A 57,010-nucleotide genomic window follows, 5' to 3' on the forward strand; every position below is an offset into this window, starting at 1 on the left:
GCGACAGGAGCATCCAACTACGGCCGCCCGCACGGAAGATGTGCGCGGTGTTGTAGCCGTCAGGGCTGGAGGAGTGGTAGCCGGGCGTCTTCCTGGCCCGCGCCGGGCTGAAGGTGTCCAGGTAGGGGGTGGCGCCGCGCTGGTCGTCGGCGCGGACGTCGTGGTTGCCGGCCAGCACGCCGTACGAGGCACCCGCCCGGTCCAGCATGCCGAACACCTTGGTGACCGCCGCGTACTCCTCGGCGAGGCCGTTCTGCGTCACGTCACCGAGGTGCGCCAGGAACACGATGTTCTCGTCGTTGCCGCCCGCACGGCCCGCCGGATCGAGGACGTAGCGGAACGACGCCTCCATCGGCACCGGGTGGATGCGGTCCTGGTCGAACATGTACTGCGTGTCGGGCATCACGACGACGGTGAACCGGGGGTTGTCGGGATCCGGGTCCCACTTCCCGCGCGGCGCGGGTGACATCGTTGTCCGCCCGTACGGATCGTCGTTCTTGTCGCCTCCCGTCGCGTACGCGGGAGCCGCGCCCAGCAGCCCTGCGGCGGCCGTTCCCGCACCGAGCGCACCGGCGCGGTGCAGGAACGCACGGCGGCTCGACGCGGCGACGCCGTCACCGTCGAGGTCCGCGGTGCGCGGGCAGTCGCAGCCCGCCGCGTGCAAGTCGTGCCGCTCGTGGTCGTCGAGGCCTCTGTCACCCGTGGGAGAGCTGTCCATGTCCGCTCCAATGCCGAGTAGGAGAACGGCGTCACGCTACGGACGGCTGCGGTACGGCGGACTTGCGCGCCGGGTACCGGCTGCCGAACGCTCCCCCAACACCACCCGCCCCACTAGGACTTGCGGCGGCCCACGGTCAACAGATGTCCGCTGGTGCCGAGCAGGGTGGGCTCGGACTCGGTCCGCCTGACGGCCGCGAGCACGGCCTCGCGGCGGTCCGGGTCGTCCAGCCAGCCCTCGATGCCGCCCATCAGCCAAGCGACGCCTTCGAGGCCGTACTGGCCCTCGACGGTGAGGCCCGTCTCCGCGAACTCCTCGGGAGTTTCGTGGGGTTGGGCGAAGTAGGCGGTCGTGAAAGGCCCGCCGCCGTTCCTCCCGTGGTTGCTGATCGCATCGGTGTTGGCCCGCTGGGCCGGATCGAAATAGCACTCCCACAGCAGCATGTCGTGCAGTCCCGCGAACCGGTTGATGGTCGCCGCGACCACCAGCCCGCCCGGCCGCACCACCCGCCGCGCCTCGGCCAACGCCCTTAGCCGGTCGGCCCGTTCGGGCAGGTGGTACAGCGGCCCGAACAGCAACACCACGTCGTACGAGGCCTCCTCGTCCGGCAGCGCCCTGGCGTCCCCGGCCCGCGCGATGACCCCCGGCAGCCGGCCCGCCTGCTCCACGTGCAGCGGTACGGGATCGACGAGTTGGACCTCGTACCCGTCCCGCGCGAGCCACTCGGCGTGGATGCCGCTGCCCCCGCCGACGTCCAGCACCTTCGCGGGAGCCGTCGGCAGCAGTCGGCGCAGGACGTCCTGGGTACGCCAGAACTCCAGCCGGTTGGACCCCTGTCTGAGGCGGCCGTCCTCCTCGCCGCGGGCGTAGTAGGCGAGGATCTCCTCGCGGACGGCGGGGTCTTGCGCGTGTGTCGTCTCGGTCATCGCCCCAGGTTGCGATCCCGCGCGTCCGGCTCGCAACGGGATTCCGGTGCGCGTGCCGTCACCAGCCCCGACTCGTAGGCGAACACGACGAGTTGGGCCCGGTCCCGTGCTGCCAGCTTCGTCATCGCCCGGCTGATGTGGGTCTTCGCCGTGAACGGGCTGATGACCATGTGGGCGGCGATCTCCTCGTTGGTGAGGCCGTGGGCGGCGAGCGCGGTGACCTCGCGTTCGCGGCGGGTGAGGTGTTCCAGGCCGGAGGGGGTGGAGCGGTCCGGCGGGCGGGAGACGAACTCGCCGATGAGGGTGCGGGTGATGGCCGGAGAGAGGAGGGCCTCGCCGCCGGCGACGATCTCGATCGCCTGGAGCAGGTCCGCCGGGTCGGTGTCCTTGAGGAGGAAGCCACTGGCGCCCGCGCGCAGTGCCTCGAAGACGTATTCGTCCAGGCCGTAGTTGGTGAGGATGACGACTCTGACCGCTGCCAGGGCCGGGTCGGCGGCGATACGGCGGGTCGCCTCGATGCCCGTCATCACGGGCATCTGTACGTCGATCAGCGCGATGTCGGGGAGCTGCGCGCGGACGAGGGCCACGCCCTGTTCGCCGTTCGCCGCCTCGCCGACCACCTCGATGCCGTCCTCGGCGTCGAGCAGGGCACGGAAGCCCGCGCGCATCAGCGCCTGGTCGTCGACGACCGCGACCCGGATCATCCCGTCTCCCCCAGCGGCAGCTCGGCCCGCACCGCGAAGCCGCAGCAACGCACGGAAGCCCGCGCGCATCAGCGCCTGGTCGTCGACGACCGCGACCCGGATCATCCCGTCTCCCCCAGCGGCAGCTCGGCCCGCACCGCGAAGCCGCGAGTTGGACGTTGACCTTCGCCGGGCCCGCGTGCCTGGCGGCGTTGGTGAGGGCCTCCTGGACGATGCGGTACACCGCGCGGTCGACCGTCGCCGTCAGGGGGCGCTCCTCGCCGGTCACCGCGAGTTCGACGGCAAGGCCGGCCGCGCAGGCCCGCTCGACGAGCAGCGCGGGGGTGCCCGTGGGCTCCTCGGTGGTACGCAGGATCTCCAGGGTGGCCCGCAGTTCGCGCATCGCCTCGCCGCCCGCCTCCTGGATGGCGAGCAGCGCGGGCGGCACCTCCTCGCCGCGCTTGCGGGCGAGGTGGACGGCAACGCCCGCCTGGAGCTTGACGATCGAGATGCTGTGGGTGAGGGAGTCGTGCAACTCCCTTGCTATGCGCAGGCGTTCCTCGCCCGCCCTGCGCAACGCGGCTTCCTCGCGGGTGCGTTCGGCCTCCAGGGCGCGCTGTTCGGTCTGGCGCAGATACGCCTGCCAGTTGCGGTCGGCGAGGCCGGTGACCACCGCGCAGAGGAACCAGCCGGCGATGAGCGCGGTCCGCTCGACCACCTGCTGGGTCGTCGGCCCCGTCGCGAAGTACGCCACCAGGAACAACGCGCCCGCCCCTGCCGCCCAACCGCGATGTCCCGCGCGGGCCGCCGTGTGCATGGCGGCGAGGACGGGCAGACCGGCGATCGGCCCGGGATGGGCGTGCAGGACGTAGGCCGCCTCCCCCGCCGTGGCCACGGCGAGGACCGCCCTCGGGGCCGTCTGGTAGAACGCCAGGACTGCCGAGGCGAGGGCGACGAGCGCGTAGTCGACGGCGGTCGTATCCGCGTCGAAGGCCGCGACGGTCACGACGAGGGCGCCGATCACGCCCGCGAGGGACGCGTCGGCGAGGCGCCTGCGTGGGGTCACATCGACCGGGTACCCGCTCATGTCCGCACACTAGACCGCCGCGCCGACCCGGGCGTCAGCCCTGTGGACAACTCCTGGACTACTCCCCACGCAGTAGTCCGCGACGCCCCGGAACTCCCCGGCGTAGCCCCAACTGCCTTCGCCCGTACGACGACCCGGCCCGCCCCGGCCGCGCACGCTGCTGCCATGCCCACACCCTTCCGTCACACCCGGCCCCCGTCGCCGAAGTCCGCCACCGGCCGCACCGCCGAGGTCTTCGAGCAGATCGCTGTCGACTTTGGGATCGACCGGCCCCCTACCTTCGTGGTCCTGTCCTCCGCCCCCGAACTCCTCGCCCCCGCCTGGGCGTTGATGCGGGAGTCGCTGATCGCGGGCGCCGGCAGCCGCACCGGCAAGGAGCTGGCCGCCCTCGGTGTCTCGCTCGCCAACAAGTGCCCGTTCTGCGCGGACGCGCACACCGTCCTGCTGCACGCCACCGGCGACCACGCCCTCGCCGAGCACCTGGCGCGCGGCGGCACACCGGAGAACGAGGAGCACGCGCGAGTGCTGGCCTGGGGACGCCGGACGCGTGTCCCCGGCGCGGCCCTCGCCCCGTACCCGTTCCCGCGCGAGCAGGCACCCTCCTATCTGGGCACCGCCCTCGCCTTCCACTTCATCAACCGCGTCGTGTCGGCCCTGCTCACCGAGCAGCTCCTGCCGGGCAACGCCCAACGGTTCCGGGCCGTACGGAGCCTCGCGGGCCGCGCCGTCGCCCGCACCGTGCGCCGAAGCGCCGTACCGGGAGCGGCACTTCCCCTGCTCGACACACCCGGCCCCGGCCCGGACTGGGCCGCCGGAACCCCGGTGGGTCCGGCCTACGACGCCCTGCGCACGGCCGCGCTCGCGGGCGCGGACCTCCTCGACGCCGACGACCTGACCCTCGTACGGGAGACGCTGTGGGCCTGGGACGGGTCGCATCCGCCGGTCGTCCTGCGCGGCTTCCCGAACCGGCGGGAGCGGCCCGCGGCGCGGCTCGCGGTGCTGGCCGCGCTCGCGCCGTACCGGATCACCGAGGAGGATGTCGCCGCCTGGCGCGGGCCCGGGCACACCGACGCGCGTCTGGTGCGGCTGATCGCGTACGCGGCGTTCGCGGCCGTCGAACGGATCGAGACGACGATGCGGGTGCCCGCCGCTCGGGCGTGACGCGCGGACATAAGGGGACACACAGCCCGCGAACAGTGAGGCACTGTCACCGCACAGGCACGGAGCGAGTTCATACTTCCGCCTCACAGGCAGTCATGTGACACTGGCGTCCCCGTCCGCAGTGCGGACCCGCTCCGCACCTGATCCCCCACGAGAAGTGCGACTTGCGTTCTCTTCCTCTGCCGCTCGCTCTCACCGCGCGTCTGTCGCCGGTCGTCGTGCTCGCCGCGATGGGCTGGGCCCTGACGTCCGGTCCGTTCGCCGCGACCACGACCGCCGATCACAAGTCGACACCCGACGCAGGTGGCTCGTCCGGGTCCTCGGCGCCGTCGACGGCGCCCGTTGCCAAGACGTACTCCACCTCCCCCGCCCCGTGCGGAAGTGTGTCGGTGGCGACAATCAAGTCGCTGGTGCCGGGCGCGAAGACGGCCGGCAAGGAGATCCCGTCGACGGACACGAAGGTGCGCCGTACCTGCTCGTGGAACGCGCTCAAGGGGTACGACTACCGCTGGCTCGACGTGTCGTACGAGATCACGGAATCGGACGAAGCGGCGAAAAAGTCGTATACCGAGACCGTTACGGAGAAGAGCGGCGGCGGAGCGGTTCCCGGGCTCGGCGACTCGGCCTACTCCATCGTGAACCTCACCACAGAGGACAAGCAGCAGACGCGTGAGGGCACGGTCGTCGTCCGCGCGGGGAACGCGCTGGTGACCATCACGTACAACGGCAGCGACTTCGAGAACAAGAAGGCGCCGAGCACGGACGTGATCAACAAGGGTGCGATCAAGGCCGCCAAGGAAGCGGTAACCGCGCTGGAGGGCGGCAAGGCCAGCTAGCCCGACCGCCCTCCGAGATCTACGCGTCGACGGGCTCCGTCGCCGGCTCCGGTGCCGGCTCCTTTCCGGTGAGCACCGTCAGCAGCACGTAAAGCACCATCGACGTGCCCAGGCCCACGGCCCAGCCGTAGTCGGCGAGCGAGGACAGGGCCGGGATGGGCCGGCCGTCGATCAGCGGGTGGAAGTCGGCGCCGCCCACGGCGAGTACGCCACCCACCAGGAAGGCCACGACGGCCCGCCAGTTCCAGCCGCCGTCGTACCAGTAGCGGCCGCCCGCGCGGTACAGGTCGGCGAGGTCGAGCTTGCCGCGGCGCAGGATCCAGTAGTCGGCGATGAGGATGCCGGCGACCGTGCCGAGCAGACCGCCGACCAGGCCGAGCCAGGTGAAGATGTAGCCCTGCGGGTCGGAGTACAGCTTCCAGGGGAAGATCAGCACGCCGAGGACGCTGGTCACGAGGGCGCCGGTGCGGAAACTGATCTTCCGGGGCGCGATGTTGGAGAAGTCGAAGGCGGGCGAGACCAGGTTGGCCGCGATGTTCACGGACAGGGTCGCCACCAGGACGGTCACCAACGCGTAGAGCAGCCCGACCACGTTGTCCGTCTTGGCCGCCAGCTGCACCGGGTCCCAGATCGCCGTGCCGTAGACCGCCTGCGAACCGGAGGTGACCATCACCGACAGGAACGCGAACAGGGTCATGGTGGTCGGCAGACCGAGCGCCTGGCCCCATGTCTGGGCCTTCTGGCTCTTGCCGTAGCGGGTGAAGTCCGGGATGTTCAGCGACAGCGTGGACCAGAAGCCGATCATGCCCATGAGCGAGGGCCAGAACAGCTTCCAGAAGCTGCCGCCCCAGCCCAGCTTGGACGGCTGGTCGAGCAGCGGGCCGAAGCCGCCGGCCTTGTTGCTCATCCAGATCAGCATCACGAACGCGCCGACGAGCACGAAGGGCGCCGCCCAGTTCTCGAAGCGGCGGATCGTCTCCATGCCCCGGTAGATGATGGCCACTTGGAGCACCCAGAACAGCGCGAACGACAGCCACATCGTCCAGGCGTACCCGCCGATGTGCGAGGCGTTGGCCCAGCTGTCCCCGATCAGCTTCCCGGCGAGGAAGAAGATCGCCTCACCGCCGATCCAGGTCTGGATGCCGAACCAGCCGCAGGCCACCAACGCCCGCACTACGGCAGGGAGGTTGGCGCCGCGCACGCCGAACGAGGCACGCGCGAAGACCGGGAAGGGGATGCCGTACTTCGGTCCCGCGTGCCCGGTGAGCAGCATGGGCACGAGCACGATCAGGTTGGCCAGGGCGATGGTGAACACCGCCTGCTTCCAGTCCATGCCGACGGCGATGAGCCCGGAAGCGAGGGTCCAGGAGGCCGTGTTGTGGGCCATGCCGACCCACAGCGCGGAGAAGTTGTACGTGGTCCAGGTGCGCTTCTCGACGGGAACCGGGAGCAGGTCGTCGTTGGCGTACGGCCCGGCGGGCAGCGGCGACCCCGGGGCGATCTCCACCCGCCCGTCGGCGAGGGTGACTTGAGCGGTCGGCTCTATGGCCGTGGGAGCGGTGTCGGTCATGGGCAGGCCAATCAATGAGGTGGGTCCGGAAAGGCCGTGCGGGGGCTCCGGCCCCCCTCCCCAGGACGGTGGGGAGGGGGAGAACTGGAGTGGGGGGACGGGGAGTTGAGCGGTGGTACGGGTGTGCGTCAGCCGTTGACGGCCGGGATCACCTTCGACCCGTAGGCGTCGATCGTGGCTTCCTGCGCGTCGTGCATGTCGTAGACGGCGAACTGGTCGACGCCCAACTCGCGCAGGGCGTTGAGCTTTTCGATCTGCTTCTCGGCCGATCCGATGATGCAGAACCGGTCGACGATCTCGTCGGGCACGAAGGCGGTGTCGGGGTTGTCGGCACGGCCGTGATGCGAATAGTCGTACCCCTCACGGGCCTTGATGTAGTCCGTGAGTTCCTCGGGTACGGCGGCGGAGTGCTCGCCGTACTTGGAGACGAGGTCGGCGACGTGGTTGCCGACCATGCCGCCGAACCAGCGGCACTGGTCGCGCGCGTGGGCGAGCGCCTCGGGCGAGTCGTCCTCGGTGACGTAGGCCGGGGCGGCGACGCAGATCTTGACCTCGGACGGGTCGCGTCCGGCGGCGACGGCCGCGTCCTTGACCGCCTTCACCATGTACTCGGTGAGGTAGAGGTCCGAGAGCTGGAGGATGAAGCCGTCGGCCTCCTCGCCGGTCATCTTCAGGGCCTTGGGGCCGTACGCGGCCATCCAGACGGGGAGTTGGGCATCTTCCTTCGCCCAGGGGAACTTGATGACCGTGCCGCCGAGGTCCGCCTCCTGGCCGGAGCCGAGCGCCCTGATGACCTTCATGGCCTCGCTGATCCGGGCGAGCGTGTTCGGGGTGCGGCCCGCGACGCGCATCGCGGAGTCGCCGCGGCCGATGCCGCAGACCGTGCGGTTGCCGAACATGTCGTTCAGGGTCGCGAAGGTGGAGGCGGTGACCTCCCAGGTGCGGGTGCCCGGGTTGGTGACCATCGGGCCGACCGTCAACTTCGTGGTGTTGGCCAGGATCTGACTGTAGATCACGAACGGCTCCTGCCACAGCACGGCGGAGTCGAAGGTCCAGCCGTAGGTGAAGCCGTTGCGCTCGGCACGCTTCATCAGGCTGATGACCCGCGAGGCCGGCGGGTCGGTCTGCAGGACGAGTCCGAAGTCCATGTGCGCCACTCCTAGTTGAGGTACTGACTGGTGGAGCGCGGGGTGTAGACGCCGTGGCCCGCGTGCCCGGTGTACTCCCGCTCGGTGATGACGAGTTCGCCGCGCGAGAGGACGGTCTCGACGCGGCCGGTGAGGCGCTTGCCCTCGTACGCCGAGTAGTCGACGTTCATGTGGTGGGTCTCCGCGGAGACGGTCTGCTCGGCGTGCGGGTCGTAGATGACGACGTCGGCGTCGGCGCCCGGGGCGATGGTGCCCTTCTTCGGGTAGAGGCCGAACATCCGCGCCGGGGAGGCGCAGGCGATCTCGATCCAGCGGCGGCGGCTGATGTGCCCGTCGACGACGCCCTGGTGGAGCAGGTCCATGCGGTTCTCGACGCCCGGCATGCCGTTGGGGATCTTCGAGAAGTCGCCCCGACCCATTTCCTTCTGGCCCACGAAGCAGAAGGGGCAGTGGTCGGTGGAGACGACCTGGAGGTCGTTGGTGCGCAGGCCCTGCCAGAGCTTGGCCTGGTGCTCCTTCGGCCGAAGCGGCGTGCTGCACACGTACTTCGCACCCTCGAAGTCGGGCTCGGCGAGGTTGTCCGTCGACAGGAACAGGTACTGCGGACAGGTCTCGCCGAAGACGGGGAGCCCTTCGTCGCGCGCCTTGGCCAGCTCGGCGACCGCCTCCATCGCGGAGACGTGCACGACGTAGAGCGGGGCGCCGGCGACCTGCGCGAGCTTGATGGCGCGGTGGGTGGCCTCGGCTTCGAGGAGGGCCTTGCGGACCTCGCCGTGGTAGCGGGGGTCCCTCTCGCCGCGCGCGAGCGCCTGCTCGACCAGCACGTCGATCGCGATGCCGTTCTCGGCGTGCATCATGATCAACCCGCCGTTGTCGGCGGCGCGTTGCATGGCGCGCAGGATCTGGCCGTCGTCGCTGTAGAAGACGCCCGGGTAGGCCATGAACTGCTTGAAGGAGGTGACGCCCTCCTGCACCAGCAGGTCCATCTCCTTGAGGGTGTCCTCGTTGACGTCGGAGACGATCATGTGGAAGCCGTAGTCGATGGCGCAGTTGCCCTCGGCCTTGGCGTGCCAGGCGTCGAGGCCCTCGCGGAGGGCTCCGCCGACGCTCTGGATGGCGAAGTCGACGATGGTCGTCGTACCGCCCCAGGCGGCGGCCCTTGTGCCGGTCTCGAAGGTGTCGGCGGCCTTGGTGCCGCCGAACGGCATCTCCATGTGGGTGTGGGCGTCGACCCCGCCCGGGATGACGTACTTCCCGGTGGCGTCGATGACCCGGTCGGCGGTCCAGCCCTCGGCGATGGTGGTGCCGGAGGTGGCGAGGGCGGCGATTCGGCCGTCCTCGATCAGGACGTCGGCGTGGAGTTCGTCGGACGCGGTGATTACTAGGCCGCCGCGGATTACGGTACGGGTGCTCATTTTGACTCCGCTGGATGGTTGTCGGGTGCGGGTCGTTGGGGGCTGGTCGCGCAGTTCCCCGCGCCCCTAAAGACGGGGCGCGGGAACCCAGGGCGTTTTACGGTGCGGTCAGCGGGCCGTACGCGTCCGGGCGGCGGTCGCGGTAGAACTGCCAGCGGTCGCGGACCTCGCGCAGTTTCGCCAAGTCCAGGTCGCGGACGACCAGTTCGGGCTCCTTGTCGCTGGCCACCTCGCCGACGAACTGGGCCTCCGGGTCGACGAAGTAGGTCGTGCCGTAGAAGTCGTTGTCGCCCAGCTCCTCGACACCGACCCGGTTGATGGCGCCGACGAAGTACTCGTTGGCGGCGGCGGCAGCGGGCTGCTCCAGCTGCCACAGGTAGGCGGACAGTCCACGCGAAGTCGCCGACGGGTTGAAGACGATCTCGGCGCCCGCGAGGCCCAGCGCACGCCAGCCCTCCGGGAAGTGCCGGTCGTAGCAGATGTAGACGCCGATCTTGCCGACCTTGGTGTCGAAGATCGGCCAGCCGCTGTTGCCCGGGCGGAAGTAGAACTTCTCCCAGAATCCGGGGACTTGGGGGATGTGGTGCTTGCGGTACTTGCCGAGGTACGAGCCGTCCGCGTCGATCACGGCGGCCGTGTTGTAGAGGACGCCGGGCTGCTCCTCCTCGTACATCGGGAGGACCAGGACGATGCCGTGTTCCTTGGCGAGCGCCTGGAAGCGCTTGACGATCGGGCCGTCCGGGATCGCCTCGGCGTACTCGTAGAACGCCTTGTCCTGGACCTGGCAGAAGTACGGTCCGTAGAACAGCTCCTGGAAGCACAGGACTTGAGCACCCTGCGCGGCCGCGTCGCGGACCGCCTGTTCGTGTACCTGGATCATGGACTCCTTGTCGCCCGTCCAGGCTGTCTGGAACAGGGCGGCACGAATCACGGTGCTCATCGGGACCTCCGGTCGCTAGGTGTGCGAGGAGCCTAGGAAGTCCGGAAGTCGTCTTTGAGTTGCACGGTGTCACGTCTGCGGAGGCGCGGCGTTCCACGGTGTCACCCTGTCGTGGCCGCATGTTTCACCGCCGTTTTCGCAGGTAGTCCCATGTTTCACCCCTGTTGCGCGTCGTGCGCGAGGAGCGCGATGTGCACCGAGGCGGCCTGCTCGAAGTCGTCGAGATCCACCCCGAGCCGGCCTTCTATGGCCTCCAGCCGGCGGTACAGCGCGGGCCGGGAGACGTGGTGGAGCTGCGCGGTGCGCGACTTGTTGCGGCCGGTGGCCAGATAGGTGCGCAGTACGGCGAGCAGGTCCTCGTCGGCCGCGCACAGCAGCCCGTCCAACTCCCGCTCGGCGAACGACTGCACCTGCGGGTCGTCCCGCAACAGCCGGATCAGGCCGCGCAGATGGACATCCTTGAGGCGTACGACAGCGGGGAGTTCGAGGGCGTCGCTGGAGTCGGCCACGGCGTCGGCGACATGCTGTGCCTCACGCAGCCCGGCGGGCACGTCGTCCCAGACGGTGCGCTGCCCGGCGGCGGCCACTACGGCCTTCAACGCCCCGGACTCGGTGCGCAGGCGGCTCGCGAAGTGTGCGGCGAGAGCGTCCGCGTCCTGGTCCCGGGGCAGGCTGAGCAGGACGGCGGTGACACCGTCGGCCAGTTCGGCGACTAGTCCGGGGAGCCCCAACAGCCGTAGCACTCGGTCGAGTTGGGCCGTGTCGCCGTCGCGTACGACCATCGGTACGAAGGTGCGCCGGTTGACCGGGAGTCCGGCGGCGCGGGCGCGGGGCAGGAGTTGGCGGGCCGGTACGACGCCGCTCGCCAGGTCGGTCAGCAGGCTCTGGGCGGACTGCTCCTCCCAGGTGTGGGCGGAGCCGCCGAGCATGCGGTGCAGGACGAGGGCCTCGGCGGCGCGGTCGGCGAGGAGGCGCCCGGTGGCGGTGTCTCCTCGGTAACCGCAGAGCATGATCTGGCCCCAGCGCTCGCCGCGTCCGCCCAGTTCGGCGCGGATCCAGCCGTCGCCCTCGTTGCCGCCGGCCTGCCGGGCGATCCGCTCCCAGTCGCGCAGCACGTCGTCCACGGCCGACCGCTCCCCCGCCGTGGCGAGGACACGATGGGCGAGGTTGGTGACGACCACTGGGCAGGCGCTGTGCGCGGCAACCTCGTCGAGCAGGCTCTGCAGCGGGGCGCCGCCGGTGATGAGTCCGGTGAGCGCGGTCCGTACGGCCTCGGAGAGGCTGACGGCGGCGAACTTCCGCCGTACCAGCCGGGATTGGACCTCTTCCGTCAACTCGGCGAAGGGGAAGGGGCGGTGGAGCACCACCATGGGCAGTCCGCATCGCTCGGCCGCGCGGCGCATCACGTCCGGCGGGGCGGGGAAGGCACGGCCGAGACCGAGGACGACGGCCGAGGCCTCCGCGCGGTGCAGAGATTGGATGTACTCGGCCTGGGCCGCCTCGTCACCGGCGAGGAGCACCCCGGTGGTGAGGACCATCTCGCCGCCGGTGAGCATCACGCCGACGTCGGCGGCCTCGGCGACGTGCACCCAGCGCACGGGCCGGTCGAGTTGGCTCGCGCCGGCCACCACCTCGGGTTCCCCGGCGAGGACCCGTTCCAGGCCGAGGACCTGGCGCACCGACAGGGCGGGCTCCAGGGTGTCCAGGTTTCCCAGGGTTCCCAAGGTGGTGGTCATGATGGTGTTTCCCTTGTTCAGCTTGCGCTACTGCGTGCTCCTCAGAGCCTGTTCGAGGATCGCGGCGCCCTCCTCGGCCTCCGCGACGGTCAGGGACAGCGGTGGGGCGAGGCGCAGGGCGCTGGTGTTGTGTCCGCCGCCCTTGCCGATCAACAGGCCGCCCTCGCGGGCCGCTTCGAGCACGGCGGAGGCGGCTTGCGGATCGGCCTCGTCGGTGCCCGGTTTCACCAGCTCGATGCCGATCATCAGCCCGCGCCCGCGCACCTCGCGTACGCCGGGATGCTTCGCCGCGGCGGCCCGCAGCCGCTCGATGAGGAGGCCGCCGACGCGCCGGGCGTTGCCCTGGAGGTCGTGCTCCAGCAGATAGGTGAGGTTGGCGAGGCCGGCCGCCATGGTGATCTGGGTGCCGCCGAAGGTCGAAATGCTGTTGGAGTCGAGGCAGTTCATGATGTCGGCGCGGGCGACGACACCGCCGATGGACATGCCGTTGCCGATGCCCTTGGCGAAGGTGAGGATGTCCGGCGGACCGTTCTGCGCGTGCGCCTGCCAGCCCCAGAAGTGGTCGCCGGTGCGGCCCCAGCCGGTCTGCACCTCGTCGGCGATCCACAACACCCCGCGCTCGGCGAGGACTTCGCGGAAGGCGGCGTACAGGCCGTCGGGCGGTGAGGTGAACCCGCCGACGCCCTGGACGGGTTCGGCGATGAGGGCGGCGGGCGGCCGTACGTGACCGAGCAGATCCTTCAGGTCCTCCACGCAGGCCGCGATGAACTCGGCGTCGGACAGGTGGGCGTAGGGTCCGCGCGTCCGAACACCGCCGTGGACGTACAGCGTCTGGAGCGGGGACAGCGAGGTCGGGGACCAGCCGCGGTTGCCGGTGATGCCGACCGAGCTGAAGGAGCGGCCGTGGTAGCTGTTGCGCATGGCCAGGATCTGGTTGCTCTGCCGGTAACTCGTCGCCAGCATGAGGGCGGTGTCGTTGGCCTCGGTGCCCGAGGTGGTGAAGAAGACGCGGGCGTCGGGGATGCCGGACAACTGCGCGACGCGCTCGGCGAGTTCGACCATCGGCCGGTTGAGGTAGAGCGTGGACGAGTGGAGGATCCGCCCGGCCTGCTCGCTCACCGCCTTGGTGACCTCGGGGAGCGCGTGCGCGGTCATGGTGGTGAGGATGCCGCCGAAGAAGTCGAGGTACTTGTTGCCCTCGGCGTCCCAGACGTGCCGGCCCTCACCGTGCGTGATCTCCAGCGGGTCGTCGTAGTAGAGGGCGAGCCAGTCCGGGAGCACGGCCTTGTGCCGTCCCAGCAGATCCTTGGTCACGGCTGCACCAACCCTTCGTAGGCGTCGGGACGACGGTCGCGGTAGAACGCCCACTGCTGGCGTACTTCCTCGATCAACCCGAAGTCCAGGTCGCGGACGACGAGTTCCTCGTCCTTGTCACTGGCGACGTCGCCGACGAACTGGCCTCGCGGGTTGACGAAGTACGACGTCCCGTAGAAGTCGTTGTCCCCGTACTCCTCCTGTCCAACCCGGTTGATCGCGGCGATGAAGTACTCGTTGGCGACGGCTGCCGCCGGCTGCTCCAGCTGCCAGAGGTAGGCGGAGAGGCCGCGCGAGGTGGCGGACGGGTTGTAGACCAACTGGGCGCCGTTGAGGCCGAGTTGGCGCCAGCCCTCCGGGAAGTGGCGGTCGTAGCAGATGTAGACGCCGACCTTGCCGACCGCGGTGTCGAAGACGGGCCAGCCGGCGTTGCCCGGCCTGAAGTAGTACTTCTCCCAGAAGCCCTTGACCTGCGGGATGTGGTGCTTGCGGTACTTGCCGAGGAAGGTGCCGTCGGCGTCGATCACGGCCGCGGTGTTGTAGTAGAAGCCGTCCTGCTCGACCTCGAAGACCGGGACGACGATCACCATGCCGGTCTCGCGCGCGAGCTGTTGCATACGACGCACGGTCGGCCCGTCGGGCACCGGCTCGGCCCAGCTGTAGTGCTCCGGTTCCTGGACCTGACAGAAATAGGGGGCGTTGAACACTTCCTGGAACCCGATGATCTTGGCACCCTGACGGGCCGCCTCGCGGGCGTGTTCCTCGTGTTTCGCCACCATGGACTCGGTGTCGCCGGTCCAGGTGGCCTGGACCAGAGCGGCGCGTACGACGTTGGCCATGAGCTGCTCCTTCGACGGGACCTCAGAGCCTCTACGCCCGTAGACAAAGGCCGTAGAGGGATGAACGTAAGCCTCCGGAGGAGCCTTGCCAAGACCATCGTCGTTAACCCGCGGAGTCGATCGCGTTTCACACTCCGGTGGGTGAGCCGCTGCGCCGGGTAGCCGGGTCGAGCGCCCCGTAAGGGGCGCGGGCTGTATCGATATGCGGCTCCGCCGCGTGGGCGCGACAAGCCCCCACCGGCGCGCAGCCGACAAACGACGTACCCAGCGGAGCGCTCACGCGCTGAAGCCGGCTACCCGCAGCGCATGGACCAAGTCCCAGTGGCATTCGTCCGAGACACCCTGGGCGGCCTCCACCAGGAGCGGGACGAGCTGCTGCGGGTCGGCCGCGACGCTGCGGGCCGCCTCCTCGGGGGTGCGGACCCGGACGTAGGCGTCGAGAAGGGCACGGATCTCCCGGCGGCGCCCCTCCGCGGCCAGCGCGAGCACGGCCTCGCCTATCTCACCGGCGGGGCGGGCCACGCCCTGCCGGAGGATCTGCTCCCCGTCCGCCGTACGGCCCGCCGCGACCAGCGCGTCCGCCGCGCCGACCAGCCGGTCGGCGGGCAGCGAGGCGGCCTCCCACAGCAGCGTCGCCCAGTCGGCGCCGAGCCCGGCGCGCTGGAGCTCCGCCGCGAGCAGCGGGAAGCGCGCGGCGGGCCAGTACGCGGCCTCGACGAGCAGCGCGTGCGCCTCGCCGCTACGGCCCTCCCGTCGCAGCCCCACGAGCCGCTGAACGGCCTCCACGGTGCTCTGCCGGGCCTCGGCGTCCAACGGCTCCCGCTTCGGCTGCGACCGCTCGACCGGCCTGGCGGCCCCGGCGAAACGGGCTCCGCGCGGGCTGCGGCGGGCGGCGGGCGCCTGCGCGGGAATCTCCGGTACGGCGGCTGTGGGGTCCGGGGCCGGGGTGGCGGCGGTGTCGTCCTCGACCATGCCGGCGAAGCGGGCGCTGCCCCGGCGGCGCTTGCGTTGCTTGGGGGCGGGGGCCTGGTCGGCGGCGGTCTGGTCGGGGGACGCGGACGCGCCGGTGGCGTCAAGGGTGGTGTCGGGGCTCGTGAAGCCGCCCGTCGCAGGGGCGGCCGGGTCCGGGTTGCCGTAGCCGGAATCCGGGTTGCCGTAGTCGGGATTCGCGCGCTCGAATTCCTCGTAGCCGCGACGCGCGTCCGGGGTCCCGCCGCCCCGGTGTGTCCCCTCGTAGCCGACGTGATCGCGGGTCGCGTTGTCCGGGTGCCGGTAGTCGGGGGTCGTGCCGCGCCCGGCAGCGTCGTATCCGCCCGGCCCGTTGTCCTGGCCGGGGCCCGGTGCGTACTCCGGGTCGCGCTGGCGGGGCAGTCGGCGCGGGGCCTGATTCCGGTCGTACGTGACATTGCTCTGGTCGTACGCGGGGCTGTTCTGGTCCTGGTAGGTGTCGTCGACGCGGAACACGTTGCCGTGCCGGTCGCGGTGGACGCCCCGGTCACCCCGGTCGCGGACGCGGTTGTCCAACTCCTCGATGCGGGCGCGGAGTTCGGCGCAGCGGGCGATGGCGCGTTCGTGGTCGTCGTGGGCCCAGGCGAGGTCGAGGCGGAGGGCGTCGGCTTCTTCCCGGGTACCGGCGGAGTTGAGCAACCGCCCCAGTTCCGACTGCCGTTCGGCCGCGTACTTCTGCTCACGGAGCATCACGTCGAGCCGGTCGCTCAGGGCGTCCCGGCTGCCGGGCCGGGCGTCGAACGCGGTGAGCGCCGCCGCGTGGAGGGTGCGGGCCCGGTTCTTCTCCTGGCTCGCGACGCCGTGGCCGTACTCCGCCGCGAGGTCCTGGAGGAGGGCTTCCACCACGTCCCAGGGCGGTACTTCACGCCCGCTCAGACAGGCCTGCATGCCATCGGGATCGCGCTGCCAGAACACCCCGCACCAGCCGCCGCCCTGGTCCAGGCGCGCCAGAAGTCCGTCGAGATAGTTCGCGAACTCCCGCACCTGCCCGGGGAGTTGATCCACAGCCATGCTCCAACTCCCGCCAGACCGGAGTACTCCGGTCCGTAGAAAACACCATTTGTGTTACGACGCGGCTACGGAAGCTTTTCGAGCCGGGCGCAGAGAGCTCGGAGCCTACGCCTCCCCACTGTGCGCCCGCCGGGTTCACGCCGGATCCGCCGCCTCCCGGACGGTCGCGGGACGGGCGAGCCGCCCCCGGGACAGGGCCAGGACCAGGGCACCCGCACTCACCCCGCAGGCACCGAGCGCCGCCGCGACCGGCAGTGCGGAATCGGCGAGGAGCAGTCCCGTGACGGCAGATCCGGCGGCGATCCCGGCGCCGATCAGGGTCACCAGCCAGGCGAAGGCCTCGGTCACCGTGCCGTCCGGGGCGAGTTGACCGACCAGCCCGAAGGACACGGTCAGCAGGGGCGCGAAGAAGACACCGGTACCGACCGCCACGAGACAGGCACCGGCGGGCCCCGGCACGAGCGCGACGAGCCAGTACGCGGCGGCCATTCCGGCACACAGCAGTACGGCCTTCAGCGGTGCGTCGGCGGTCCAGCGCAGGGCGCCGTAGGCAACGGCCCCGAGCAGCGCGCCGAAGGCCGACAGGGACATGAGCAGGCCCGCACCGCCGGGCACGGGGTGCTGCTCGGCGTAGGCGACGCTGAAGACGTTGAAGCCGCCAAGGGCCCAGCCCGCCCCGAACAGGGCGAGCAGCAGCAGAAGCAGGTCGGGGCTGCGCAACGGGCCGAGCCAGTGCGCGTCGCGGGTCTCGGTCCGCCACTCGCGGGAGGGCCGGGCGGTGGCCATCACCAGGGAGCCGAGCAGGCCGAGACCGGCGGCCAGCCACAGGGCGAGCGGCGCGGGCCCGAGCGCGGCGACACCGGCGACGGCCAGCGGCCCGGCGATGAAGACGACCTCCTGCGCCCCGGCGTCGACGGCGTACGCCGCCTGCACCTGCTCCTCGGCCACCAACTCGGGCCACAGGGCGCGCAGACAGGGCTCCAGGGGCGGCGCGGCGGCACCCGCGACGACGGCCCCGGCGAGGGTGCCGTAGACCGAGCCCGGGGCGAGCGCGAGGAGGGCGTACCCCGCACCGGACACCACGGCGGACACGACGAGCACACGCGGCTGCCCGGTGCGGTCGACCACCCGCCCGAGCAGCGGGCAGCCGATCGCCCCGGCCACGGCGAACACACCGGTGGCGACCCCGACGAGCCGATAGCCCGCACCGGCCTCGCGCACGGAGAGGGCGATGGCGAGGGCGGCCATGGCGCTGGGCAGGCGGCCGACGAGGGAGCCGGCGAGCAGTCGTAGGACATGAGGCCGCCGAAGCAGGGTCAGATACGGCACACGTCTCCCGTCGGGCGCGGTCGCTCTCTCCGCCTCAGGCCGCCAACGGCGCGCACCTGACCACGAGTTCGTCCATGGACAGCCCGAGCGCGTCGGCGAGGGCGGCGACGGTGAAGAAGGCGGGCGTGGGAGCCCGGCCCGTCTCAATCTTGCGGAGGGTTTCCGCCGAGATGCCCGCGTTCGCCGCCACCTCCGTCATGCTGCGGCCACCACGGGCCTCGCGGAGCAACCGGCCGAGCCGTTCGCCGCGTTCGTGTTCTTCGGGAGTGAGCGGGGTGCGTACCATGCCGTCATTCTAATACCGGTATAGTAATTGGCATGGTGGAACTCAAGACGGACACGTCTATCGATGCGATGTACGAGGCGGGCCAGGTCGTGGCCCGCGCCCTCACGGCCGTGCGGGAGGCCGCCCACGTGGGCGTATCCCTGCTGGAACTGGACGAGTTGGCGCACGACGTGCTGCGCGCTGCGGGCGCCGGTTCCCCCTTTCTCGGCTACCGCCCGTCCTTCGCGCCCACCCCGTTCCCGGCGGTCGTCTGCGCCTCGGTGAACGACGCGATCGTGCACGGCATCCCGGACGGCTACCGCCTGCGCGACGGTGACCTCGTCTCGATCGACTTCGGCGCCAAGCTGGCCGGCTGGGCCGGCGACTCGGCCATCAGCTTCATCGTCGGCAAGCCGCGCCCCGCCGACGTGCGCCTGATCGACACCGCCGAGCGCGCCCTCGCGGCGGGCATCGCGGCGGCCGTCGTCGGCAACCGCGTCGGCGACATCGCCCACGCGATCGGCACGGTGTGCCGCACGGCCGGCTACGGCATCCCCCAGGGTTTCGGCGGCCACGGCATCGGCCGCCAGATGCACGAGGACCCGGCGATCCCGAACGAGGGCCGCCCCGGCCGGGGCCTCCCCCTCCGCCACGGCATGGCCATCGCGATCGAGCCGATGCTGATCGCCAGCGGCAAGGACGGCTACCACGAGGCACCCGACGGCTGGACCCTCCGCACGAACGACGGATCGAGGGCGGCCCACGTGGAACACACGGTGGCGATCACGGAGGCGGGACCAAGGGTGCTGACCGAGCGCCATTGAGGAAGCCCACCTTCTTTTAGGGGCGCGGGGAACTGCGCGACCAGCCACAACGGGCCCGCAGACGAAAGGAAACCCAAACCACCCCAAATCTGCACATGCCCCACGCAGCGCCCCGTGCCATGGTGGATTGATGACCAGCGGCTACACCAACCCCGAAAACGACCCCTTCGGCGAGTTCCTGGCCCGGTTCTTCGGCGGAGCCAACGGTGCCCGCCCGGGCCCACGTGACATAGACATCGGCCGCCTACTCAGCCAACCGGCCAGGGACCTCGTCCGAGGCGCAGCCCAGTACGCCGCAGAACACGGCAGCCACGACCTGGACACCCAGCACCTCCTCCGCGCAGCGCTCTCCGCCGAACCAACCCGCGACCTCCTCGCTCGCGCAGGCGCAGACCCCGACTCCCTCGCCGCGGAGATCGACGAGCGCTCCGGACCCGCCCAACCCCCGGAGGGCACGTCACTCTCGCTCACGCCGGCGGTCAAACGCGCCCTCCTGGACGCCCACGACCTGGCCAGGGCGGGCGGCACCGGCTACATCGGCCCCGAGCACGTCCTCGGCGCGCTCGCCGCGAACCCGGACTCCGCCGCCGGCCACATCCTGAACGCGGCCCGCTACGCCCCCACGGGTTTGCCGCCCGAGGCCCCGGACGGCGCGCTGCCGCGCACGGACCAGCCCCGCCCCACCGGCACCCCCACCCTCGACAAGTACAGCCGCGATCTCACCGACCTGGCCCGCCAGGGCCGTATCGACCCGGTGATCGGACGCGACGAGGAGATCGAGCAGACCATCGAGGTACTGTCCCGGCGCGGCAAGAACAACCCGGTGCTGATCGGCGACGCGGGTGTCGGCAAGACCGCGATCGTGGAGGGCCTCGCGCAGCGCATCACGGACGGCGATGTGCCGGACGTGTTGGTAGGGCGGCGAGTCGTCGCACTCGACCTCACCGGCGTGGTCGCGGGCACCCGTTTCCGGGGCGACTTCGAGGAGCGGCTGACGAACATCGTCGGTGAGATCCGCGCCCACTCGGACGAACTGATCGTGTTCATCGACGAGTTGCACACCGTGGTCGGCGCGGGAGGCGGCGGCGAGGGCGGTTCGATGGACGCCGGGAACATCCTCAAACCGGCCCTCGCCCGGGGCCAGTTGCACATCGTGGGTGCTACGACGCTGGAGGAGTACCGCCGGATCGAGAAGGACGCGGCGCTGGCCCGCAGGTTCCAGCCGATCCTGGTACCCGAGCCGACCGTCACGGACGCGATCGAGATCCTGCGCGGACTGCGCGACCGCTACGAGGCCCACCATCAAATCCGTTACACCGACGAGGCGTTGGTGGCGGCCGTGGAGCTGTCCGACCGCTATCTCACCGACCGCAGACTGCCCGACAAGGCGATCGACCTGATCGACCAGGCGGGCGCGCGGGTACGGCTGCGGGCACGCACGAAGGGCACGGACGTACGGGCCCTGGAGCGCGAGGTGGAACAGCTCTCCCGCGACAAGGACCAGGCGGCGGCCGACGAGGACTACGAGAAGGCCACCCAACTACGGGACCGGATCGCCGAGTTGAAGGTACGGCTGGCCGAGGCCGGCGGTGCGGACACGGGCGACGAGGGCCAGCACCTGGAGGTCACCGGCGAGGCGATCGCCGAAGTGGTGTCCCGGCAGACCGGTATCCCGGTGAGCAGTCTCACGGCGGAGGAGAAGGACCGGCTGCTCGGCCTGGAGGAACACCTGCACGGACGGGTCGTCGGCCAGGAGGAGGCGGTCCGGGTCGTGTCGGACGCCGTGCTGCGCTCGCGTGCCGGCCTGGCGAGCCCGGACCGGCCGATCGGCAGCTTCCTGTTCCTCGGCCCAACCGGCGTAGGCAAGACGGAACTTGCCCGCGCGCTCGCCGAGTCCCTGTTCGGCAGCGAGGACCGCATGGTTCGCCTCGACATGAGCGAGTACCAGGAACGCCACACGGTCAGCCGACTGGTGGGCGCCCCGCCCGGCTACGTCGGCCACGAGGAGGCCGGTCAACTGACCGAGGTGGTACGCCGCCACCCGTACTCGCTCCTCCTCCTCGACGAGGTCGAGAAGGCGCACCCGGACGTGTTCAACATCCTGCTCCAGGTGCTGGACGACGGCCGGTTGACCGATGCGCAGGGCCGCACGGTCGACTTCACCAACACGGTGATCGTAATGACCAGCAACCTCGGCTCCGAGGCGATCACCCGGCGCGGTGCGGGCATCGGTTTCGGCCCGGGCGGCGCCGACGCGGACGAGGAGGCACGGCGCGAGCAGATCCTGCGCCCGCTGCGCGAGCACTTCCGCCCCGAGTTCCTCAACCGCATCGACGAGATCGTCGTCTTCCGCCAGCTCACGGCGGAGCAACTCCGTCTGATCACGTCGCTGTTGCTGGAGCACACCCGCCGCCTGCTGCACGCGCAGGGCGTAACGGTCGAGTTCACGGACACGGCGGTCAATTGGCTCGCGGAACACGGCTATCAGCCGGAGTACGGCGCCCGACCACTGCGGCGGACCATCCAGCGGGAGGTCGACAACCAACTGTCGCGACTGCTTCTGGACGGCACGGTCGCAGAGGGCGATCAAGTGACGGTAGACGTAGAGGTCGATCGCTTGGCGTTCAACAGGCAGAACCAGTCGAGCGCCCCTGCCTGAGGCGCCCCGTCAGGGGCGCCTCAGGCAGGGGCGCGGGGCTGTATCGATTTGCGGCTCCGCCGCGTGCGCGCGACCAGCCCCCACACCCCCGCAGACCGCGAACTACGGAGCCGGATCCACCACCTGCGCGGACCCCCCACCCCGCCGCACCGTCTCCGCCGCCGCCAGCCACTTCCCACCCGGCAGCCGTTGCACACCCGTCGCCGCCCCGATCTCCGGATTCAGGGTGAACGAGTGCCCGATAGCTTGCAGCTGCGTCTTCAAGTCACTGTTGTAGAGCGCCGGTTCGAGCTCCGTGTTGGCCGCGTTGCGCTGACTCGCGCGCGGCGCCGCGATCGCGTCCACCAGCGGAAGCCCCCGGTCCAAGAACTCCGTGAGGGTCTGCAGCACGGTGGTGATGATGGTCGCGCCACCGGGTGAACCGAGCGCCACGACAGGCTTGTTGTGCTTGTCGAGCACGATCGTCGGCGAGATCGAGGAGCGCGGGCGCTTGCCCGGCCCCGGCAGGTTCGGGTCGTGGACGGCCGGGTTGGCCGGGGTGAAGGAGAAGTCGGTCAGCTCGTTGTTGAGCAGGAAGCCGCGGCCGGGCACGGTCATCGCGCTGCCGCCGGTCTGCTCGATGGTGAGCGTGTAGGAGACGACGTTGCCCCACTTGTCGGCGACCGTGAGGTGCGTGGTGTTCTCACCCTCGTAGGTCGTCGGGGCGGCCGTCCCGGTGGCGGTGCAGGCCGTCGGGTGGCGCGGGTCGGCGGGCGCCAGCGGGCTGGTGAGCACCGCGTCGTCCTTGATGAGGCAGGCGCGCGAGTCGGCGAACTTCTGCGACAGGAGTTCCTTCGTCGGTACGTCCTCGAAGGCGGGGTCGCCGACCCAGCGCCCCCGGTCCGCGAACGCGATCCGGCTCGCCTCGATGTAGTGGTGCAGGTACTGGACCTCGCTGGCCTTCGAAAGGTCCGTCTTCTCAAGGATGTTGAGGGCCTCGCCGACGGTCGTGCCACCGGAGGAGGAGGGCGCGATGGAGTAGACACCGAGTCCGCGGTACGACGTCTTCGTGGGCGCCTGGAGTTTGGCGCGGTAGGCCGCGAGGTCCTTGGCGGACAGCTTGCCGGGGCGGGCGTTCCAGCCGGAACCGGCGCTCACCTTCGGGCTGTTCACCGTGGCCAGAATGTCCTTGCCGAGGTCGCCGTGGTAGATCGCGCCGATCCCCTTCTTGCCCAACTCCTTGTAGGTCTTGGCGAGTTCGGGGTTCTTGAAGGTGGAGCCGACGACGGGGAGCGCGCCGCCCGGCAGGAACAGCTTGGCGGTGTCGGGGAAGTAGCGGAAGCGGGTCTCGTTGGCCGCCGTCTGGGTGCGGAAGGTGTCGTCGACCGTGAAGCCGTCGCTGGCGATCCGCTCGGCGGGCTTGAGGACCGTACCGAGCTTCTTGCGGCCCCACTTGTCGAGCGCCGTCTGCCAGGTGGCCGGTGTGCCCGGGGTGCCGACGCCGAGGCCGCTGCTGACGGCGTCGGCGAAGGCGAGGGCCTTGCCGTTCTCCACGAAGAGGTTCGAATCGGCGGTCAGCGGCGCGGTCTCGCGGCCGTCGATGGTGTGCACCGTACGGGACTTGGCGTCGTAGTAGACGAAGTAGCCGCCTCCACCGATGCCGGAGGAGTAGGGCTCGGTGACGCCGAGCGCGGCGGCGGTGGCGACGGCCGCGTCGACCGCGTTGCCGCCCTTCCTCAGGACCTCGATACCGGCGGCGGTGGCGTCCGCGTCGACGCTCGCCACGGCGCCGCCGTAGCCGACGGCGACCGGAACCTTCGTCGGTGTGCTGCTCACCTCGGCCGGTGGGGCACCTGCCCCGACCGACACGACGGCGGCCGAGACCGCCAGGACCGACAGTTTCCGTGCCACAGGGCGACGCATCCGTACCTCCAGTCCAGAACCGTCCGCGCAGCGTATCCACCTGGCACGGGCCCCGACAGACCGCTTCCGGCCGCCGCCACACGAACGTCACACGTCGAACACCGGTACGTACCAGCCACGTCGGGCCGCTAGCATGCGCGCCCATGAATGACGACGTGCGCAACATCGTTCTGGGCGTGGCCGCCGCGGGCATCAGTGCCGCGCTCGGCTGGCTGGCCCGCACCTATCTGTGGAAGCGCAAACTCCGGCGCAAGCAGGCGTTCTTCGGGCTGCCCGACAACTCCGAGTCGCTGCTCGTGGTGAACCGCGAGGCGGGCGGCCCCGAACTCACGGTGATGCGGCACGACGTGTTCGCGCTCCTCGAACTCGCCGCCCTGATCAAGGACTGCAACGCGCACGCCCAGGTCGTCGCGCACGACGCGGCCCAGCAGGGCTTCGGCGAGCGCACCGAGTTCTGCGTGGGCGGCCCGGCCTCCAACCGCCGCATGGCCGCACATCTGGCGTCCCTGCTGCCCGGCATCCGCGTCAACGTCGACCCGGATCCGGGACCGGACCGGGGCGCGTTCCAAATAGGCAGCGAGCGCTACCGACTTGAGCCCGGCAAGGGTGAGTACGTGCTCCTCGCCCGCCTCACCGCCGGCCAACTCGGCGGCGCGCGGCCGGTGTTCCTCTTCTGCGGCCAGCGCGCGATCACCAACCAGGCGGCGACCCGTTATCTCGCCCGCAACCACGAGAAGCTGGCCCGCAAACACGGCGGGAACACGTTCGTCCTGTTGCTGAAGGTGGTCAACTCGCAGGCGTACGGCCCCGATGTGGTGGAGCTGGTCGCGGACGTGACACGGGCCGCGGAGACCCCGCTACCTGCACCGGCTCCACGCAGTACACACCGCGCCACCTGAGTTCGCACACACGTCAACAATCTTTACTGGCACGTAACTTACCGACGGGTTACCTAAGGTATGGAGTCGCGGTTACCGTCGGGTCACTTTGCATTGACACGTGTGAGGAGTGACCCGTGCGAAACCGTCGCCAGGCCCTGCGTACGACCGCCGCGGGCGCCGTCTCCGCGACCCTGATCGCCGGAGGCGTCCTCGGGCTCGCTCCCGCGGCTCAGGCCGCCACGAACGGCGTCCGGTTCGTCGACATCACCGGCGACGGCGGTACGACGCTCGCGGCGAACGTCGTCACGCCCGCGGGCGCGGACGGCTCGCACAGCTACCCCCTCCTCGTCATGCCCACGAGCTGGGGATTCCCGCAGGTCCAGTACCTGGCCCAGGCCCAGAAACTCGCGAACTCCGGCTACATCGTGGTGGCTTACAACGTCCGCGGCTTCTGGCAGTCCGGCGGCGGGATAGAGGTGGCGGGCCCGAAGGACGTGGCCGACGCGTCCAAGGTGATCGACTGGGCGCTCGCCAACACCCCGTCCGACGCCGGGCACATCGGCATGGCGGGGGTGTCGTACGGCGCCGGCATCAGCCTCCTCGCAGCCGCACACGACAAGCGGATCAAGGCAGTTGCGTCGCTGAGCGGCTGGGCGGACCTCATCGACTCGATCTACTCGGGCCGCACCGAACACTCCCAGGCGACCGCCCTGCTGGACGGCGTCGGCCTCGTCACCGGCCGCCCGAGCGCGGAGACGAGCCAGGTCTTCAAGGACTTCTTCGCCTCCGACCTGTCCAAGGAACAGGAGTTGATCGACTGGGGGAAGGAGCGTTCCGCCGCGACCTACGTCGATCAGATCAACAAGAACGGCGCGGCGATCATGCTCGCCAACGCCTGGGGCGACACGATCTTCCCGCCCAACCAGATCGCCGACTTCTACGGGAAGTTGAGCGGCCCCAAGCGGCTCGAACTCCGCCCCGGCGACCACGCCACCGCCGAGCTGACCGGTCTGTTCGGGCTGCCCAACGACGTGTGGACGGACACCGAGCGCTGGTTCGACCACTACCTCAAGGGCGAGGACAACGGGATCAACCGCGAGGACCCCGTGGAGCTCAAGTCCCGTTCCACGGGCGGCTACGAGGGCTATCCGGACTGGAAGTCGGTCGGCGCGACGCGGAAGAAGATCGACCTCGCCGGCACGACCACCATCCACACCAACGTCGACTCGGGCGCGGACGGCGGGATCGTCTTCCTGTCCAGCATCCTCGACCAGGTGGCGCAGGTGCCCCCGGTCGCGTGGGTCCCGCTGCTGCCGCGCCGCTGGGCCGCCGTCTGGCAGTCGGGGAAGTACGCGAGCGCCCAACAGGTGCGCGGCACCGTCACGTTGCATACAACGGTCACGGACACCAAGGAGAGCGGCACCCTCGTCGCCTACCTCTACGACGTGGGCCCGCTCGGCCTCGGCAAGCTGGTCAGCAACGCGCCGTACACCTGGCACGGGCAGACGCCCGGCCAGCCGTTCGGTGTGGACCTGGAGTTGTTCTCCACGGCCTACGACGTCCCGGCAGGGCATCGTCTCGCCCTGGTCGTCGACACGGTCGACCCGCTCTACATCGAGCACAACCCGTCCGGCGCGCAGCTGACCTTCTCCTCGCCGGCGAACGACCCGTCGTACGTGTCGATCCCGCTGCGCGAGCAGTGATCTCCGGCTGCTGCCGGGCGGGCAAGTGCCCTTCTACTACTGCACCCGCGGCAGCAGCGTCCCTGGTTCGGCCGGGGCCACGTCCACGGCCTCGGTCTTGGGACTGCGCTGCTCCCGGCGGGACACCCATCCGGCGAACCAGGAGAGCAGCATGCACATCCCGATGTAGATCGGCGAGATCACCATCACCACGGGGATGAACGGCAAATCGTAGTCGAGGTTCGACGCGATCAGCTTCCCGGCATGGAGAAACTCCTCATAGGTGATCAGATAGCCCAGCGAGGTGTCCTTCAGCGCGACCACCAACTGGCTGATGATGGCGGGCAGCATGGCCCGTACGGCCTGCGGCACCAGGACGTACGACATGACGTGGACCTTGCGCATGCCGAGCGCGAACGCGGCCTCCCGCTGGCCCCGTTCGACGCTGTTGACGCCCGAGCGGAACACCTCGGCGAGCACCGAGCCGTTGTAGAGGGTGAGGCCGGCGACCAGTGCGGGCAGCGGCTGCACCTTGAGCGCCACGAAGATGAAGAAGATCATCACCAGGACGGGCATGGCGCGGAAGAACTCCACGACGAGCGTCGACAGCCAGCGCACGGGACGGTGGTCCGACAGCCGTCCTACGGCCAGCAGGGTGCCAAGTGCCAGCGAGAGCACGGCTGCCAGCCCGAAGGCCTTGAGCGTGTTGCCGAGGCCGCGCAGCAGCAGTTCCTGAATTCCCTTGTACTCGAAGGGCATCCACTTCGTGTAGGTGAACTGGTCGGTGTCGAACAGGAGATAGAGGATCCAGCCGAGCAGTCCGAGGATGACGGCCGTGGAGGCGATGCCGTAAAGGCGGTGCCGTTTGCGGGTCTTGGGGCCGGGGACGTCGTAGAGGGCGTTGGCGGTGGTCATCGGGCGACTCCCCACTTCCTCTCCAGCACGTTGAACAGCGCGCTGATGGCGAGGGTGATGATCAGGTAGCCGACGGCGATCCAGACGAAGGTCCAGACGATGTTGTAGCCGAGTTCGCTCAACGTCCGATAGGTGCCGAGGAGTTCGGTGACGCTGAACGCGCCCGCGATCGCCGAGTTCTTGGCGAGGGCGATGAGTGTGGAGCCGACCGGCGGGATCACCGAGCGGAACGCCTGCGGCAGCACGACCAGGCCGAGGCTCTGCCCGAAGGACATCCCGAGGCTGCGGGCCGCCTCGCCCTGTCCCCTGGGCACGGTGTTGATGCCGGAGCGCAGCGCCTCGCAGATGAACGCCGAGGTGTAGCAGCCGAGCGCGAGGATCGCGAACACCTTGAAGGGCAGCACGAGTCCGAAGCGCGGCAGGCCGAGCAGCACCGCGAAGAACAGCAGGGTGAGCGGGGTGTTGCGCAGGACGGTGACCCACGCGGTGCCGAAGACCCGCAGGGAACCGACCGGGGCGACCCGGAAGGAGGCCATGAGGAAGCCGAGGACGAGCGCCAACACCGAGGCGTAGAGGGTGAGTTCGACGGTGCCGAGGAAACCGTCGCCGAAGGTGGAGAAGTTGTCTGTCAGTACGTTCACATCGGCCTCGCTCAGCTCGCCGGGTAGCGGTCGATCGCGGGCGGGGTGGGCGCGGGCACTCCGGACAGGCCGAGTGTCGCCTCGTACGCCTTCTTCCAGTCGCCGTTCTTCTCACGGGCCTCCAACGCGTCGTCGAGGGCGAACCGCAGGGCGTTGTCGCCGTGCGGGACTCCGATGCCGTACGGCTCCTTCGAGAAGGGCTTGCCGACGACCTTGAGCTGATCGGGGACCTTCGCCGCGTAGCCGATGAGGATCGCGTCGTCGGTGGTGACGGCGGCGACCTGGTAGGTGAGCAGGTTGTCGACACAGACCGAGTACGTGTCGTAGGCGACGAGTTGGGCCTTCGGATAGTCGTCCTTGATGCGCTGGTACGGCGTGGAGCCGGCCGCCGAGCAGACGCGTTTGCCGGCGAGGTCCTGCGGGCCGTGGATGTCGTGCTCGTCGGCGCGCACGAGGAGCGACTGGCCGGCCATGTAGTAGGGGCCGGCGAAGCCGACGAGTTTCTTGCGCATGTCGTTGATGGTGTAGGTGCCGACGTAGTAGTCGATCTGGCCGTTCTGCAGGGCGGTTTCGCGGTTGGCGGAGGCGATCGTCCTGAAGTGGACGGTCTTCGGGGCGAAGCCGAGGGAGGCCGACATCATCTTGGCGATCTCGATGTCGAATCCGGAGTAGGTGCCCGTCGCGGGGTCCTTCTCACCGAGGTAGGGCTGGTCCTCCTTGGCGCCGACGACGAAGTAGCCGCGCTTCTTCGCCCGCTTCCACGTCTTGGAGTCGGGGAGCTGAAAGCCTTGTGCCACTTGGTAGTTGGGGAGTTTCCCGGCGGCCGGGCCCTTGACGGGCGGGCTGCCCTCCTTGCCGCAGGCACTCGCGAGCAGCGCGGTGAGCGTGACGACGGCGAACGGCACACGGGTCGTACGGAACATGGATCGCACTCCCCCGCTCAGTGCTTGAGGATCTTGGACAGGAAGTCCTTGGCCCGGTCGGTGCGCGGGTTGGTGAAGAACTCCTCGGGGGTGCGGTCCTCGACGATGCGGCCGTCGGCCATGAACACGACGCGGTTGGCGGCGGAGCGGGCGAAGCCCATCTCGTGGGTGACGACGACCATGGTCATGCCGTCGTGGGCCAACTGCCGCATGACCTCCAGGACTTCGTTGATCATCTCCGGGTCGAGAGCCGAGGTCGGCTCGTCGAAGAGGAGTGCCTTGGGTTCCATGGCGAGGGCGCGGGCGATGGCCACGCGCTGCTGCTGGCCGCCGGAGAGCTGCGCGGGGTACTTGGGCGCCTGCGAGGCGAGGCCCACGCGGTCGAGGAGTTCCAACGACCGCTTGTCGGCGTCCTCCCGCTTGCGCTTGCGGACTTTGACCTGGGCCAGCGAGACGTTCTGCAGGACCGTCTTGTGGGCGAACAGGTTGAAGGACTGGAAGACCATGCCGACCTCGGCGCGGAGCTTCGCGAGGGCCTTGCCCTCCTCGGGCAGTGGCTGCCCGTCGAGCTGGATCGTCCCGGACTCGATGGTCTCCAGCCGGTTGATCGCCCGGCACAGCGTCGACTTCCCCGACCCCGAAGGGCCGATGACCACGACCACCTCCCCCTTGCCGACGGTGAGGTTGATGTCCTGCAGGACATGCAGCTCCCCGTAGTACTTGTTGACGTCACGCAGTTCGATCAACGGATCGACGGCCATGCCCAGCCCTACTCACTCTCAGCTGTGTCGTGGTTGCCGAAAACTATCCACCCAAGAGGGTAGTTAAGGCACGACACGCACTTTTCGGGCATTAGCCGTATTTAAGCCCCTGTTACTCCTCCGCGACTTCGGCGTAGAGCTGCGAGAGCTCGGGCACACCGCTGGCGGCCCACTCGTGACCGGAGGCCACGACGTCGAACTCGCGCCCGGAGACGAGCCGTACAACGGGCTGGCCGCTCTCCCAGATCTCCCAGGCGGCGCCCGGCACCGTGCGCACGATCACGGTCCCGAGATACAGACCGGCGTCGTTGCCGAGCCAGGACAGGGTCTCCTCGTCGTCCCGCCAGCGCGGCACCAGTTGGTCGAGGGCCTCCAACGAGCTTGCGGAGTCGTCGAGTTGGATGCCCTCCCGGGCCGCGTGCGCGCGGAGCAGTTCACACTCTGACAGCAGCTCGGCGATGCCCTCGGGGTCGTGAGTACGGTGCTTCTCGCCCCGGTCGCCCAGGAATGGGATGTTCATCCGTCCAGGGTGTCATTCGTACCGTCGTACGCACCACAGGGCGTCGCCGGTGGCGTGTCAGCACCCGGTCGCGAAAGGGGGAAAACCCTTCTCCCGAGGGCGGGTTGGCCGGATGGTGGGCGTGATGTCCGCTTCGTACGGTCGGGGTATGAATCGGACAGGCAAGATGATGGTGATGTCGTCGGTGGCCGTCGCCCTGATGGTGAGCGGGTCGGTGGCCGCGGAGGCCGCCCCGGTCGCGTCGGTGCGGACGGCGCCCGATACGGCCCGGGGGCGGCTGGTGTCGGCCGTGCATCTGCGGACGCTGTCCGCACGCCAGGTGGCCGCCGAGTTGAAGAGCGACGAGGGCGGGGCCTGGGACACCGGGACCGTCCGCTACGGCGTGGACACGTACCGGGTGGTGTACCGCACGGTGGACGCGAAGGGTCGGCCGACCACCGCCAGCGGGCTGCTGGCGTTCCCGCGCGGGGGTGAACGGCTGCTGCGGACGGTGTCGTTCACACACGGCACCGAACTCTTCAAGGGCGATGTGGCCTCGGTGTCGACCGAGGTGTGGAGCCAGGCACCCGCCCTCACCTACGCGTCGGCGGGCTTCGCCGTCGTCCTCCCGGACTACCTGGGTCTCGGCCTCGGACCCGGGCCGCAGGCGTGGATGGACGTGCCCTCCGAGACCACGGCCGCGCTGGATCTGCTATGGGCCGCGGACTCCTTCGCGCCCACGGTGGGGCGGCAGTTGGGGCACGACGTGCTGATCACCGGCTTCTCGCAGGGGGCGTCGGCGGCGCTCGGGCTGGCGCGGGCGCTGCAGGAAGGGGCCGATCCCCGCTTCCGGGTCGCGGCGCTGGCACCGATCAGCGGCGCGTACGCCTTCCGGGACGTCGCGCTCCCGTCCCTGCTGGACGGGCGGGCGGACCCGAAGGACGGCGTGATCTACGCGGCGCTGGCACTGGTCGCCTTCAACCGGCTCCATCACGTCTACGACAGCCCCGGCGAGGTCTTCCGGGCGCCGTACTCCCGCACGATCGAGGGCCTGTTGGACGGCACGCACACCGGGCAGGAGGTCGTGGCCCGCACCCCGGACACGATCGACGGGCTGCTCACCCGGCACGGGCGGGCGCTGCTCGCACACCCGACGGGCGGACTGGCCGCCGCGGTGCGGGTGACCGACGGGGTGTGCACGGGCTGGACGCCACGCGCGCCGATGCGGCTGTACTACGCCGAGGGCGACGAGCAGGCCGTCAATGGGAACAGCGAGCACTGCCAGGCGTCGTTCCGGGCCCGGAGTGTCGAGGTGCCGCTGGTCGATCTCGGCACTCCGGACTACGGCGGCTCCCGCCATCTGGGCTCCCAGCAGGCGGGAACGACGGCCGTGGTGCGGTGGTTCGTGTCGCTGCGCTGACCGGGCGGGTCTCCTCGGGTCAGACGTCCAGGTCCACGACCACGGGTGCGTGGTCCGAGGCGCCCTTGCCCTTGCGCTCCTCGCGGTCGACGTAGGAGTCGGTGACGGCCTTCGCGAACGGTTCGTTGCCGTAGACGAGGTCGATGCGCATGCCGCGGTTCTTCGGGAAGGCGAGCTGGCGGTAGTCCCAATACGTGTACGGGTGGTCGTACTTGAGGGGGCGCGGGACCACGTCGGACAGGCCCGCGTCGCGCAGGGCGGTCAGGGCGGCGCGCTCGGCGGGGGTGACGTGGGTGAGGCCCTCGAAGGCGGCCACGTCGAAGACGTCGTCGTCCGTCGGCGCCACGTTGTAGTCGCCGAGCACGGCGAACGGGCGGCTGCCCTGCGCGTCGCCGGCGACGGCCGCCTTGAGGGCCTCGAACCACTGGAGCTTGTACGCGTAGTGGGGGTGGTCCACCTCGCGGCCGTTCGGCACGTAGACCGACCAGACGCGGACCGGGCCGCAGGTCGCGGAGACGGCGCGGGGCTCCTGGACGCCGTCGTAACCGGGGTCCCCGGGGAGGCCCTTGACCACGTCGTCGAGTCCTACGCGGGAGAGCACCGCCACGCCGTTCCACCGGCCGGTCGCGTTGACCGCCGCCTCGTAGCCCGCCTCGCGGAGCTGGTCGAACGGGAACTGCGCCTCGGCCAGCTTGGCCTCCTGGAGGCACAGCACGTCGGTGCCGCTGCTCTCCAGCCAGGCCAGGAGCCTCGGCAGACGGGCGGTGATCGAGTTCACGTTCCAGGTCGCGATGCGCATGCCTCACAACCTACCGGGCGGGTCTGACACTCACAGGTCCGCTGCCTCACCGGGCGCCAGCCGCAGGTGCTCGGCGCCGCCGAGCGCGCCGATCTGCATGTCGTAGATCGGGCGGGCGAGGTCGGTGAGCAGGGCGTCGTGGATGTCGTAGGCGCGCTGCGGCTTGACCTCGCGGACGTAGTCGATGACCTCGGAGATCTTGCTCCAGGGGGCCATGACCGGGAGCAGTAGGGTCTCGACGGTGTGGTCGGGGACGGTGAGGGCGTCGCCGGGGTGGAAGACACGGCCGCCGTCGATGAGGTAGCCGACGTTGGTGATGCGCGGGATGTCCGGGTGGATCACGGCGTGCAGTTCGCCGTGCACCTGGACGTCGAAGCCCGCCGCCGTGAAGGTGTCGCCGTGGCCGACGGTGTGCACGCGGCCGGGGAAGGCGGCGGAGAGCTGGTCCGCGACCGACTTCAGCGTCCAGATCTCGGCGCCGGGGTTGGCCTCCAGACCGGCCCGCAGCCGGTCCTCGTTGAAGTGGTCGAGGTGCTCGTGCGTGACCAGGATCGCGTCCGCGCCGACGGCGGCGTCCTCCTCGGTGAAGGTGCCCGGGTCGATGACGAGGGTCCGGCCGTCCTTCTCCAGACGGATGCAGGCGTGCGACTTCTTGGTGAGCGTGGTGAGCGTCATGGGTCCATCCTGCCGCTGCCCGGCTCCGGGCGGGCAGCTGAGACTGGTGCTCTCGGTACCGGGCTGAAGATCACTCCGTGGGGGTCGTCTCCTCGCGGATGACCTGCTGGGCGACCTTGAAGGCGCTGTTCGCCGCAGGCACTCCGCAGTACACGGCCGCCTGCAGCAGCACCTCCTTGATCTCGACCGGGGTGAGGCCGTTGCGCAGTGCCGCCCTTGTGTGGAAGGCCAGCTCGTCCAGGTGGCCGCCCGCGACCAGCGCGGTGAGGGTGACGCAGCTGCGCGAGCGCCGGTCGAGGCCGGGGCGGTCCCAGATCTCGCCCCACGCGTACCGGGTGATGAACTCCTGGAAGTCGCCGGAGAACTCGTCCGCCTGCGCGAGCGCCCGGTCGACGTGCGCGTCGCCGAGCACCTCCCGGCGGACCTTGATACCGGCGTCGTAGGGGTCGGGGCGGCCCATGAACTGCGGCGGTACGACGGGCGCCGGCGCGATCTCGGCGATGGGCGCGAGCTGCGGCGGCGCGGCGAGGACCGGGTTGACCGGGGCCGCCACGATGGCCATCTGCCCGGTGGAGTGGTCGTAGGCCGGCTGCCAGGCGGTGGAGAAGTGCCGGACGAGGAGGTCGGTGACGGCGGCGGGCTGCTCGACCGGGACCAGGTGCGAGGCGCCGGGTACGACCGCGAGGCGGGCGTCCGGGATGCCGGCGACCAGCGTGCGGGCCTCGGCGGGGCCGGTGACCTGGTCGTCCGAGCCGACGAGGACGAGGGTCGGCACGCCGATGCGGGCGAGTTCGGACCGTACGTCGAACGCGGCCAGCGCCTCGCACGCGGCGATGTAGCAGCCGGGGTCGGTGGTGCGCACCATCTGTACGGCCCACTCGGTGATCGCGGGCTGCGCGGCGGCGAACCCGCCGGTGAACCAGCGCTCGGGCGAGGTGCGGGCGATGGGGTCGAGCCCGTTCGTGCGCACGATCACCCCGCGCTGGCGGAACTCGTCCGCGGTGCCGAAGCGGGGCGACGCGGCGATCAGCCCCAGCGAGGCCACCCGCTCCGGGTGGCGCAGCGCCAGTTCGAGGCCTACGGCGCCGCCGAGCGCGCAGCCCGCGTAGCCGAAGCACTGCACGCCGAGGGCGTCGAGCGTGGCCAGCAGCCGGTCGGCCAGGTCGGAGACCGAACCGGTCGGGTGGGCGGGCGAGCCGCCGTGGCCCGGCAGGTCGTACCGGAAGACCCGCCACTGCTTGGCCAGTTCGGGCACCTGGCGATCGAACATGTGCCACGTCGTCCCGAGCGACGGGCCCAGGATGAGAACCGGGGCGTCTTCGGGGCCGTCGAAGCGGTACTGGAGGGCGGGGCTGTTGTTCATGTCGCTCACCGCTCCAACGTAACCGCCATTTCTTACGGCCCGGCTGTGGGGCCCCCGGTCTCCCCACCCGGCTCGCACACATCGGTGGGGAACTCTCACATCGCCTTCACCGGATTTCGGGCGGAGTGTCCGTGGTGGGTGGGCTGCGGTGGGCGGGCTGCGGCTCAGAGTTCGCCGGGTGCGCCCAGGCCCGTCAGTGCGCCGACCGGGTCCAGGTCGGGGGTGCCTCTGGGCCACCAGTCCTCGTGGCCCGGTTCGGATTCGTAGGCGTACCACAAGCCGTCGCGGCCCAGGCGGAGTTGGACGTGGCCGTGGGGGTGGGTGAGGTGGTTGTGCCAGGGGCGGAAGGCCGGGAGGTCGGCGGCGAGGAGGAGCGGGCGGGCCCGGTCGAAGCGGCCGGCCGGCGGGTCCCAGGGTTCTTCGAGGACGGCGAGTCCCTCGATGCCGCCCTGCCGCCAGGCGGCGACCGCGCGCGCCAGCTCACCCGGGCTGCGGCCGGTGGCCTTGGTGAGAGAGGCGTAGAGGGAACGGGTGGTGGCGGTCAGCCCGGAACCGGGGCGGGCCGCGGCGAGCCGTACCGCGTCCTGCCACAGCGTCAACTCCCCCACCGGGTCCCGGCCTGTGCTGAGCAGCGCGTGCGCGCGGGCGGCGGCGTCGGTCGCCAACTGGTCGAGGGCGAAGGGGTCCGGGCCGCCGGGCGCCGCCGGGTACACGGGAGGCTGCTCGGGGTGCGGGGGCATGGGCAACGGGGGCGGTAGCGGCGGGAGTCGACGCGGTGCGAGGGCATCCGTGGCCCGCACCCCGGAGAGCGGCGCCGGTTCCTGTTCCTGAGCGGCGCGGGCCGCGCGAGCCGCGTTGCGGCGGGACAGGGCGTCGAGCAGTGGGCGTTCGCCCCGGCCGCGCAGCAGGAGCAGGACGAAGGGGTCGGCGTCGAGGAGACGCGCGGTCTGGTAGCAGAGCGCGGCGGCGTGCTTGCAGGGGTGACCCGAGTCGGGGCAACTGCAGAGGGGGTCGAGGTCACCGGGCCCCGGCAGCAACGGAACGCCGCTCTCCGCAAGGGACTTGGGCATCTCCTTGTCGAGCAGCGCGGCGATGTGTCCGGGCCGGTCGGCGGCAGTGTCCAGGAACCGCTCCCAGTCGGCCTCGTCCAGCGTCCGCAACCGCACCTGCACGCGGTACGGCCGCGGACGGCTGCCCTGCACATACGCGAGCACGAGTCCCGGCGTCACGGTGATCGCGTCGACGTGTCCCTTCTCGGCGTAACTCCGCCCCCGCGCAAGCCGCTTGGCATCCAGCGCGCCTTCTTCCAACGCAGTCACCCACGCGTTGCCCCACCAGGTCTCGGCGAAGCCCGTGCCATCCGAGGGGCGGGGTGAGAAGGCGGGAAAGGTGCGGCGCAGGTCGCTGTCGCGGGAGGGGGAGGCCATGGAGGTGGGGGGTCGGGAGGTTGCGGGTGGGGTGTGCTTTGTGAGCGAGTCGGGTTCTTCCGGGTCGGTGCGGTCCGGTGTCCGTACGTCTCGACTCGCTTGATCCGCAGGGTCGTTGGCGCCGGGCAGCACCGCGTCGGAGTCCTCGTCCTGGGGCATCCGGAAAGCGTCGGCGACCAGGTCCCGCACTGCGCGGGCGCGGACGGCTGCGACGCCGTTGGGCTGCTGGGCGCGGGTCCGTGCGGCGCTGGGCGTGGCACGGGGTGGCCTGGTCGCGAGCCAGGCTTCAGCATGGCCGGGAGCGGTGCGGGATGCTCGAGCAGCTGATCCGGCTTCACCAGCACCAGCACCAGCACCGGCTTCGGCACCGGTCCGGGCCCACTGTGCCTCGCGCCGGGCCGCTCGCAGCGCCTCGCGAGCGACATCGGCGGGACGCACACCTTGCCGGTCGGGGGCAGCGTCCTGCGCGTCCGGGGCGGTTTCTGTGGAGTCGTCGCCCGGCTCTGTCGGGGTCTCCTTCGCTCCGTCGGAGGGGTTGGGTGCGGCGCCCTCGGCGTCGGCCGGCTTGTCCTTGCGGATACTGGCCGGGGCGTCTTCGGAGGCCCGCGCGGAGTCGCCCTGAGCGGAACCGTCCGGCGCCTTCCCGAGCACGCCCGCCGAGCCGCCCTCGGAAACCGGCGCGGCCCCACCACGGTCGGAACCATCCGGCACTTTCTCGGACGGACCGGCCGAGCCGCGCTCGGGGATCAGCGCGGCGCCACTGTGGTCGGAACCATCCGGCACTTTCTCGCTCGGACCGGCCGAGCCACCCTCGAAGACCGGCGCGGCCCCACCACGGTCCGACCCATCCGGCACCTTCTCGGACGGACCGGCCGAGCCGCCCTCGGGGACCCGCGCGGACGCGCCCCGCGCCGAACCACCCGGCATCTCCCCAGGCACCCCGGTCGGCGTGGCCGCAGCACGTCGAGCAGGCATCGCGCGCCGCAGCGCCTCTCGCGCGGAATCACCCGGCCGTGCCCCGGGGCGTTCGGCAGCGGACGGCGCAGGCGCGTGAGCCGCCGGCTTCCCGGGGTCAGTTGCGTGCCCTACCGGCCTCTCCTCCGCCGCCCGCTCCCGACGCTCGCGCGCGGCCCGCAGTGCCTGGCGTGCCAAGTCGGCGGGGCGCACCGGTCGTTCCTCGACCGGTCCCCTCGCCTCCCCCTGCGCCCGCGTCGGCTCCTGCTGGGCTGCACCTGCCCCAAGTCCTGCGGCCTGCTCCGGCTTGGCTTCACTCGCCCCAGACCCCCGGGCCTGCTCCAGCTCAGCCTCACCCAACCCACATCCCGCGGCCTGCCCCGGCTCAGCCTCACCTGCCCCGGACCCCGCGGCCTGCTCCAACTCGGCTTCACCCGCCCCAAATCCCGCGGCCTGCGCCAGCTCAGCCTCACCCACCCCAAATCCCGCGGCCTGCTCCAGCTCGACTTCACCCGCTCCGGCCCCCGCCCCCCGCTCCACCCCCGTCACGACTCCCTCCGCAACGACACCAGGTCCGACAGCTCCCGGTCCGTCAGCTCGGTCAGGGACGACTCGCCGGAGCCGAGGATCGCGTCGGCCAACGCCCGCTTGGATTCGAGCATTTCGGCGATGCGGTCCTCGACCGTGCCCTCGGTGATGAGGCGGTGGACCTGGACCGGCTGGGTCTGGCCGATGCGGTACGCCCGGTCGGTGGCCTGTTCCTCGACGGCCGGGTTCCACCAGCGGTCGAAGTGGACGACGTGGCCCGCGCGGGTGAGGTTCAGGCCGGTGCCCGCCGCCTTCAGGGACAGGATCAGGACCGGGATCGCGCCGCTCTGGAAGCGGTCGACCATGCGCTCCCGCTCCGGTACCGGTGTGCCGCCGTGGAGCAGGTCCACCGGGACCGCGCGGGCCGACAGGTGGGAGGTGATCAGGCGGGCCATGCCGACGTACTGCGTGAAGACGATCGCGGAACCGTCCTCGGACAGCAGCGTGTCCAACAGTTCGTCCAGCAGGGCGAGTTTGCCGGAGCGGGCGGCCAGGCGGTCTCCGGTGGCCTGTGCCGCCGTGTGCTCCTCCTTGAGGTACAGCGCGGGGTGGTCGCAGATCTGCTTCAGGGATGTGAGGAGCTTCAGGACCAGGCCCCGACGCGCGATGCCGTCCGTCGTCTCGATCGCCAGCATCGACTCGCGGACCACCGCCTCGTAGAGCGAGGCCTGTTCGCGGGTGAGCGGGACCGGGTGGTCCGTCTCCGTCTTGGGCGGGAGTTCGGGGACGATGCCCGGGTCGGACTTCTTCCGGCGCAGGAGGAACGGGCGGACCAGGCGGGCGAGCCGGGTCACCGCCTCCTCGTCCTCGCCGTTCTCCACCGCGCGCGCGTGCCGGGCACGGAAGGACTTGAGGGGGCCGAGGAGTCCGGGGGTCGTCCAGTCGAGGAGCGCCCAGAGTTCGGAGAGGTTGTTCTCGACCGGTGTGCCGGTCAGGGCCACGCGCGCGGGGGTCGGGATCGTACGCAGTGCCTTCGCCGTCGCCGAGTACGGGTTCTTGACGTGCTGTGCCTCGTCGGCGACGACCATGCCCCACGGCTGCTGTGCAAGCGTGGGCGCGGCCGAGCGCATCGTGCCGTACGTCGTGAGGACGAAGCCGCCCGTCAGGTCCTCCAGGGTGCGGTCCGTGCCGTGGAAGCGACGGACGGGGACTCCGGGGGCGAAGCGGGTGATCTCGCGCTGCCAGTTGCCCAGGAGTGAGGCAGGGCAGATCACGAGGGTGGGGGCGTGATGTGCCCGCCGTAGGTGCAGAGCGATGAGGGTGATCGTCTTGCCCAGGCCCATGTCGTCGGCGAGACAGCCGCCCAGACCGAGGGAGGTCATGAGGTCGAGCCAGGCCAGGCCCCGGAGTTGGTAGTCCCGGAGGGTGGCGTCCAGGCCGGGGGGTGGTTCTGCGGGGTGGATGCCTGCCGTGAGGCGGTCGCGCAGGGTGGCCAACGCGCCCACCGGGACGGCCTCCACGCGCTCGCCGTCGACCTCCGCCGTGCCGGTGAGCGCGACGGACAGCGCGTCGACCGGGTCGAGCAGGCCCAGTTCGCGTTTGCGGGCCTTGCGGACGAGGGCCGGGTCGACCAAGACCCACTGGTCCCGCAGGCGGACGACCGGGCGGTGGGCCTCGGCCAGCAGGTCCATCTCGGCCTCGCTGAGCGGGTCGCCGCGGAGCGCCAACTGCCAGCGGAACTGGAGCAGTTCCTCGCTCTCGAAGAAGCCCGTGCCGTCGGTCGCCGAGCCCGGCGCCGACCGGACCACCGCCGCCGCCGTCAGGTTCTGGGCCAGGTCCCGGGGCCAGTGGACGGCGACCCCGGCCGCCGCGAGCCGGGTGGCCGCCAGGCCGAGCAGATCCCCCAACTCCTCCTCGGACAGGGCGAGTACGTCGGGCACGTCCTGCTCGGTGAGGCGGTCCAGCGGGGGCCAGACGCGCGCGGCGCGCCGTACGGCCAAGGCGGCGTCCACACGTGCGCGTGGGCCGAAGGCGGTGTCCGCCGTGCCCGCCCACAGGGCCGCCGCGTCGACCACCAGGGTCGGGTCGGCGAGGCTGTGCACCTGGACGATCGCCGCGCCCGCGCTGCGCACCACCCCGGAGTCGTCGAACAGGTCGTAGGCCGACAGGTCCAGACGGAGCGAGATGCGCACGCCCGCGTCCATGCCGGCGGCGACCTCCGCGGCCCAGTCCTGGGCGCCGGGCAGACGCTGCGGCAGGCGCGCCGCGAAGGGCAGCCCGGAGGTGTACGGCGCGGCCGGGGTGCGGGGCAGGGTGTCCGCGACCGCGTCCAGGAAGGACCGCATCAGCGCTTCCGGCTCGGGCAGCCGGAGCGGTCCCGGGCCGGGCAGCGGGACCGCGTGGCCCTCGTACGGAAGGGCCGCCGCCACCGCGCGGACGTGTGCGATGTCCTCCGGTTCCAGCGGGCCCGCACGCCAGGCGTCGTGGCCCGTCGCGGTGAGGCCGGGGAGCAGCCGGCCGCGGGCGGCGAGCCGCAGCGCGTGCAGGGCGGCGGCGCCCCAGCAGGCCGTGGCGGGATGGGCGGCGGGGTCGCGCCGGGCGCGCACGAGCAGGGGCAGCGCCGCTTCGATCGGCAGGCTCAGTGCGGGGGTGGACCTGCGGCGGACTCCGGCGCCGTGTCGTCGTACGACGGTCAACTCGGTCTGTTCCACGCCCTCTTCGGCTTCGGGGAGTGCGCGCTCGCCGTCGGGGTCCCAGAAGGCGACGCGGCCCTCGCGCGGGACGACCGGGGACGGCAGGAAGACCGCGGCCAGTCGAGTGGAGATCTGCTCCATGAGTGCCGTGTCCGTCATACGTCCTGTCACCTCCCGCCCGTCAGTCGTGTCAGCCGTCTTCGACTCTACGGGCGGGGTCTGACAATCGGCCCCGGGACCGGCCGGGGCCACCCGCTAGGGGACCGTGCGGGAGACGACGTAGACCATGGGGAGGGCCGGGTCGGACAAGTTCACCACGATGTCCTGGGTGGGTGCCGGGTCCTTCTGTTTGTTGACGACGCCCCACCAGGGGCCGGGGCCCGTGAACTTCCAGCCGGTGATCTTCTGGTCGCGGGCGCTGATGGTGATGTCGTTCTTCTTCAGCGTGTCCCGGTTGACGTCGACGCCCGCGAGGAAGGTGTCCAGGCCGGCGTCCGTGGTCTGGAACTGGACGTAGAGGCGGCTGGTCTTCCAGTTGTTGGTCTCGTAGAAGGCGACCTCTTCCGCCGGGTGCGGGACCGGTACCTGGTAGAGGCGCCGCTGGACCTTCGAGGGCCAGCCCACGGTGAGCCCGGTCGCCGAGTACTTGTCCTCCTTGTCCTTGCCGCTGTTGCGGCTCTGGTTCGCGGAGATCGCCAGATAGACGGCAGGGACGCCGATGAGCAGCACGATGATGAGCAGGGTGATCGCTCGGCGGCGGGCCTTGTGGCGGGGGTCCTCGGGTGGTCGGGGCGGCTCGTCCCGGGGTACGGCCTGGCGGGGCAGCGATGCGATCATGCGGTGTCCTGGGTGCCTCGGCGGGAGTCGGCGAACCGCTCGTAGCGCTCGTACCGCTCGACCCGGCGGCGCTTGGCGCGGCGGAAGCGGCGGGCGACCAGGCGGGCGAGGTCCGCGGCGCCGACCATGCCGGCCTCGGGGCCGAGCTGGGCGCGCACTATGCGGGCCTCGGGGCGGTAGCCGCGGCCGGTGAGCTGGCGCTTGAACGCGTCCCGCGCGGGGCCGATCAGCAGGTCGTCGGCGGCCGAGACACCGCCGCCGATCACGAAGCAGGACGGGTCGAGGGCGGCGGCGAGGTTGGCGATGCCGACGCCGAGCCACTGGCCGATGTCCTGGAGCAGCTCGATGCACATCGCGTCGCCCTCGCGGGCCAGCTCGGTGATCATCGGGCCGGTGATCTCGCCGATGTTGCCCTTGACGTGCTCGATGATCCCGTACGCCACCGGGGAGTCCGCCGCGGCCAGCTCCCGGGCCTCCCTGACCAGCGCGTTGCCCGAGCTGTACTGCTCCCAGCAGCCGCGGTTGCCGCACGCGCAGCGGTGGCCGCCGGGCACGACCTGCATATGGCCGAACTCGCCGGCGACGCCCCACTTGCCGCGCTTTACCTGGCCGTCCTCCAGGATCGCGCCGCCGATGCCGGTGCCGAGCGTGATCATGACGAGGTGGTCCTCACCGCGGCCGGCGCCGAAGCGCCACTCGGCCCAGGCGGCGGAGTTCGCGTCGTTGTCCACCAGGACGGGGACGGCGAGGCGGCTGGAGATGCGGTCGCGGAGTGGTTCGTTGCGCCAGGACAGGTGCGGGGCGAACAGGATGCGGTTGCGCTCCGCGTCGACCCAGCCGGCCGCGCCGATGCCGACCGCGTGCACGTCGTGGCGGTCGGACAGGTCCAGGACCAGTTCGACGATGGTGTCCTCGACGACCTTGGGGCTCTTGGACTTGTCCGGGGTCTCCGTGCGGAGCTTCTCCAGGATGTTGCCGTCGGCGTCCACGACGCCCGCCATGACCTTGGTGCCGCCGATGTCGATGCCGACCGTGGGCACGCGGGGGGCGGTCAGGTGGGAGCGGCGCTCCCTCGTGCCGACCGTCCTGAGTGCGGGGGCACGCCGGGAGCCTATGGGGGCGCTGAAGTTGCCGTAGGTGCTCATCAAGGCCCGATTCTGCCTCACCGTGACTCTAGGTGCTGTGTGGGGGCGTGAAGGGGGTGCGGATCGTTGTCTTGTGCGGGTGCATCGTGGCTGGTCGCGCCCCGCGGCGGAGCCGCAAATCGACACAGCCCCGCGCCCCTAAGAGGGGCGCTACAGCGGGCGCCAATTATATTCACCCTGTCCGGACATTATGACAAACATCGCGGGCGAAGCGGTGCACTCAGGGACGTACCAGTAGCTGGAACTCGAACGAATAGCGGGTCGGCCGATACGTATGGCTGCCGAATTCGACCGCTCGGCCCGTGTCGTCGAACGTCGTGCGCTGCATGGTGAGGAGTGGGGCACCCTCGGACTCGGCGAGGCGTTCGGCCTCCTCCGCCGTGGCGCCGCGGGCGCCGATGGACTGGCGGGCGCTGTGGAGGGTGATCCCGGCGGTGCGCATCATCCGGTACAGGCCGGTGGCCTCCAGTTGCGCGCTGTCGAGGTTGAGCAGGCCGAGGGGCAGATGGTTGCTCAGGTACGCCATCGGCTCGCCGTGCGCGAGGCGCAGCCTGTCGATGCGGTGTACGTCGCTGTCCTCGGCCACGCCGAGTGCCGCCGCCACCTCGGCGGACGCCGGGACGACGGCGTTGACGAGGACCTTCGTGGCGGGGCGCTGCCCGGCCGCCTCCAGGTCGTCGAAGAGGCTGCTGAGTTCCAGCGGGCGTTTGACCTGACTGTGCACGACCTGGGTGCCGACGCCTCGGCGGCGCACCAGGAGACCCTTGTCGACCAGCGACTGGATGGCCTGGCGGACCGTGGGCCGGGACAGGCCGAGCCGGGCGGCCAGCTCGATCTCGTTGCCCAGCAGACTGCCCGGCGTGAGCGAGCCGTGTTCGATCGCGGCTTCCAGCTGTTGGGACAACTGGAAGTACAGCGGCACCGGGCTGCTCCGGTCCACGCTGAGCTCGAGCGGCACTGTCGGGTCCACATCTGGTTTCGGCACGGGGCGAGCGTAGCTCTGTGAATGGTTGACGGGAAGTGATGTAGTTCGATTGTCCGGACATACGCATTGACAGCGTGCCTGGTCGGCCCTCAGTTTGTTCCCATGCGCATCGGAGTCATCGGTACGGGCCGCATCGGGACCATCCATGCCAGGACCCTCAGCCGTCATCGTGAGGTCGGTTCGCTGATCCTCACGGATGTGGACCCGGCACGGGCCCAGGAGCTGGCCAACCGGCTGGGGGAAACGGCGGCACCGAGTACGGAGGAGATCTTCAAGTGGGGCGTGGACGCCGTGGTGATCACGACGGCGACATCGGCGCACGCGGAACTGATAGGCAGGGCGGCGCGCTCCGGGCTCCCGGTGTTCTGCGAGAAGCCCATCGCTCTCGACCTGCCCGGCTCGCTCCAGGCGATCGCCGAGGTCGAGACCGCCGGAACAGTTCTTCAGATGGGGTTCCAGCGCCGGTTCGACACGGGGTACACGGGCGCCCGGGAGGCGGTGCGCTCGGGGCGGCTGGGACGGCTGCACACCGTGCGGGCGACGACCTCCGACCAGACGCCTCCCCCGGCCGCCTATCTGCCGATCTCCGGCGGCCTGTACCGGGACGCCCTGATCCACGACTTCGACATGCTGCGCTGGGTGACCGGCCGCGAGGTCGTCGACGTGTACGCGGCCGGGTCGGACGCCGGGCCCGCGATGTTCCGCGAGGCCGGTGACATCGACACGGCCGCGGCGGTCCTCACCCTGGACGACGGCACGCTGGCCACGGCGACGGCCTCCCGGTTGAACGGGGCGGGCTACGACGTCCGTATGGAGCTGGCCGGGGAGCTGGACCAGGTCGTCGTCGGCCTGGACGACCGGACGCCGATCGCGTCCACCGAGCCGACCGGGCCCCCGGCCGCGACCAAGCCGTGGACCGGTTTCCTGGAGCGCTTCGGGCCCGCCTACGAGGCCGAGCTGATCGCCTTCGTCGAGCTCGTGGTAGGTCAGCGCACCAACCCGTGCGACGGGCGCGAGGCCTTGCAGGCGCTGCGGATCGCCGAGGCCTGCGAAGTGTCCAGACGCGAACGCAGACCGGTCCGGCTCGCGGAGATCGCGGGCGCGTACGCGCTGGGTTGATCGAGCAGGTGTATCGCCTTCAGTCGAGCAGCCGTATCGCCGGGGCGGCCACGTCCGTCGCGATCACGAACTCGCAGTGCGAGCACCGCAGTTCGTACGGCCGCACCAGGTTGGTCTGCACGCTGTCCTTGCCCGTCTCCTTCGCCTCGGGGCAGTAGGAGCCGAGGTGCAGCCGCACCCAGGGGTGGCTGGTCGGGGCCATGGCGGGCTTGTCGTCGCGGGCGTCCTTGAAGGGCGCCCACCAGAAGTCGACCAGGGCGCGCAGGGCCAGCCGGTCGGTGCCCGTGGTCGTGTCGTACGCGGTGATCCGGCCGGCCGTGTAGTGGCTCTGGAAGCCCCTGCTGCCGGAGCACAGGGCCCGCTCGGCACCGCGCTCGTACACCTGGGTGCGGCCGGTCCGTTCGCAGATGAAACAGTCGACGCTGAACTCCAGCCGTGAACTCCAGTGCAGATTGTGGAAGTTGTCCCCGGTGATCGCTCCGGTCAGCTCTGTGGTGATCTCCGCGGTGCGCAGCATCTACGGCTCCCCTCAGGACGTACGGATCAGGACGTACGGACCGGCAGCACCGTGCCCTGGGCGACCGCGCACAGGGCCTCCGTGCCGTCGTCGGCGACCGTGAGGACGTCGCAGCGGACCACGGCCTGGCGGCGGCCGGCCTGCACGACCTCGGCGCGGGCGAGCAGGGTGCGGCCGGTGGCCGGGCGGACGTACTGGATGGTGAGGCCGCCGGTGAGGACCGCCGGGCCGAGGACCGTGCCGGCGGCGAAGGTGAGCGCGTTGTCGGCGGCGTAGCAGAGGACCCCGCCGTGCACGAAGCCGTTCTGCTGGTGCAGGTCCTCCCTGATGTCGATCTCCAGCGTGGCGACACCGTCCCCGAAGGCGCTCAGGCGCGCGCCGAGCAGCCTGCTGAAGGGCTGACTCTCCAGCGCCTTCCGAGCCATGGTCAGGTCGAACTCGACGGCTGCGGTCACGAGAGCGTGCCTCCTAGGGCTTCCACTACGGCTGCTTTCAACACGGCTGCTTCCCACACCACTTCCACGGCTGCCGCGTGCTTCCACAGCCGCTACGGCCACTACTGCTGCTACGGCCGTCCGGTGCGGCCGTTCTACCAGCGCACCGGCAGGGCGCGCATCCCGCGCATCAGCATGCCCGGGAGCCAGTCGCCGGGCGGGCCGTCCAGGGCGAGGCCGGGGGCGCGCTCCAGCAGGGTGCGTATCGCCGTGCGTGCTTCGAGGCGGGCCAAGGGGGCGCCGAGGCAGTAGTGGATGCCGTGGCCGAAGGCGAGGTGGCCGCGGGCGTCGCGAAGGATGTCGAAGCGGTCCGGGGCGGGGAAGCGGTCCCCGTCGCGGTCGGCGGCGGTCAGGCCGACCATGACCGGATCGCCCTTCTCCACTGAGGTGCCCGCGATCTCCAGGGGCTCGGCGGCGAAGCGGAACGTGCCGTTCTCCACCGGGCCCTCGTAGCGCAGCATCTCCTCGATCGCGCCGTCGAGGAGGGTCATGTCGGCGCGCAGCGCGGCGAGTTGGTCCGGGTGGGTGAGCAGGGCGTGGATGCCGCTGGTGAGGAGGTTGACGGTGGTCTCGTGGCCGGCGATGAGCAGGATGAAGGCCATGCCCCGCAGTTCCTGCGGGGAGAGCCGGTCGCCGTCCTCGGCGGTGGTGCGGATCAGGTCGCTGAGCAGGTCGTCGCTCGGGCCGGCGCACCGCTTGTCCTCGATCAGGTCGGCGAGGTACTCGGCGAGCCGCACGAACGCGTCGTACTCGCTGCCCGAACTGGTGGGTGCGACCGCCTCCGTGGACAGCTTGCGGAACTCCGTGCGGTCCATCTCGGGCACGCCGAGGAGTTCGCAGATCACGGTGATCGGGAGCGGGTAGGAGAGCGCGTCGACGAGGTCTGCTCGGCCGGCGGGGAGCATCGCGTCGAGCAGGTCGTCGGTGATCTGCTGGACGCGCGGGCGCAGTTCCTCGACCCGGCGCATGGTGAACGAGCGGGTGATCAGTCCGCGCAGGCGGGTGTGCTGGGGTGGGTCGGCGGCCAGCAGGTACTTGCCGATCAGCTCCTCGTCGAGGAACGTCACCCCGATCTTGCCGCCGTCCTTGGCCAGTCGCGGGTCGGTCAGCGCCGAGCGAGCCTCCTCGTACCCCACGATCAGCCAGGTCACATAGTGCTCGTCCGGCACCGGCAGGCGCACGCGGTGCACTGGGCCCAGCTCGCGCAGCATGGCGTACACCGGATGCGGGTCCCGCCGGAACCCCTCGCCGAACTCCCCCAGGTCGATCACTTCGGTCATGCCTTCCCCCTCCAGGACGATCCCCCGAGATCTCCCAGTGCAGTGAGAACGCACGGCGGCAGCGGCTAGTGCCCGCTCTCCCCGTCCTCTTCGAGCAGGCCCGCGTCGTACGCCAACAGGGCGATCTGCACTCGGTTGTTGAGGTCGAGCTTGGCCAGGATGCGGGAGACGTGGGTCTTGACGGTGGCGACGCTCATGAAGAGGCCGGTGGCGATCTCGGCGTTGGCGAGGCCCTGTCCGACGGCGACGGCGACCTCGCGTTCGCGGTCTCCCAGGGCGGCGACGCGGGCACGCGCGCGTGCACGGCGGGTGTCGGTGGCGCTGCCCGCCGCGTGCTCCATCAACTGGCGGGTGACCGCGGGCGACAGCACGGGATCACCGGCCGCGACCCGGCGTACCGCGTCGAGGATCTCGGCGGGCGGGGTGTCCTTGAGGACGAATCCGGCGGCGCCCGCGCGGAGGGCCCGTAGTACCTGTTCGTCGGCGTGGAAGGTGGTGAGGACGATGATCTGCGGCGCGTCGCCGCGGGCGCGCAGCCGTTCCGTGGCGGTCAGTCCGTCCACCGACGGCATGCGGATGTCCATGAGGACGACGTCCGGGTGCACGCGGTCGACGAGCTCCTCGACCTCACTGCCGTCGGCTGCCTCGCCGACGATCTCGATGTCGGCGGCACCGCCCATCATGAAGGACAGCCCGGCCCGCACCAGCGGGTCGTCGTCGACGAGGAGCAGTCTGATCGCAGTCATGGGGCTACGTAACCACGGCTCCGCGGCGGGTGGTGGCAGCGCGGTCGGCGGTGCCGGGCGGGACGATCCTCGGGGAGCTTCTCCGGGGTGCGGGACGGCAGTGCGACCCGTGCTGCACGGTAGCGTCCCGGACACATCGGCCCGGCGGGTGTCCCGCGCCAACACGTCCTCGTAGCCGGCGAGTTGGCCAGAAGGTGCCGAGCGGACAGGGCTGTGCGGCGCGCTCCCCCCACTGCGCCCCCTCTGATCACGGGCAACCGGCGTGCGGACACGGGTGCGGTGACTTTCCAGGTGCGGCCTCCATCCCCCTTGCTCAGAACGGGAGTTACCCGCAGCGCCGGACGACACTCACCCCCACGGCAACCACGCCCGCACCCGGAACCCCCCGCCCTCCCCCGGCCCGTGCTCCAGCCGTCCCCCCGCCAGCGTCGCCCGCTCGGTCAGGCCGATCAACCCCTGGCCGGAGCCGGGGACATGGGGGACCTCTCCCTCCGGGGGCGGGTTGTGGACGGCAATCGTGAGGCCGTCGCCGGGGGTGCCGGTGACCGTCACCGTGACCTCCGTGCCGGGAGCGTGCTTGCGGGCGTTGGTGAGGGCCTCCTGGGCGATGCGGTAGGCGGTGCGGCCGACCGAGGCGGGGACCGCCGCGGGGTCCGTGACCCGGTTGTCGAGGGTGACCTTCATGCCGGCCTCGCGGGACTCGGCGACCAGCGCGTCCAGGGCGCCGAGGGTGGGCTGGGGGCGGCCCGTGTCGTCGGGTTCGCCCGCGCGCAGGACGCCGATGATCTCCCGCAGGTCCTGAAGCGCCTCGTGGGCGCTCTCCCGGATGACACCGGCCGCCCGCGCGACCTCCTCGCGGGGCGCGTCCGGCCGGAACTCCAGCGCGCCCGCGTGCACGCTCAGCAGGGTCAGCCGGTGCGCGAGCACGTCGTGCATCTCGCGGGCGATGGCCTCGCGGGCGAGCCGCTGGGCCTGCTCGGCCCGTAGGTCCGCCTCCCGCTCGGCGCGCCGGGCACGGTCGCGCAGGCTCAGCATGAGCTGTCGCTTGGACCGTACGAACATGCCCCAGCCGATGACGGTGAGGATGAGCAGTTCGGTGAACGCGACCGCGCCGGCGTACGGCAGGTCGGGGTCGGGGCGGAGCCAGTAGAAGAGCGGGGCCAGGACGAGTTGGATACCGCCGATCCAGGCGACGTAGCGGAAGGGGCGGTGCACGGCGAGGGTGAACACGGCGACCATGGCGGCGCCGCCCGCCGTGTTCGACACGAAGCCGATCGGGATCATCGCGATCGCGAGGCCGACCGGCCAGCGGCGGCGCAACCAGACCGCGCCACAGGCGAGGACCCCGAACAGCTGGTCCACGACGGCGAGGGGGTGCGGAGTCGCGGTGTCGTTGTTGAGGGTCTTCGCGGCGGCCAGGCCGATGATCACGGCCAGGAGGAAGCAGCAGACGTCGACGACCCAGTCGCGTGCGGTACGGCGGGGCCGCCCGCGCCGTACGACATCGGGGTCGAGTTCGTCGGCCACGGCGGACGGCAGCAGCCATCGGCGCCCCGCGAACGCCGGCGGTACCTGAGCGGTCCTGTCACCAGTCACGGTCGACAAATCTACGCAGCACCGGGCCCGGTCACCGCATCGCGACGGGGATCGGCGACCAAAGTCGCGCCGTCGCAGACTTTCGGCGGGCATGCCTCGCCCCGCGGCCCAAGATCGTGGGGGGAGCCGCGGGGCGAGGGGCGAGCAGTGGTGCAGCCGGTGGGGCGACTCAGCAGTCGAAGTCGATCAGGTCGAACGTGGCGTAGTGGTCAGCGGTGTAGTAGTCCTCTTCGGTCTGCTTGCCGGTGATGATGCGACGCGCTCCGCGCGTGGACGAACCGGGCGTCTTGACCGTGTACTCGTGGTAGTACCCGGACGCCTGGCTGGGGAGGATGCCTTCCTGGTTCCGGAAGACGGTGCCGTCCTGCGAGTAGGGGAAGGGGCCGTTCGACGCGATCAGGTCGAGCGTGTCGTACGCCTGCGAGGGCAGGTCGCTGTAGCAGATGCTGCCGACCGCCGCGGCCGCCGGGGTGGCGGTGGCGACGGTGCCGCCCACGAGAAGGGCGGACAGGAGAGCGGCTGCGGCTCCGATGCGTGTTGCACGTGGGGGGAATCTCATGACGACATGATGACGCGCGTAGACAGTGGCATGTCAATGACAACTCTGCAGATTTTCCCGTCAAGTCCGATGAGTTTTCCGGGAGTTAACGTGCGGCCCCACGCCCCCACGCGGTCCCCACAAGTACGAGTACGCCGCCTGCCAGCCCGAACGCGCCGAGCCGCTCCCCACCGAGCGCGATACCGGCCGCGGCGGCCCACAGGGGCTCGGTGCCGAGCAGCAGGCTGACGCGGGAGGGGGAGGTCCGGCGTACGGCCCACATCTGGACGAAGAAGGCGAACAGGGTGCAGAACACGGACAGGAACAGCAGTCCGGCCCACTCGCGTGCCCCGAAGTCCGCGGCCGTCGCCCACGGGGTGGTGTCGGCGCCGGTCGACAGGATCGCGAACACCGCGACGGCGGTGCCGAGTTGGACGGTGGTCAGGGGCAGCGCGTCGGCGCCCCGCACCGACTTGCTGCGGGACATGGCCAGGACGTGCAGGGTGCGGGCGAGGGCTGCGAGCAGCATGAGGAGGTCGCCGAGGGAGGGGCGGCTGAAACCGGCACCCTGCGTCAGCAGCAGCACGCCGAGCACGGAGACGGCCGCCGCCCCGAGGAAGGCGCGGGAGGGCCGGGTGCGGGTCACGGCGGCCTCGGCGAGCGGGGTGAAGATCATGGTGAGGCTGATGATGAGGCCCGCGTTGGTCGCCGAGGTGTGGACGACGCCGTAGGTCTCCAGCAGGAAGATCCCCGCGAGGATCAGCCCGAGCAGGGCCGCGCCGCGCCACTGGGCGGCCGTCAGGGCGCGCAGCGCGCGGTGGCCGACCACCGCCAGGACGGGCAGGACGAGGGCGAAGCGCAGGACCAGGACGGCGAGGACCGTGCGGGCGGTGGTGATGTCCTTGGCGGCGAGATAGCTGGCGCCCCAGACGACGGCGACCAGCAGGACGGGCAGGTCGGTCTGCCAGGTGCGGCGGGGCGCGACGGCGCGCGGTACGGCGATCGAGGACATGGGGGCGGCTCTCCCGGTCTCCAACGGCTGGGTGGAGACAGCGGCGGCTCCCACTCGGAGCGATCACCGTACAGGCGCGGCCTTTCGCTGACTAGGCGTTTTCCGCGTCATCGTCCGCGTACGAGCCGTACGTCGGGCGGCCCGCCAGGTCGTACGACTGGATGGAGACGCCGGTGCTGGTGATGCGTCCGCCCGTGCGCCGGAAGGCCCTGGGGGTGGTGCCCTCGGGGAACAGGCGCAGGCCGCTGCCGAGCACGACCGGGAAGGTCACCAGGTGGAGCGTGTCGAGGAGGTCGAGCTCGATGAGGGAACGGACGAGGGCGCCGCTGCCGTGCACCTGGATCTCGCCGTCGGTGCGCTCCTTGAGGTCGGTGACCTCCTTGGCGAGGTCGCCGCCGAGGACGGTCGTGCCGGCCCAGGAGGGGTCGGTGAGGGTCGACGAGGCGACGTACTTCGGCAGGGCGTTCAGCTTCGACGCGATCGGGTCGGCGGGGTCGGTCTTGAGCGGCCAGTACGAGGCGAAGATGTCGTACGTACGGCGGCCCAGCAGATACGCGCCGGAGCGGTCGAAGACCTCGACCACGAACCGCCCGAAGTCGTCGTCGCCGTAGACGAAGCTCCAGCCGCCGTGCACGAAGCCGCCGCGGGTGTCCTCTTCGGGGCCGCCGGGTGCTTGGTAGACGCCGTCGAGGGTGACGAAGAGGGTGGAGACGAGCTTTCCCATGTCGGGTGCCTGCTTCCTGGTGCGAGGGCCGATGGTGTCATCAGCTCAGACCCCGTCGGGCCCCGCAACTCATCGGTCTTCTCATCGGTCTTCGCTACGGCGTCTAGGTCTTCGCTACGGCGTCTCATCCGGCGTGCGTCGAGAACATGCCGCCGGTCGGGCCCTGCTTGTCGCCGCCCTGGGCCTTCTTCAGGGCGTTGGCGAGGCTTTCGATGGTGAGGGACTGGAGGATGACGCGGCCGTTGCCCTCCAAGGTGGCCAGGGACAGGCCCTCGCCGCCGAACACGGCGTTCATCAGGCCCTGGCGGTTGAGGCCGCCGATGCGCTGGACGCCGTACTGGACGCCCTCCTCGAAGGCGACGAGGCAGCCTGTGTCGACCTCGATGCGACCGCCGAAGTCGGCCGGGTTCAGGTCGATGAAGTTGCCGGCGCCGGCGATGATCACGGTGCCTTGCCCGGTGAACTTCTCGAGGACGAAGCCCTCGCCGCCGCTCATGCCGCTGCGGCCGCCCTGGAAGGCGATGCCGAACTGGACCGTGGACTCGGCGGCCACGAAGGCGTCCTTCTCCGCGAACCACGCGCGCGTGCCGTTCAGCTCCAGGGCGCGCATCTCACCGGGGAGCACGCCCGCGAAGCCGACGGTGCCCTCGCCGCCCTGGGAGGTGAAGTACTGGAACGCCAGCGACTCGCCCGCGAGTGCGCGCTGGCCGACCTGCATGGCGGTACCCATGGCTTGGCGCAGCATGCCACCCATGCCGCTGCCGCCCGAGCCGCCGCCCTGCTGCTGTCCGCCGCCGGGCGGACCGCTCAGGCGGGTCTCCATGGTCACGTTCGTCGTCTTGAAGAGGAACTTCCCGGCCTCGCAGTACACGGTCTGGCCGGGGTTCAGGTTGACGACCGCCATCTGCATGGCGTTGCCGACGATTTCTTGCTGAAGGGTCACGAGGGGAGAACGTAGCGGGTGGCCGTCTCGGTTCCGGGTGCGGGTGGGTTGTGGCTGGTGTCCTTCTGGGGGCTCCGCCCCCAGACCCCCGTTCGGCCCCGAAAGGGCCTCGTCCTCAAACGCCGGACGGGCTGAGAATGCCGGTCCGGCGTTTGAGAAGCGAACGCCCCGCCGGTCGGAAGATCCGTCTCAGCCGCCCAGCTCCTGGTACCGAACCGCCAGGCTCGTCGCCCCCGACTCCGTCAGCGTCCCGAACAGCCGCAGCCGCGAGATCCCGCCGTCGGGATAGATGTCCACGCGTGCGTGCGTCGCGATCGCCGGAGCGGGGAGCACGAAGCGGTGGTTCGTGTCGGGCTGGAGGCGGGTGCGCGGGAGGATCTCGTGCCAGGCGCCGGACTCGCCGTCCCGTACCGACACCGACGCCCAGCCCGCGCTGTTGCCCTTCAGGTACGCCGTGTCGATCTCGATGGCGCGGATCTGGGACTGGGCGGCCAGGCGGTAGCGGATCCAGTCGTTGCCCTGGTCGCGGCGGCGGCGGGTCTCCCAGCCGTCGTCCATCTTGCGGGAGCGGCCGGGCTGGATGGTGTTGGTGGCGGGTGAGTAGAAGAGGTTGGAGGCGTCCTCGGCCCGGCCGCCGTTCTCCAGGGCGACCACGTCGAAAGTGCCCAGCGCGGCCAGCCAGTTGGGGTCGGGGACGACCTCGCCGTAGACACGGAGGCGGGCGATGCCGCCGTCGGGGTGCTGGTTGACGCGGAGGTGGGTGAAGCGTTCTTCGGTCGAGATGGAGAAACCGTTCGCCGCGTGGCCGCCGACCGGTGTGCGCGGGACCAAGGGTGTCCACTTCACGTCGTCGGAGAGCAGGTCCTCGGGGGACGGCGAGCCCGGCACCGAGATGGCTTCCACAGACACCGACTGGGGGTAGTTGCCGCGGAAGTGGGCCGTGTCGACCACGATGCCCCGGATGACGCCGGGCGCACCGAGGCGGACCAGTGCCCAGTCGTGGTCCTCGGCCGTCGGCCAGGGATGGTCCGCCGAGGCGCCACGGCGGCGGCGGGTCTCCCAGCCGTCCATGATCTTGCCCTTGTGGCCGAAGTGCTCGGGGTCGAACTCGGCGGGCCCGGGCACGAGGAGGTTCTCGCGCTGGGCGAAGAACTCGTCGTTGGCGGCGATGACACCGGCACCGAGCTGTCGGTCGGCGAGGTTGGCGTACTGGGTGAAGGGGAAGTCGGCCGTGCGGTAGTCCGCGTACGGGTCACCGCCTCCGTAGGGGTTCGCGTCACCGGTGAAACTCGGAATCGCCGTCACTGCTGTGTCTGCCTTTCGGGAGTCGGCCGCTGCGGGTGCGGGGGTGGTCGGATCAGGGGGTACGGGTCAGGAGTTGGCCCTTCGGGTCGGTGAACTCGCCGTCCAGCACGATGCGTTCGCCGCGCAGCCAGGTCGACTTCACGACGCCGCTGAGGGTCTTTCCGGCGTACGCCGTGACGCGGTTGCGGTGTTGGAGGGCCGCCGGGTCCACGGTGAACGTCTCGTCGGGGGCGAGGACCGCGAAGTCGGCGTCGCGGCCCGCCTCGATGGCGCCCTTCTGGTCAAGTCCCGCAAGCCCGGCGGTCCTTGACGACATCCAGCGGACCACGTCCTCCAAGCCGTAGCCCCGCTTGCGCGCCTCCGTCCACACCGCCGCGAGGCTCAACTGAAGGCCGGAGATGCCGCCCCACGCGGTGGCGAAGTCGGCGGTCTTGAGGTCGGCCGTGGAGGGCGAGTGGTCGGTGACCACGCAGTCGATCGTGCCGTCGGCCAGCGCCTGCCACAGCAGGTCCTGGTTGGCGGACTCGCGGATGGGCGGGCAGCACTTGAACTCGCTTGCGCCGTCCGGGACTTCCTCGGCCGTGAGGGTGAGGTAGTGGGGGCATGTCTCGACGGTGATGCGGACGCCCTCTGCCTTGGCGGCGGCGATCAGCGGGAGCGCGTCGGACGAGGACAGGTGCAGGACGTGCACGCGTGCGTCGAGGCGCCTGGCGGCAGCGATCAGGCCCGCGATGGCCGTGTCCTCGGCGTCGCGCGGGCGGCTGGCGAGGAAGTCGGCGTACTTGGGGCCGCCCTGCTGCGGGGCCGTCTCGAGGTGGTGCGGGTCCTCGGCGTGCACGATGAGAAGGCCGCCGAAACCGGCGATCTCGGCCAGGGACAGGGCGAGTTGGTCCTGGTCCAGGTGCGGGAACTCGTCCACGCCGGACGGGGACAGGAACGCCTTGAAGCCGAAGACGCCGGCGTCGTGCAGCGGGCGCAGGTCCTTGACGTTGTCGGGCAGGGCGCCGCCCCAGAAGCCGACGTCGATGTGGGCCTTCTCGGCCGCGACCTCCTGCTTCGTACGGAGGTTGTCGACCGTCGTCGTCGGCGGGAGGGAGTTGAGCGGCATGTCGATCAGGGTGGTGATGCCGCCGGCCGCCGCCGCGCGCGTGGCGGTCCAGAAGCCCTCCCAGTGGGTGCGGCCGGGGTCGTTCACATGGACATGGGTGTCGACCAGGCCGGGCAGCAGGACGTCGTCTCCGAAGTCCTCGAACCGTGCCCCGGACGGGACTTGGGCGTCGTACGGGAGGACAGCCGTGATCTTTCCCCCGGCGACCGCGACCGCCGCGGCGCGTGTCCCCTCGGGAGTGATGACACGTGTGGAGCGCACCACCAGTTCAGCGTCGGACACCCGGACCCCTCTCTGCCACCGTTGCCGCTTCCGTCACTCCCGTTACTTCCGGGAAACGGGATTTACGTCCACGTAACGGAATTCAACGTTCTGTTGAAGGAGTCTTCACTCCCGCTCCCGTACCGTCAAGGGCACACTTCTCCACGATGCGCCTCCCGCGCACACTCTGGACGTTTCCACAAAGCGGAATTAGACTTCCGGCAAGCAGAACGTAGCTACGCACAGGCGGGCAGTCAACCGACCCCCGGGTAGGCTTCAGCCCTTCCCGCCCGTGCCGAAAGGAACGCGCCGTGCCGCCGTCCAGCGCCAGCACCACCGATTCCACCAAGTCCGCCACCGGTGGTGTCCAGTCCCTCGAGCGCGCCTTCGACCTGCTGGAGCGGATGGCCGACGCGGGCGGCGAGGTCGGCCTGAGCGAGCTCTCCGCGAGCAGCGGCCTGCCACTCCCCACCATCCACCGGCTGATGCGCACGCTCGTGGTCTGCGGTTACGTCCGCCAGCAGGCCAACCGCCGGTACGCCCTCGGCCCGCGCCTGATCCGGCTCGGCGAGTCCGCGTCCCGGCTGCTCGGCACCTGGGCCCGCCCCTATCTGGCCCGACTGGTCGAGGAGACCGGCGAGACGGCGAACATGGCACTGCTCGACGGCGACGAGATCGTGTACGTGGCGCAGGTGCCGTCCAAGCACTCGATGCGCATGTTCACCGAGGTCGGCCGGCGCGTCCTGCCGCACTCCACGGGCGTCGGCAAGGCACTGCTCGCCAACACGCCGGACAACGAGGTGCGCGCGCTGCTCGCCCGCACCGGCATGCCCGCCGCGACCGACAAGACGATCACCACGCCCGAGGGTTTCCTCGCGGCGCTGGAGGACGTGCGCCGCCTCGGCTACGCGATCGACGACAACGAGCAGGAGATCGGGGTGCGCTGCCTCGCCGTCTCCGTGCCCAACTCCCCCACCGCCGCCGCGATTTCGATCTCGGGTCCGGCGGGCCGGGTCACCGAGTCGGCGACCGACAAGATCGTGCCGGTGCTCCAGCAGGTGGCCGGCGAACTGTCGGAGGCACTGGCCAGCCAGAACCCGGCGTGAGCGCTGTGCAGCGCTGGCCGGGGCGGTACACCGACCGGCACGGCGGCGAGGATGTCGTCTTCGAGTCGGACGGCCGGGAGCTGATCCGTACGACGATCCGGGGTGTCCGCTTCGAGGGCAACAGCATGGACGACCTCGGCGCGCTCGGCGGGGACCCTCCGGATGCCTCGTTCACCTTCTTCGGCGGGGCGTTGTGCTCCTGCCTCCTGGAGTGGGAGGTGCCGTTGTCCGTCGCGGTCGAGGGGCAGGGTGTACGTACGGCGGTGCTGGACTGCGCGTTGCGGCTCGGGGCGCCGGGCGGACCGGGCAGGGGCCTGGACGCGGAGACGCTGGCCACCGTCCTGCGTCTCGACGGGCACGAGTACCGGAACGGGGACGGACACGGGGACTTCGAGTCGGCACTGGAAGACGTCCAGCGCCGGCTTCCGGCGGGAGTCCGGCTCCGGGCCTGTATCGCGTGCGCCTGGTCCGACTACAGCCCGCTCGGCAACGGGCTGATGGCGGGGCTGGCCTGCTTCCGTGACGTCAAGGACCGCTACCGACAGGTGGACGGCAAGTTCGGCCCGGCGGGCATCTTCACCCTCTGGGACGAGCACACCGAGTTCGTCCAGGAGACATGGCTGTGCGGGGAGTTCGAGCACCGCGCCGGGAACGCGGGCTACCGAGGAGCCTTCCCGGCGCCGAACTAGCCCTGCCCGCCCCGGGGTTGACCGAACAGGTCCACGGCGTTGCGTACGTCCGTCAGACCCCTCGCGAGCGCGCTCACCGAGCCGATCGCGCCGGCGATCAGGAGCAACGAGCGGCGCAGGCGCGGGATTTCGGGGACGCCGTCGATGGTCATCGCCGCCAGCGCCGCGAGTTCGTCCTCGGCGATGACACGGTCGGGGAACTCGGCCGGATGCGCGGCCAGTTCGCGGCGTAACCGGGACACCGCGGTCCGCAGTTCCGCCACCCTCGGATCCTCGTCGCTGCCGGTCACTGACCTCTGTCCCAAGCTCCGCAACACAGCTCTCCCCCCTCGCACGTCGTCGTGCGCAAGAACTTTGCGATCCCGCCGCGCACCCCGCGACACTGGTCGGGCACCGAGGGACGCGGGCCAGTAAACGCCACCCGGTACGCGGTGCGCCACTCCACGGACCGAAATTAAGTCGGAGGATTCCGTGCGGTCGCCGCCCGGTCAGGTATGCAGGACGTATGACGCGAAACGAAGACCAGGTCGCCGGGCTGCTGCTCGCCGCAGGGGGCGGCCGACGGCTCGGCGGGCGGCCCAAAGCGCTGCTCGAACACCGAGGCCGTCCCCTTGTGGAGCACGCGGTCGGAGTGCTCCGCGCGGCCGGCCTGACCCGCGTCCATGTGGTCCTGGGGGCTCGCGCCGACGCCGTACGGGAGCGGGCGGAGCTGACCGGTTGCGTGATCGTGGAGAACCCGGAGTGGGAGGAGGGGATGGGGTCCTCGCTGCGGGCCGGGCTCGACTCGCTCGCCGGTACGGACGCGCGCGCGGCGCTCGTGTCGCTCGTCGACCAGCCCGGGATCGGTGCGGAGGCGGTGGCGCGGGTGCTGGCGGGGTTCACGGACCCGGACTCGCTCGTCTCGGCCGCCTACGACGGGGTACGCGGGCATCCGGTGCTGTTCGGGGCCGCGCACTGGGCCGGGATCGCCGAGAGCGCGACCGGGGACCGGGGCGCGCGGGCCTACCTCAAAGCGCACGCGGACGCGGTCGCGCTCGTCGAGTGCGGGGATGCGGCGGAGCCGTACGACATCG

50 protein-coding genes and 1 pseudogene (2 of these 51 only partly in view) are annotated in these 57,010 nt (G+C 70.8%); 11 read left to right on the forward strand and 40 right to left on the reverse strand.

Annotated features, from left to right (window positions below; translation table 11 throughout):
- From OO70_RS31790 to OO70_RS52860, 4 genes and pseudogenes are all read right to left on the reverse strand, one after another.
- Positions 1–718, reverse strand: partial view of a LamG-like jellyroll fold domain-containing protein gene (locus OO70_RS31790; protein WP_078651640.1) — the 5' end (the start) only. Its footprint begins 1,295 nt before the window's first position; only the first 718 of its 2,013 coding nucleotides appear in the window; its start codon is at positions 716–718; the stop codon falls past the left edge of the window.
- Between the two features lie 113 nt (positions 719–831).
- Entirely contained in the window at positions 832–1,644 is an 813-nt protein-coding gene (locus OO70_RS31795; RefSeq protein WP_043678710.1) for a class I SAM-dependent methyltransferase, read from the reverse strand.
- On the reverse strand, positions 1,641–2,348 hold the full coding sequence (locus OO70_RS31800) for a response regulator (protein WP_043679114.1): 708 nt from the start codon (positions 2,346–2,348) through the stop codon (positions 1,641–1,643). Before OO70_RS31800 ends, OO70_RS31795 begins: the two co-directional genes overlap by 4 nt.
- Positions 2,345–3,414, reverse strand: a pseudogene (locus tag OO70_RS52860) (sensor histidine kinase). Before OO70_RS52860 ends, OO70_RS31800 begins: the two are co-directional and overlap by 4 nt.
- 165 nt (positions 3,415–3,579) lie before the next feature.
- On the opposite strand from OO70_RS52860, the gene OO70_RS31810 reads away from it, so the two are divergent.
- Together OO70_RS31810 and OO70_RS31815 are read left to right on the forward strand one after the other, a co-directional pair.
- Positions 3,580–4,575 (forward strand): carboxymuconolactone decarboxylase family protein, encoded by a 996-nt coding sequence (locus OO70_RS31810; protein WP_043678714.1) that lies wholly within the window; start codon positions 3,580–3,582, stop codon positions 4,573–4,575.
- A 164-nt stretch (positions 4,576–4,739) separates the two neighbouring features.
- A complete protein-coding gene (locus OO70_RS31815; protein ID WP_043678716.1) occupies positions 4,740–5,411 on the forward strand; it encodes a hypothetical protein in 672 nt (223 codons plus the stop codon).
- Positions 5,412–5,430: 19 nt separating this feature from the next.
- On the opposite strand, the gene OO70_RS31820 is transcribed toward OO70_RS31815, so the two are convergent.
- From OO70_RS31820 to OO70_RS31865, 10 genes are all read right to left on the reverse strand, one after another.
- Positions 5,431–6,981: an NCS1 family nucleobase:cation symporter-1 gene (locus OO70_RS31820; protein ID WP_043678718.1), complete on the reverse strand. Its 1,551-nt coding sequence runs from the start codon at positions 6,979–6,981 to the stop codon at positions 5,431–5,433.
- A gap of 128 nt (positions 6,982–7,109) precedes the next feature.
- Entirely contained in the window at positions 7,110–8,129 is a 1,020-nt protein-coding gene (locus OO70_RS31825) for a TIGR03842 family LLM class F420-dependent oxidoreductase (protein WP_043678720.1), read from the reverse strand.
- Between the two features lie 11 nt (positions 8,130–8,140).
- Entirely contained in the window at positions 8,141–9,544 is a 1,404-nt protein-coding gene (hydA, locus tag OO70_RS31830; protein ID WP_043678721.1) for a dihydropyrimidinase, read from the reverse strand.
- 97 nt (positions 9,545–9,641) lie between these two features.
- Complete coding sequence (locus OO70_RS31835; RefSeq protein WP_019071248.1) at positions 9,642–10,484, reverse strand: nitrilase-related carbon-nitrogen hydrolase; 843 nt, start codon at positions 10,482–10,484, stop codon at positions 9,642–9,644.
- Positions 10,485–10,639: 155 nt separating this feature from the next.
- Entirely contained in the window at positions 10,640–12,220 is a 1,581-nt protein-coding gene (locus tag OO70_RS31840) for a PucR family transcriptional regulator (RefSeq protein WP_043678723.1), read from the reverse strand.
- 27 nt (positions 12,221–12,247) lie between these two features.
- Entirely contained in the window at positions 12,248–13,534 is a 1,287-nt protein-coding gene (locus OO70_RS31845) for an aspartate aminotransferase family protein (RefSeq protein ID WP_043678725.1), read from the reverse strand.
- A complete protein-coding gene (locus OO70_RS31850; protein WP_043678727.1) occupies positions 13,531–14,373 on the reverse strand; it encodes a nitrilase-related carbon-nitrogen hydrolase in 843 nt (280 codons plus the stop codon). The genes OO70_RS31845 and OO70_RS31850 overlap by 4 nt, the downstream gene beginning before the upstream one ends.
- Positions 14,374–14,649: 276 nt before the next feature.
- Positions 14,650–16,392, reverse strand: coding sequence for a hypothetical protein (locus tag OO70_RS31855; RefSeq protein WP_043678729.1), 1,743 nt, complete (start codon positions 16,390–16,392; stop codon positions 14,650–14,652).
- Positions 16,393–16,527: 135 nt separating this feature from the next.
- Positions 16,528–17,721, reverse strand: coding sequence for an MFS transporter (locus tag OO70_RS31860; RefSeq protein ID WP_043678731.1), 1,194 nt, complete (start codon positions 17,719–17,721; stop codon positions 16,528–16,530).
- 34 nt (positions 17,722–17,755) lie between these two features.
- Complete coding sequence (locus tag OO70_RS31865) at positions 17,756–18,007, reverse strand: helix-turn-helix domain-containing protein (RefSeq protein ID WP_043678733.1); 252 nt, start codon at positions 18,005–18,007, stop codon at positions 17,756–17,758.
- Positions 18,008–18,039: 32 nt separating this feature from the next.
- Between OO70_RS31865 and map the strand changes: the two genes are divergently transcribed.
- Together map and OO70_RS31875 are read left to right on the forward strand one after the other, a co-directional pair.
- Complete coding sequence (gene map, locus OO70_RS31870) at positions 18,040–18,810, forward strand: type I methionyl aminopeptidase (RefSeq protein ID WP_043678735.1); 771 nt, start codon at positions 18,040–18,042, stop codon at positions 18,808–18,810.
- Between the two features lie 130 nt (positions 18,811–18,940).
- Positions 18,941–21,469, forward strand: coding sequence for an ATP-dependent Clp protease ATP-binding subunit (locus OO70_RS31875; protein WP_043678737.1), 2,529 nt, complete (start codon positions 18,941–18,943; stop codon positions 21,467–21,469).
- A 102-nt stretch (positions 21,470–21,571) separates the two neighbouring features.
- Here the strand turns inward: OO70_RS31875 and ggt are convergent, their stop codons facing one another.
- The gene (gene ggt, locus OO70_RS31880) at positions 21,572–23,371 is read right to left on the reverse strand and encodes a gamma-glutamyltransferase (protein WP_199827449.1); all 1,800 of its coding nucleotides are present in this window, start codon (positions 23,369–23,371) and stop codon (positions 21,572–21,574) included.
- Between the two features lie 143 nt (positions 23,372–23,514).
- Here ggt and OO70_RS31885 point away from each other — a divergent pair, with 143 nt between their 5' ends.
- Positions 23,515–24,270 (forward strand): hypothetical protein, encoded by a 756-nt coding sequence (locus tag OO70_RS31885; protein WP_199827450.1) that lies wholly within the window; start codon positions 23,515–23,517, stop codon positions 24,268–24,270.
- Between the two features lie 116 nt (positions 24,271–24,386).
- Positions 24,387–25,955, forward strand: a complete 1,569-nt coding sequence (locus OO70_RS31890; RefSeq protein WP_043678741.1) for a CocE/NonD family hydrolase — start codon at positions 24,387–24,389, stop codon at positions 25,953–25,955.
- 36 nt (positions 25,956–25,991) lie between these two features.
- On the opposite strand, the gene OO70_RS31895 is transcribed toward OO70_RS31890, so the two are convergent.
- From OO70_RS31895 to OO70_RS31915, 5 genes are all read right to left on the reverse strand, one after another.
- Positions 25,992–26,849 carry an amino acid ABC transporter permease gene (locus OO70_RS31895; RefSeq protein ID WP_043678743.1) on the reverse strand — a complete coding sequence of 286 codons (858 nt, stop codon included), beginning with the start codon at positions 26,847–26,849 and terminating at the stop codon, positions 25,992–25,994.
- A complete protein-coding gene (locus tag OO70_RS31900) occupies positions 26,846–27,490 on the reverse strand; it encodes an amino acid ABC transporter permease (RefSeq protein ID WP_043678745.1) in 645 nt (214 codons plus the stop codon). Before OO70_RS31900 ends, OO70_RS31895 begins: the two co-directional genes overlap by 4 nt.
- A gap of 11 nt (positions 27,491–27,501) precedes the next feature.
- Complete coding sequence (locus OO70_RS31905; RefSeq protein ID WP_043678747.1) at positions 27,502–28,413, reverse strand: glutamate ABC transporter substrate-binding protein; 912 nt, start codon at positions 28,411–28,413, stop codon at positions 27,502–27,504.
- A 17-nt stretch (positions 28,414–28,430) separates the two neighbouring features.
- Positions 28,431–29,174 (reverse strand): amino acid ABC transporter ATP-binding protein, encoded by a 744-nt coding sequence (locus OO70_RS31910; RefSeq protein WP_043678748.1) that lies wholly within the window; start codon positions 29,172–29,174, stop codon positions 28,431–28,433.
- Between the two features lie 112 nt (positions 29,175–29,286).
- Positions 29,287–29,694: a DUF6278 family protein gene (locus OO70_RS31915; protein ID WP_043678750.1), complete on the reverse strand. Its 408-nt coding sequence runs from the start codon at positions 29,692–29,694 to the stop codon at positions 29,287–29,289.
- A gap of 148 nt (positions 29,695–29,842) precedes the next feature.
- Between OO70_RS31915 and OO70_RS31920 the strand changes: the two genes are divergently transcribed.
- On the forward strand, positions 29,843–31,093 hold the full coding sequence (locus tag OO70_RS31920; RefSeq protein WP_043679120.1) for an alpha/beta hydrolase family protein: 1,251 nt from the start codon (positions 29,843–29,845) through the stop codon (positions 31,091–31,093).
- 19 nt (positions 31,094–31,112) lie between these two features.
- Here OO70_RS31920 and OO70_RS31925 read toward each other — a convergent pair whose 3' ends face one another.
- The 8 genes from OO70_RS31925 to OO70_RS31960 form a co-directional block, all read right to left on the reverse strand.
- Positions 31,113–31,892, reverse strand: coding sequence for an exodeoxyribonuclease III (locus OO70_RS31925; RefSeq protein ID WP_043678752.1), 780 nt, complete (start codon positions 31,890–31,892; stop codon positions 31,113–31,115).
- Between the two features lie 30 nt (positions 31,893–31,922).
- Complete coding sequence (locus tag OO70_RS31930; protein ID WP_043678754.1) at positions 31,923–32,567, reverse strand: MBL fold metallo-hydrolase; 645 nt, start codon at positions 32,565–32,567, stop codon at positions 31,923–31,925.
- A 70-nt stretch (positions 32,568–32,637) separates the two neighbouring features.
- Complete coding sequence (pcaDC, locus tag OO70_RS31935) at positions 32,638–33,930, reverse strand: bifunctional 3-oxoadipate enol-lactonase/4-carboxymuconolactone decarboxylase PcaDC (protein ID WP_043678756.1); 1,293 nt, start codon at positions 33,928–33,930, stop codon at positions 32,638–32,640.
- Positions 33,931–34,094: 164 nt separating this feature from the next.
- The gene (locus OO70_RS56230; RefSeq protein ID WP_324604887.1) at positions 34,095–36,284 is read right to left on the reverse strand and encodes an SWIM zinc finger family protein; all 2,190 of its coding nucleotides are present in this window, start codon (positions 36,282–36,284) and stop codon (positions 34,095–34,097) included.
- A 572-nt stretch (positions 36,285–36,856) separates the two neighbouring features.
- Positions 36,857–39,691: a DEAD/DEAH box helicase gene (locus OO70_RS31945; RefSeq protein WP_043678758.1), complete on the reverse strand. Its 2,835-nt coding sequence runs from the start codon at positions 39,689–39,691 to the stop codon at positions 36,857–36,859.
- A gap of 96 nt (positions 39,692–39,787) precedes the next feature.
- Positions 39,788–40,369: a hypothetical protein gene (locus OO70_RS31950; RefSeq protein WP_043678760.1), complete on the reverse strand. Its 582-nt coding sequence runs from the start codon at positions 40,367–40,369 to the stop codon at positions 39,788–39,790.
- Positions 40,366–41,514, reverse strand: coding sequence for an ROK family glucokinase (locus OO70_RS31955; protein WP_043678762.1), 1,149 nt, complete (start codon positions 41,512–41,514; stop codon positions 40,366–40,368). Before OO70_RS31955 ends, OO70_RS31950 begins: the two co-directional genes overlap by 4 nt.
- Positions 41,515–41,734: 220 nt before the next feature.
- The gene (locus OO70_RS31960) at positions 41,735–42,472 is read right to left on the reverse strand and encodes a GntR family transcriptional regulator (RefSeq protein WP_106971798.1); all 738 of its coding nucleotides are present in this window, start codon (positions 42,470–42,472) and stop codon (positions 41,735–41,737) included.
- Between the two features lie 129 nt (positions 42,473–42,601).
- Between OO70_RS31960 and OO70_RS31965 the strand changes: the two genes are divergently transcribed.
- On the forward strand, positions 42,602–43,618 hold the full coding sequence (locus OO70_RS31965) for a Gfo/Idh/MocA family protein (protein WP_043678765.1): 1,017 nt from the start codon (positions 42,602–42,604) through the stop codon (positions 43,616–43,618).
- Positions 43,619–43,637: 19 nt separating this feature from the next.
- Here OO70_RS31965 and OO70_RS31970 read toward each other — a convergent pair whose 3' ends face one another.
- From OO70_RS31970 to allB, 11 genes are all read right to left on the reverse strand, one after another.
- Positions 43,638–44,135: a hypothetical protein gene (locus OO70_RS31970; protein WP_043678767.1), complete on the reverse strand. Its 498-nt coding sequence runs from the start codon at positions 44,133–44,135 to the stop codon at positions 43,638–43,640.
- A gap of 26 nt (positions 44,136–44,161) precedes the next feature.
- On the reverse strand, positions 44,162–44,560 hold the full coding sequence (locus OO70_RS31975; RefSeq protein WP_043679124.1) for a PaaI family thioesterase: 399 nt from the start codon (positions 44,558–44,560) through the stop codon (positions 44,162–44,164).
- A 164-nt stretch (positions 44,561–44,724) separates the two neighbouring features.
- Positions 44,725–45,909 carry a cytochrome P450 family protein gene (locus OO70_RS31980; RefSeq protein WP_043678773.1) on the reverse strand — a complete coding sequence of 395 codons (1,185 nt, stop codon included), beginning with the start codon at positions 45,907–45,909 and terminating at the stop codon, positions 44,725–44,727.
- A gap of 65 nt (positions 45,910–45,974) precedes the next feature.
- Positions 45,975–46,655 carry a response regulator transcription factor gene (locus OO70_RS31985; protein ID WP_043678774.1) on the reverse strand — a complete coding sequence of 227 codons (681 nt, stop codon included), beginning with the start codon at positions 46,653–46,655 and terminating at the stop codon, positions 45,975–45,977.
- A 348-nt stretch (positions 46,656–47,003) separates the two neighbouring features.
- Complete coding sequence (locus OO70_RS31990; protein WP_043678777.1) at positions 47,004–48,260, reverse strand: sensor histidine kinase; 1,257 nt, start codon at positions 48,258–48,260, stop codon at positions 47,004–47,006.
- Positions 48,261–48,420: 160 nt separating this feature from the next.
- The gene (locus OO70_RS31995) at positions 48,421–48,810 is read right to left on the reverse strand and encodes a ribonuclease domain-containing protein (protein WP_043678784.1); all 390 of its coding nucleotides are present in this window, start codon (positions 48,808–48,810) and stop codon (positions 48,421–48,423) included.
- A gap of 85 nt (positions 48,811–48,895) precedes the next feature.
- A complete protein-coding gene (locus OO70_RS32000) occupies positions 48,896–49,801 on the reverse strand; it encodes a DMT family transporter (protein ID WP_043678787.1) in 906 nt (301 codons plus the stop codon).
- Positions 49,802–49,892: 91 nt separating this feature from the next.
- The gene (locus tag OO70_RS32005; protein WP_043678791.1) at positions 49,893–50,525 is read right to left on the reverse strand and encodes a dihydrofolate reductase family protein; all 633 of its coding nucleotides are present in this window, start codon (positions 50,523–50,525) and stop codon (positions 49,893–49,895) included.
- A gap of 124 nt (positions 50,526–50,649) precedes the next feature.
- Positions 50,650–51,468: an AIM24 family protein gene (locus OO70_RS32010; RefSeq protein ID WP_078651642.1), complete on the reverse strand. Its 819-nt coding sequence runs from the start codon at positions 51,466–51,468 to the stop codon at positions 50,650–50,652.
- Positions 51,469–51,657: 189 nt separating this feature from the next.
- Entirely contained in the window at positions 51,658–52,773 is a 1,116-nt protein-coding gene (gene alc, locus OO70_RS32015) for an allantoicase (protein WP_043678794.1), read from the reverse strand.
- A 52-nt stretch (positions 52,774–52,825) separates the two neighbouring features.
- Complete coding sequence (allB, locus tag OO70_RS32020) at positions 52,826–54,163, reverse strand: allantoinase AllB (protein WP_043678796.1); 1,338 nt, start codon at positions 54,161–54,163, stop codon at positions 52,826–52,828.
- A 290-nt stretch (positions 54,164–54,453) separates the two neighbouring features.
- Between allB and OO70_RS32025 the strand changes: the two genes are divergently transcribed.
- Both OO70_RS32025 and OO70_RS32030 read left to right on the forward strand, forming a co-directional pair.
- Positions 54,454–55,248: an IclR family transcriptional regulator gene (locus OO70_RS32025; protein ID WP_043678799.1), complete on the forward strand. Its 795-nt coding sequence runs from the start codon at positions 54,454–54,456 to the stop codon at positions 55,246–55,248.
- Positions 55,245–55,937 carry a DUF6304 family protein gene (locus tag OO70_RS32030; RefSeq protein ID WP_043678802.1) on the forward strand — a complete coding sequence of 231 codons (693 nt, stop codon included), beginning with the start codon at positions 55,245–55,247 and terminating at the stop codon, positions 55,935–55,937. Before OO70_RS32025 ends, OO70_RS32030 begins: the two co-directional genes overlap by 4 nt.
- Here the strand turns inward: OO70_RS32030 and OO70_RS32035 are convergent.
- The gene (locus OO70_RS32035) at positions 55,934–56,254 is read right to left on the reverse strand and encodes a DUF5955 family protein (protein WP_033279463.1); all 321 of its coding nucleotides are present in this window, start codon (positions 56,252–56,254) and stop codon (positions 55,934–55,936) included. The two genes, OO70_RS32030 and OO70_RS32035, sit on opposite strands and share 4 nt — an antisense overlap.
- 188 nt (positions 56,255–56,442) lie before the next feature.
- On the opposite strand from OO70_RS32035, the gene OO70_RS32040 reads away from it, so the two are divergent.
- Positions 56,443–57,010, forward strand: partial view of a nucleotidyltransferase family protein gene (locus OO70_RS32040; protein WP_043678806.1) — the 5' portion only. It continues 47 nt past the right edge of the window; 568 of the gene's 615 nt are visible here — the first part of the coding sequence; it begins with the start codon at positions 56,443–56,445; its stop codon lies beyond the right edge, outside the window.

The sequence above is a fragment of the Streptomyces xylophagus genome, from assembly GCF_000716435.1.
GTDB classification, from domain to species: Bacteria; Actinomycetota; Actinomycetes; order Streptomycetales; family Streptomycetaceae; genus Streptomyces; species Streptomyces xylophagus.

Coding starts and splice junctions, on each gene's coding strand:
- OO70_RS31795 (WP_043678710.1), bottom strand. CDS start 1,644: ATGACCGAGACGACACACGCGCAAGACCCCGCCGTCCGCGAGGAGATC.
- OO70_RS31800 (WP_043679114.1), bottom strand. CDS start 2,348: ATGATCCGGGTCGCGGTCGTCGACGACCAGGCGCTGATGCGCGCGGGC.
- OO70_RS31810 (WP_043678714.1), top strand. CDS start 3,580: ATGCCCACACCCTTCCGTCACACCCGGCCCCCGTCGCCGAAGTCCGCC.
- OO70_RS31820 (WP_043678718.1), bottom strand. CDS start 6,981: ATGACCGACACCGCTCCCACGGCCATAGAGCCGACCGCTCAAGTCACC.
- OO70_RS31825 (WP_043678720.1), bottom strand. CDS start 8,129: ATGGACTTCGGACTCGTCCTGCAGACCGACCCGCCGGCCTCGCGGGTC.
- hydA (WP_043678721.1), bottom strand. CDS start 9,544: ATGAGCACCCGTACCGTAATCCGCGGCGGCCTAGTAATCACCGCGTCC.
- OO70_RS31835 (WP_019071248.1), bottom strand. CDS start 10,484: ATGAGCACCGTGATTCGTGCCGCCCTGTTCCAGACAGCCTGGACGGGC.
- OO70_RS31840 (WP_043678723.1), bottom strand. CDS start 12,220: ATGACCACCACCTTGGGAACCCTGGGAAACCTGGACACCCTGGAGCCC.
- OO70_RS31850 (WP_043678727.1), bottom strand. CDS start 14,373: ATGGCCAACGTCGTACGCGCCGCTCTGGTCCAGGCCACCTGGACCGGC.
- OO70_RS31855 (WP_043678729.1), bottom strand. CDS start 16,392: ATGGCTGTGGATCAACTCCCCGGGCAGGTGCGGGAGTTCGCGAACTAT.
- OO70_RS31865 (WP_043678733.1), bottom strand. CDS start 18,007: ATGGTACGCACCCCGCTCACTCCCGAAGAACACGAACGCGGCGAACGG.
- map (WP_043678735.1), top strand. CDS start 18,040: ATGGTGGAACTCAAGACGGACACGTCTATCGATGCGATGTACGAGGCG.
- OO70_RS31875 (WP_043678737.1), top strand. CDS start 18,941: ATGACCAGCGGCTACACCAACCCCGAAAACGACCCCTTCGGCGAGTTC.
- ggt (WP_199827449.1), bottom strand. CDS start 23,371: ATGCGTCGCCCTGTGGCACGGAAACTGTCGGTCCTGGCGGTCTCGGCC.
- OO70_RS31885 (WP_199827450.1), top strand. CDS start 23,515: ATGAATGACGACGTGCGCAACATCGTTCTGGGCGTGGCCGCCGCGGGC.
- OO70_RS31895 (WP_043678743.1), bottom strand. CDS start 26,849: ATGACCACCGCCAACGCCCTCTACGACGTCCCCGGCCCCAAGACCCGC.
- OO70_RS31905 (WP_043678747.1), bottom strand. CDS start 28,413: ATGTTCCGTACGACCCGTGTGCCGTTCGCCGTCGTCACGCTCACCGCG.
- OO70_RS31910 (WP_043678748.1), bottom strand. CDS start 29,174: ATGGCCGTCGATCCGTTGATCGAACTGCGTGACGTCAACAAGTACTAC.
- OO70_RS31915 (WP_043678750.1), bottom strand. CDS start 29,694: ATGAACATCCCATTCCTGGGCGACCGGGGCGAGAAGCACCGTACTCAC.
- OO70_RS31920 (WP_043679120.1), top strand. CDS start 29,843: ATGAATCGGACAGGCAAGATGATGGTGATGTCGTCGGTGGCCGTCGCC.
- OO70_RS31925 (WP_043678752.1), bottom strand. CDS start 31,892: ATGCGCATCGCGACCTGGAACGTGAACTCGATCACCGCCCGTCTGCCG.
- OO70_RS31930 (WP_043678754.1), bottom strand. CDS start 32,567: ATGACGCTCACCACGCTCACCAAGAAGTCGCACGCCTGCATCCGTCTG.
- pcaDC (WP_043678756.1), bottom strand. CDS start 33,930: ATGAACAACAGCCCCGCCCTCCAGTACCGCTTCGACGGCCCCGAAGAC.
- OO70_RS56230 (WP_324604887.1), bottom strand. CDS start 36,284: ATGCCGGGTGGTTCGGCGCGGGGCGCGTCCGCGCGGGTCCCCGAGGGC.
- OO70_RS31945 (WP_043678758.1), bottom strand. CDS start 39,691: ATGACGGACACGGCACTCATGGAGCAGATCTCCACTCGACTGGCCGCG.
- OO70_RS31950 (WP_043678760.1), bottom strand. CDS start 40,369: ATGATCGCATCGCTGCCCCGCCAGGCCGTACCCCGGGACGAGCCGCCC.
- OO70_RS31955 (WP_043678762.1), bottom strand. CDS start 41,514: ATGAGCACCTACGGCAACTTCAGCGCCCCCATAGGCTCCCGGCGTGCC.
- OO70_RS31965 (WP_043678765.1), top strand. CDS start 42,602: ATGCGCATCGGAGTCATCGGTACGGGCCGCATCGGGACCATCCATGCC.
- OO70_RS31970 (WP_043678767.1), bottom strand. CDS start 44,135: ATGCTGCGCACCGCGGAGATCACCACAGAGCTGACCGGAGCGATCACC.
- OO70_RS31975 (WP_043679124.1), bottom strand. CDS start 44,560: ATGGCTCGGAAGGCGCTGGAGAGTCAGCCCTTCAGCAGGCTGCTCGGC.
- OO70_RS31980 (WP_043678773.1), bottom strand. CDS start 45,909: ATGACCGAAGTGATCGACCTGGGGGAGTTCGGCGAGGGGTTCCGGCGG.
- OO70_RS31985 (WP_043678774.1), bottom strand. CDS start 46,655: ATGACTGCGATCAGACTGCTCCTCGTCGACGACGACCCGCTGGTGCGG.
- OO70_RS31995 (WP_043678784.1), bottom strand. CDS start 48,810: ATGAGATTCCCCCCACGTGCAACACGCATCGGAGCCGCAGCCGCTCTC.
- OO70_RS32000 (WP_043678787.1), bottom strand. CDS start 49,801: ATGTCCTCGATCGCCGTACCGCGCGCCGTCGCGCCCCGCCGCACCTGG.
- OO70_RS32005 (WP_043678791.1), bottom strand. CDS start 50,525: ATGGGAAAGCTCGTCTCCACCCTCTTCGTCACCCTCGACGGCGTCTAC.